At 68.4% G+C, this 55037-nt stretch carries 60 protein-coding genes (1 of these 60 running past the window's edge); 38 read left to right on the top strand and 22 right to left on the bottom strand.

The window, feature by feature from the left end; genetic code table 11:
• From FFS23_RS03130 to FFS23_RS03105, 6 genes are all read left to right on the top strand, one after another.
• A protein-coding gene (locus FFS23_RS03130; protein WP_038666821.1) for a NifU family protein crosses the window boundary here: on the top strand, window positions 1–202 show its 3' portion. It extends 371 nt beyond the left edge of the window; 202 of the gene's 573 nt are visible here — the last part of the coding sequence; the start codon falls outside the window, past its left edge; its stop codon occupies window positions 200–202.
• Window positions 202–795: a malonic semialdehyde reductase gene (locus FFS23_RS03125; protein WP_137897414.1), complete on the top strand. Its 594-nt coding sequence runs from the start codon at window positions 202–204 to the stop codon at window positions 793–795. The genes FFS23_RS03130 and FFS23_RS03125 overlap by 1 nt, the downstream gene beginning before the upstream one ends.
• A gap of 261 nt (window positions 796–1056) precedes the next feature.
• Entirely contained in the window at window positions 1057–1698 is a 642-nt protein-coding gene (gene tsaB / locus FFS23_RS03120) for a tRNA (adenosine(37)-N6)-threonylcarbamoyltransferase complex dimerization subunit type 1 TsaB (protein ID WP_137897413.1), read from the top strand.
• Complete coding sequence (locus FFS23_RS03115) at window positions 1698–2165, top strand: GNAT family N-acetyltransferase (RefSeq protein ID WP_038661507.1); 468 nt, start codon at window positions 1698–1700, stop codon at window positions 2163–2165. The genes tsaB and FFS23_RS03115 overlap by 1 nt, the downstream gene beginning before the upstream one ends.
• A gap of 63 nt (window positions 2166–2228) precedes the next feature.
• Window positions 2229–2651, top strand: coding sequence for a Fur family transcriptional regulator (locus FFS23_RS03110; RefSeq protein WP_038661510.1), 423 nt, complete (start codon window positions 2229–2231; stop codon window positions 2649–2651).
• A gap of 301 nt (window positions 2652–2952) precedes the next feature.
• Window positions 2953–3699, top strand: coding sequence for a lysophospholipid acyltransferase family protein (locus tag FFS23_RS03105; protein ID WP_249340494.1), 747 nt, complete (start codon window positions 2953–2955; stop codon window positions 3697–3699).
• Between the two features lie 13 nt (window positions 3700–3712).
• On the opposite strand, the gene FFS23_RS03100 is transcribed toward FFS23_RS03105, so the two are convergent.
• A complete protein-coding gene (locus FFS23_RS03100) occupies window positions 3713–4513 on the bottom strand; it encodes a MipA/OmpV family protein (RefSeq protein WP_052075567.1) in 801 nt (266 codons plus the stop codon).
• Window positions 4514–4683: 170 nt separating this feature from the next.
• Here FFS23_RS03100 and FFS23_RS03095 point away from each other — a divergent pair, with 170 nt between their 5' ends.
• The 10 genes from FFS23_RS03095 to FFS23_RS03050 all read left to right on the top strand — a co-directional run bounded on the left by FFS23_RS03095 (window position 4684) and on the right by FFS23_RS03050 (window position 14303).
• A complete protein-coding gene (locus FFS23_RS03095; RefSeq protein WP_137897412.1) occupies window positions 4684–5241 on the top strand; it encodes a DUF4142 domain-containing protein in 558 nt (185 codons plus the stop codon).
• Window positions 5242–5443: 202 nt separating this feature from the next.
• Entirely contained in the window at window positions 5444–6784 is a 1341-nt protein-coding gene (miaB, locus tag FFS23_RS03090) for a tRNA (N6-isopentenyl adenosine(37)-C2)-methylthiotransferase MiaB (protein WP_137897411.1), read from the top strand.
• A gap of 244 nt (window positions 6785–7028) precedes the next feature.
• Window positions 7029–8027, top strand: a complete 999-nt coding sequence (locus tag FFS23_RS03085; RefSeq protein ID WP_038661516.1) for a PhoH family protein — start codon at window positions 7029–7031, stop codon at window positions 8025–8027.
• A gap of 46 nt (window positions 8028–8073) precedes the next feature.
• Window positions 8074–8328 (top strand): transcription factor, encoded by a 255-nt coding sequence (locus FFS23_RS03080; RefSeq protein ID WP_137897410.1) that lies wholly within the window; start codon window positions 8074–8076, stop codon window positions 8326–8328.
• Complete coding sequence (locus FFS23_RS03075) at window positions 8324–8557, top strand: type II toxin-antitoxin system VapC family toxin (RefSeq protein ID WP_349303945.1); 234 nt, start codon at window positions 8324–8326, stop codon at window positions 8555–8557. The genes FFS23_RS03080 and FFS23_RS03075 overlap by 5 nt, the downstream gene beginning before the upstream one ends.
• Complete coding sequence (ybeY, locus tag FFS23_RS03070; RefSeq protein ID WP_137897409.1) at window positions 8554–9066, top strand: rRNA maturation RNase YbeY; 513 nt, start codon at window positions 8554–8556, stop codon at window positions 9064–9066. Before FFS23_RS03075 ends, ybeY begins: the two co-directional genes overlap by 4 nt.
• A 10-nt stretch (window positions 9067–9076) precedes the next feature.
• Window positions 9077–9985 carry a hemolysin family protein gene (locus tag FFS23_RS03065; RefSeq protein WP_038661524.1) on the top strand — a complete coding sequence of 303 codons (909 nt, stop codon included), beginning with the start codon at window positions 9077–9079 and terminating at the stop codon, window positions 9983–9985.
• A gap of 63 nt (window positions 9986–10048) precedes the next feature.
• The gene (locus tag FFS23_RS03060) at window positions 10049–10480 is read left to right on the top strand and encodes a hypothetical protein (RefSeq protein WP_137897408.1); all 432 of its coding nucleotides are present in this window, start codon (window positions 10049–10051) and stop codon (window positions 10478–10480) included.
• Between the two features lie 91 nt (window positions 10481–10571).
• Window positions 10572–12791, top strand: a complete 2220-nt coding sequence (gene katG, locus FFS23_RS03055) for a catalase/peroxidase HPI (protein WP_137897407.1) — start codon at window positions 10572–10574, stop codon at window positions 12789–12791.
• Between the two features lie 183 nt (window positions 12792–12974).
• Window positions 12975–14303 carry a PQQ-dependent sugar dehydrogenase gene (locus FFS23_RS03050; protein WP_137897406.1) on the top strand — a complete coding sequence of 443 codons (1329 nt, stop codon included), beginning with the start codon at window positions 12975–12977 and terminating at the stop codon, window positions 14301–14303.
• Between the two features lie 260 nt (window positions 14304–14563).
• Here FFS23_RS03050 and FFS23_RS03045 read toward each other — a convergent pair whose 3' ends face one another.
• Entirely contained in the window at window positions 14564–14782 is a 219-nt protein-coding gene (locus FFS23_RS03045) for a hypothetical protein (protein WP_038661534.1), read from the bottom strand.
• Between the two features lie 297 nt (window positions 14783–15079).
• On the opposite strand from FFS23_RS03045, the gene FFS23_RS03040 reads away from it, so the two are divergent.
• The gene (locus tag FFS23_RS03040; protein ID WP_037534615.1) at window positions 15080–15295 is read left to right on the top strand and encodes a cold-shock protein; all 216 of its coding nucleotides are present in this window, start codon (window positions 15080–15082) and stop codon (window positions 15293–15295) included.
• Between the two features lie 115 nt (window positions 15296–15410).
• Here FFS23_RS03040 and FFS23_RS03035 read toward each other — a convergent pair whose 3' ends face one another.
• The 4 genes from FFS23_RS03035 to pncB form a co-directional block, all read right to left on the bottom strand.
• A complete protein-coding gene (locus FFS23_RS03035; protein ID WP_137897405.1) occupies window positions 15411–16520 on the bottom strand; it encodes a CDP-glycerol glycerophosphotransferase family protein in 1110 nt (369 codons plus the stop codon).
• Window positions 16517–17227, bottom strand: a complete 711-nt coding sequence (locus FFS23_RS03030) for a phosphocholine cytidylyltransferase family protein (protein ID WP_137897404.1) — start codon at window positions 17225–17227, stop codon at window positions 16517–16519. The genes FFS23_RS03035 and FFS23_RS03030 overlap by 4 nt, the downstream gene beginning before the upstream one ends.
• Window positions 17228–17264: 37 nt before the next feature.
• Window positions 17265–18161, bottom strand: coding sequence for a 2-hydroxyacid dehydrogenase (locus FFS23_RS03025; protein ID WP_137897403.1), 897 nt, complete (start codon window positions 18159–18161; stop codon window positions 17265–17267).
• A gap of 177 nt (window positions 18162–18338) precedes the next feature.
• Window positions 18339–19643, bottom strand: coding sequence for a nicotinate phosphoribosyltransferase (gene pncB, locus FFS23_RS03020; RefSeq protein ID WP_137897402.1), 1305 nt, complete (start codon window positions 19641–19643; stop codon window positions 18339–18341).
• Window positions 19644–19735: 92 nt separating this feature from the next.
• On the opposite strand from pncB, the gene FFS23_RS03015 reads away from it, so the two are divergent.
• Entirely contained in the window at window positions 19736–20443 is a 708-nt protein-coding gene (locus tag FFS23_RS03015; protein ID WP_038661547.1) for a FadR/GntR family transcriptional regulator, read from the top strand.
• A 527-nt stretch (window positions 20444–20970) separates the two neighbouring features.
• Here the strand turns inward: FFS23_RS03015 and FFS23_RS03010 are convergent.
• Window positions 20971–22752: an IlvD/Edd family dehydratase gene (locus tag FFS23_RS03010; RefSeq protein ID WP_137897401.1), complete on the bottom strand. Its 1782-nt coding sequence runs from the start codon at window positions 22750–22752 to the stop codon at window positions 20971–20973.
• 1 nt (window position 22753) lies between these two features.
• Entirely contained in the window at window positions 22754–23845 is a 1092-nt protein-coding gene (locus FFS23_RS03005) for an aldose epimerase family protein (RefSeq protein ID WP_249340505.1), read from the bottom strand.
• A gap of 158 nt (window positions 23846–24003) precedes the next feature.
• On the opposite strand from FFS23_RS03005, the gene FFS23_RS03000 reads away from it, so the two are divergent.
• The 5 genes from FFS23_RS03000 to FFS23_RS02980 all read left to right on the top strand — a co-directional run bounded on the left by FFS23_RS03000 (window position 24004) and on the right by FFS23_RS02980 (window position 28944).
• Entirely contained in the window at window positions 24004–25314 is a 1311-nt protein-coding gene (locus FFS23_RS03000; RefSeq protein ID WP_038661556.1) for a sugar MFS transporter, read from the top strand.
• Between the two features lie 13 nt (window positions 25315–25327).
• Complete coding sequence (locus tag FFS23_RS02995; RefSeq protein ID WP_137897400.1) at window positions 25328–26227, top strand: 2-dehydro-3-deoxygalactonokinase; 900 nt, start codon at window positions 25328–25330, stop codon at window positions 26225–26227.
• Window positions 26228–26381: 154 nt separating this feature from the next.
• Window positions 26382–27020: a 2-dehydro-3-deoxy-6-phosphogalactonate aldolase gene (locus tag FFS23_RS02990; protein WP_137897399.1), complete on the top strand. Its 639-nt coding sequence runs from the start codon at window positions 26382–26384 to the stop codon at window positions 27018–27020.
• Window positions 27017–28006, top strand: coding sequence for an AraD1 family protein (gene araD1, locus FFS23_RS02985; protein ID WP_137897398.1), 990 nt, complete (start codon window positions 27017–27019; stop codon window positions 28004–28006). The genes FFS23_RS02990 and araD1 overlap by 4 nt, the downstream gene beginning before the upstream one ends.
• Window positions 28003–28944, top strand: coding sequence for a Gfo/Idh/MocA family protein (locus FFS23_RS02980; RefSeq protein WP_137897397.1), 942 nt, complete (start codon window positions 28003–28005; stop codon window positions 28942–28944). Before araD1 ends, FFS23_RS02980 begins: the two co-directional genes overlap by 4 nt.
• A 569-nt stretch (window positions 28945–29513) precedes the next feature.
• On the opposite strand, the gene FFS23_RS02975 is transcribed toward FFS23_RS02980, so the two are convergent.
• The 3 genes from FFS23_RS02975 to FFS23_RS02965 are packed head-to-tail and all read right to left on the bottom strand — an operon-like array spanning window position 29514 to window position 32460.
• Window positions 29514–30755, bottom strand: coding sequence for an adenosylmethionine--8-amino-7-oxononanoate transaminase (locus FFS23_RS02975; RefSeq protein ID WP_137897396.1), 1242 nt, complete (start codon window positions 30753–30755; stop codon window positions 29514–29516).
• A complete protein-coding gene (gene bioD, locus FFS23_RS02970; protein ID WP_137897395.1) occupies window positions 30752–31369 on the bottom strand; it encodes a dethiobiotin synthase in 618 nt (205 codons plus the stop codon). The genes FFS23_RS02975 and bioD overlap by 4 nt, the downstream gene beginning before the upstream one ends.
• A complete protein-coding gene (locus tag FFS23_RS02965; protein WP_137897394.1) occupies window positions 31366–32460 on the bottom strand; it encodes an 8-amino-7-oxononanoate synthase in 1095 nt (364 codons plus the stop codon). Before FFS23_RS02965 ends, bioD begins: the two co-directional genes overlap by 4 nt.
• Before the next feature lie 111 nt (window positions 32461–32571).
• Here FFS23_RS02965 and FFS23_RS02960 point away from each other — a divergent pair, with 111 nt between their 5' ends.
• Window positions 32572–33459 carry an SGNH/GDSL hydrolase family protein gene (locus FFS23_RS02960; protein ID WP_249340493.1) on the top strand — a complete coding sequence of 296 codons (888 nt, stop codon included), beginning with the start codon at window positions 32572–32574 and terminating at the stop codon, window positions 33457–33459.
• Window positions 33460–33538: 79 nt separating this feature from the next.
• Here FFS23_RS02960 and FFS23_RS02955 read toward each other — a convergent pair whose 3' ends face one another.
• A complete protein-coding gene (locus tag FFS23_RS02955; RefSeq protein ID WP_171009334.1) occupies window positions 33539–34510 on the bottom strand; it encodes a lactonase family protein in 972 nt (323 codons plus the stop codon).
• Between the two features lie 91 nt (window positions 34511–34601).
• A complete protein-coding gene (gene dnaN, locus FFS23_RS02950; protein ID WP_137897391.1) occupies window positions 34602–35717 on the bottom strand; it encodes a DNA polymerase III subunit beta in 1116 nt (371 codons plus the stop codon).
• Window positions 35718–35897: 180 nt separating this feature from the next.
• On the opposite strand from dnaN, the gene FFS23_RS02945 reads away from it, so the two are divergent.
• The 4 genes from FFS23_RS02945 to FFS23_RS02930 all read left to right on the top strand — a co-directional run bounded on the left by FFS23_RS02945 (window position 35898) and on the right by FFS23_RS02930 (window position 39025).
• Window positions 35898–36539, top strand: coding sequence for a histidine phosphatase family protein (locus tag FFS23_RS02945; RefSeq protein ID WP_137897390.1), 642 nt, complete (start codon window positions 35898–35900; stop codon window positions 36537–36539).
• Window positions 36536–37003 (top strand): hypothetical protein, encoded by a 468-nt coding sequence (locus FFS23_RS02940; RefSeq protein WP_137897389.1) that lies wholly within the window; start codon window positions 36536–36538, stop codon window positions 37001–37003. Before FFS23_RS02945 ends, FFS23_RS02940 begins: the two co-directional genes overlap by 4 nt.
• 86 nt (window positions 37004–37089) lie before the next feature.
• A complete protein-coding gene (rlmN, locus tag FFS23_RS02935) occupies window positions 37090–38274 on the top strand; it encodes a dual-specificity RNA methyltransferase RlmN (RefSeq protein WP_483852552.1) in 1185 nt (394 codons plus the stop codon).
• The gene (locus FFS23_RS02930) at window positions 38267–39025 is read left to right on the top strand and encodes a sulfite exporter TauE/SafE family protein (RefSeq protein ID WP_283214436.1); all 759 of its coding nucleotides are present in this window, start codon (window positions 38267–38269) and stop codon (window positions 39023–39025) included. The genes rlmN and FFS23_RS02930 overlap by 8 nt, the downstream gene beginning before the upstream one ends.
• Before the next feature lie 9 nt (window positions 39026–39034).
• Here the strand turns inward: FFS23_RS02930 and FFS23_RS02925 are convergent, their stop codons facing one another.
• The gene (locus FFS23_RS02925; RefSeq protein ID WP_137897388.1) at window positions 39035–39652 is read right to left on the bottom strand and encodes a flavin reductase family protein; all 618 of its coding nucleotides are present in this window, start codon (window positions 39650–39652) and stop codon (window positions 39035–39037) included.
• A 26-nt stretch (window positions 39653–39678) separates the two neighbouring features.
• Here FFS23_RS02925 and FFS23_RS02920 point away from each other — a divergent pair, with 26 nt between their 5' ends.
• Genes FFS23_RS02920 through FFS23_RS02910 form a run of 3 tightly spaced genes read left to right on the top strand, consistent with a single transcriptional unit; the run spans window position 39679 to window position 42377 of the window.
• A complete protein-coding gene (locus FFS23_RS02920) occupies window positions 39679–40386 on the top strand; it encodes a cytochrome b/b6 domain-containing protein (protein ID WP_137897387.1) in 708 nt (235 codons plus the stop codon).
• The gene (locus tag FFS23_RS02915; protein WP_137897386.1) at window positions 40383–41129 is read left to right on the top strand and encodes a molybdopterin-dependent oxidoreductase; all 747 of its coding nucleotides are present in this window, start codon (window positions 40383–40385) and stop codon (window positions 41127–41129) included. The genes FFS23_RS02920 and FFS23_RS02915 overlap by 4 nt, the downstream gene beginning before the upstream one ends.
• A gap of 18 nt (window positions 41130–41147) precedes the next feature.
• Window positions 41148–42377: an SAM-dependent methyltransferase gene (locus FFS23_RS02910; protein ID WP_137897385.1), complete on the top strand. Its 1230-nt coding sequence runs from the start codon at window positions 41148–41150 to the stop codon at window positions 42375–42377.
• 129 nt (window positions 42378–42506) lie between these two features.
• Here FFS23_RS02910 and FFS23_RS02905 read toward each other — a convergent pair whose 3' ends face one another.
• Window positions 42507–42905, bottom strand: coding sequence for an EF-hand domain-containing protein (locus FFS23_RS02905; RefSeq protein ID WP_137897384.1), 399 nt, complete (start codon window positions 42903–42905; stop codon window positions 42507–42509).
• 132 nt (window positions 42906–43037) lie between these two features.
• Between FFS23_RS02905 and FFS23_RS02900 the strand changes: the two genes are divergently transcribed.
• Window positions 43038–44255 carry an argininosuccinate synthase gene (locus tag FFS23_RS02900; protein WP_137897383.1) on the top strand — a complete coding sequence of 406 codons (1218 nt, stop codon included), beginning with the start codon at window positions 43038–43040 and terminating at the stop codon, window positions 44253–44255.
• A gap of 249 nt (window positions 44256–44504) precedes the next feature.
• Window positions 44505–46124, top strand: a complete 1620-nt coding sequence (locus tag FFS23_RS02895) for a hypothetical protein (RefSeq protein WP_249340492.1) — start codon at window positions 44505–44507, stop codon at window positions 46122–46124.
• On the opposite strand, the gene FFS23_RS02890 is transcribed toward FFS23_RS02895, so the two are convergent.
• The 4 genes from FFS23_RS02890 to FFS23_RS02875 form a co-directional block, all read right to left on the bottom strand.
• A complete protein-coding gene (locus FFS23_RS02890; protein WP_137897382.1) occupies window positions 46105–47241 on the bottom strand; it encodes a GNAT family N-acetyltransferase in 1137 nt (378 codons plus the stop codon). The two genes, FFS23_RS02895 and FFS23_RS02890, sit on opposite strands and share 20 nt — an antisense overlap.
• Before the next feature lie 89 nt (window positions 47242–47330).
• On the bottom strand, window positions 47331–47795 hold the full coding sequence (locus tag FFS23_RS02885) for a RidA family protein (RefSeq protein ID WP_137897381.1): 465 nt from the start codon (window positions 47793–47795) through the stop codon (window positions 47331–47333).
• A 121-nt stretch (window positions 47796–47916) separates the two neighbouring features.
• The gene (locus FFS23_RS02880) at window positions 47917–48537 is read right to left on the bottom strand and encodes an HAD family hydrolase (protein WP_137897380.1); all 621 of its coding nucleotides are present in this window, start codon (window positions 48535–48537) and stop codon (window positions 47917–47919) included.
• Window positions 48534–48809, bottom strand: a complete 276-nt coding sequence (locus tag FFS23_RS02875; protein ID WP_137897379.1) for a DUF3572 domain-containing protein — start codon at window positions 48807–48809, stop codon at window positions 48534–48536. Before FFS23_RS02875 ends, FFS23_RS02880 begins: the two co-directional genes overlap by 4 nt.
• Window positions 48810–48846: 37 nt before the next feature.
• On the opposite strand from FFS23_RS02875, the gene FFS23_RS02870 reads away from it, so the two are divergent.
• The gene (locus FFS23_RS02870; protein WP_137897378.1) at window positions 48847–49209 is read left to right on the top strand and encodes a response regulator; all 363 of its coding nucleotides are present in this window, start codon (window positions 48847–48849) and stop codon (window positions 49207–49209) included.
• Window positions 49210–49619: 410 nt separating this feature from the next.
• Here FFS23_RS02870 and rpmG read toward each other — a convergent pair whose 3' ends face one another.
• Window positions 49620–49787, bottom strand: a complete 168-nt coding sequence (rpmG, locus tag FFS23_RS02865; protein ID WP_017977469.1) for a 50S ribosomal protein L33 — start codon at window positions 49785–49787, stop codon at window positions 49620–49622.
• A gap of 174 nt (window positions 49788–49961) precedes the next feature.
• On the opposite strand from rpmG, the gene FFS23_RS02860 reads away from it, so the two are divergent.
• From FFS23_RS02860 to FFS23_RS02845, 4 genes are all read left to right on the top strand, one after another.
• Window positions 49962–50300 carry a hypothetical protein gene (locus FFS23_RS02860; RefSeq protein WP_245640883.1) on the top strand — a complete coding sequence of 113 codons (339 nt, stop codon included), beginning with the start codon at window positions 49962–49964 and terminating at the stop codon, window positions 50298–50300.
• Between the two features lie 4 nt (window positions 50301–50304).
• A complete protein-coding gene (locus FFS23_RS02855) occupies window positions 50305–50871 on the top strand; it encodes a TMEM165/GDT1 family protein (RefSeq protein ID WP_137897377.1) in 567 nt (188 codons plus the stop codon).
• A gap of 97 nt (window positions 50872–50968) precedes the next feature.
• A complete protein-coding gene (locus tag FFS23_RS02850; protein WP_038661620.1) occupies window positions 50969–51460 on the top strand; it encodes a Dps family protein in 492 nt (163 codons plus the stop codon).
• A gap of 218 nt (window positions 51461–51678) precedes the next feature.
• Window positions 51679–53253, top strand: coding sequence for a cisplatin damage response ATP-dependent DNA ligase (locus FFS23_RS02845; protein ID WP_137897376.1), 1575 nt, complete (start codon window positions 51679–51681; stop codon window positions 53251–53253).
• Window positions 53254–53277: 24 nt separating this feature from the next.
• Here the strand turns inward: FFS23_RS02845 and FFS23_RS02840 are convergent, their stop codons facing one another.
• Window positions 53278–54129, bottom strand: a complete 852-nt coding sequence (locus FFS23_RS02840) for a glutaminyl-peptide cyclotransferase (RefSeq protein WP_137897375.1) — start codon at window positions 54127–54129, stop codon at window positions 53278–53280.
• Between the two features lie 327 nt (window positions 54130–54456).
• Window positions 54457–55037: cold-shock protein (locus FFS23_RS20570; protein WP_137897374.1), on the bottom strand; the 581-nt coding region annotated here is incomplete at its 5' end.

The following is a 55037-nucleotide window of genomic DNA, read 5'->3' as shown; positions in this document are numbered from 1 at the left end:
GCTGATCGACACGCGCGTCCGCCCCGCGGTGGCCAACGACGGCGGCGACATCGTCTATCGCGGCTTCGATAAGGGCAAGGTCTTCCTCCGCATGCAGGGCGCCTGCGCCGGCTGCCCCTCGTCCAGCGCGACGCTGAAGAGCGGCATCGAGCAGCTCCTCAAATATTACGTCCCCGAAGTCACCGAGGTGAGAGCCGTCTGATGTCCGACCCCCTGTCCGATACCGCGCTCGACCGCATCTTCCGCACCGCGCGTAGCTACAACGGTTATACCGACCGACCGGTGACCGAGGATCAGCTCCATGCGATCTGGGAGCTGATGAAATGGGGCCCGACCAGCGCCAACCAATTGCCCGCGCGACTGGTCTGGTGCGTCAGCGACGAGGCCAAGGCGAAGCTCGCCGCCTGCGCGTCGGACACCAATCAGGCGAAGATCCTGAAAGCCCCGGTCAGCGTCGTCATCGCGATGGACGTCGAGTTCCACGAACACCTGCCCGAGCTGTTCCCCCACGTCGACGCCAAGGCGTGGTTCGACGGCAATACCGAGCTGCGCACCGCCTCGGCGGTCCGCAACTCGACGTTGCAGGGGGCCTATTTCATCATCGCCGCACGCGCGCTCGGACTGGATACCGGGCCGATGTCGGGCTTCGACCAGGGCGCGGTCGACAAGGCGTTCTTCGGCGACCGACCGGGGGTGCGGACCAACTTCATCTCCACGCTCGGCTATGGCGATCCGGCGAGCGTGCACGACCGCCTGCCCCGGCCGGGCTTCGAACGGTTCAACACGATCGCGTGAACCTAAGTCCTCCCCCGCCAGGGAGTGCCGGGTTGGATTGCCCCCGGCAATCCAAGCCCATGCCGGGGGCATGGGCGACCCGGCACTGTGGCAGGCCGAAGGCCTGACGGAGGGGGAGGATACGGCTACCCAAGCCGTATGCGGCGACGCCCCCTCCACCACCGGCTGCGCCGGCGGTCCCCCTCCCCGCTTCGCGATGGAGGAATTGCGCTGAAACTCACGCTTGTCCCCCGCGCTCGCGTGTCGCAAAGCAGTCCAAACATGACCGACGCCCCTTCCCGCATCCTCGTCATCGACACCGCCACCGCCGCCTGTTCGGTCGCGCTGATCGAGGACGGCCGTGTCATCGCCGCGCAGCATCGCGAGGTCGGCCGCGGCCATGCCGAGCAGTTGCTGCCGATGATCGCCGACCTGCCCGACGGTGGCCGCGCCGCGCACATCCTCGTCGACGTCGGCCCGGGCAGCTTCACCGGCCTGCGCGTCGGCATCGCCGCCGCCCGCGGGCTCGCGCTCGGCTGGGACGCGAGCGTCGCCGGCTATTCGAGCCTGTCGCTGATCGCCGCCGCCGACTTCGCCGCCGGCCGCACCGGCAGCATCGCGGTGATGCTGGAGGGCGGCCATGGCGAGGTGTTCGTCCAGTCGTTCGCCGCCGGCCCCGCGCCGCTCGACGACCTCGCCTCGCTCAAGCCCGACGCGGCGATCGCCGCGCTCGGCGATCGTTATCCCGTCGGCAACGGCGTGCGCTGGCTGCAGCAGGTCGCGCCGGAGCTCGCCGGCCGGCCCGCGCTGCCCGACGCGTCCGATGCGCTGCTGCTGCCGCAGGCGCTCGCGACGCTGCCGCCGCGCCCGGTCTACGGCCGGGCCCCCGACGCCAAATTGCCGGGCGGAAAGGTGCCCGCGTGATGGCGACGCGTCAGGTGATGCTGCGTACCGGCGACGCCCGCGACGTCGCCACGGTCGATGCGCTGATGGCCGCCGCGTTCGAGCCGCGGTTCGGCGAGGCGTGGACGCGCAACCAGTGTCTCGGCGTGCTGGCGATGCCCGGCGTCCGCCTGACGCTCGCTTATGTCGACGAAGCCCCCGCCGGTTTCGCGATGGTGCGCAGCGTCGCCGACGAAGCCGAGCTGCTGTTGCTCGCGGTCGATCCCGTCTGGCGCCGTCGCGGCATCGCCCGTGCGCTGCTCCGCGGCGTCATCGCCGAGGCGCAGGCGACCGGCATCGCCGACCTGCATCTTGAGGTGCGCGAAGGCAATGACGCCGTCCGCCTCTATACCGAACAGGGGTTCGCCAAGGTCGGCGAGCGGCGCAATTACTATCGCGGCAAGACCGGCCAGGCGTTCGACGCGCACACCTATCGCCGCGCGATCTGACCATCTGCTTTTTGCGAGTCGGTTTCGCTTTTCGCAACAAGCCACCTGCACTACATAGGGGACATGCCCCGCAAGATCGATCTCGAAGCCCTTTGCAACCAGAAGGGCCTGCGTATCACCGAACAGCGCCGCGTCATCGCGCGCGTCCTGTCCGAAGCCGAAGACCATCCCGACGTGGAGAAGGTCTATGAACGTGCCTCGGCGATCGATCCGGGGATTTCGATCGCCACCGTCTACCGCACGGTGCGGCTGTTCGAGGAGGCGGGTATCCTCGACCGTCACGATTTCGGCGACGGTCGCGCCCGCTACGAGCCCTCGCCCGAGGCGCATCACGATCATCTGATCGACGTCGAGACCGGCAAGGTCATCGAGTTCGTCGATCCCGAGCTGGAACAGCTCCAGAAGGCGATCGCCGAGAAGCTCGGCTTCCGCCTCGTCGACCACCGCATGGAATTGTACGGCGTCAGCCTCGACCGCAAGGCGTGAGCGCGGCCGCCGTCTCGTGACCGATGGGACGGCCGCCGATGTATTCCACACCAGACACATCTGGCGGCGGGTATAAATTTGGTCGATCGTTCCAAAAGGTCCGTCACCCCGGATGCGTTCGAGCCCTGCCAGAAAGTCCGCATCACCCGCGAATCAGCACAGTGCTCCTGCGAAAGCAGGAGCCCAGGGCCAAGCAGAACAATGCCTTATGGTGTTCGGGACTCCTGGACTCCTGCTTTCGCAGGAGCACTTGGGCGGCTGCCGCAAAGATCTCGAACAAATCCGGGGTGATGAAGTGGTTGTGATACCGCCCCCCCTCCTTGTCGCGATGATCGCCAACCTGCGCCTCGCCGGCCGCCTGCTCGCGCTCGTCATCGCCCTCCTCGGCGGCCTCGCGCTGCACGGCGCCTGGCGGGCGGTCCGCCGGCCTTCGCCCTGGCCGCGGCGGTTCCTCGGGCTGGTCGCGCGGATCGTCGGCGCGCAAGTGCGCGTCGTCGGCACGCCGCTCGCCCGCGATGTCGTGTTCCTCAGCAACCATCTCAGCTGGATCGATATCCTCGCGATCGCCGGCGCCACCGGCAGCGCCTTCGTCGCCAAGGGCGAATTGCGCGGCGTGCCGCTGGTCGGCTGGCTGTGCACGCTCAACCGCACCCTCTTCGTCAGCCGCGACGACCGGTTACAGGTGGCCGAGCAGATCGCGCAGCTCCGCACCGCCATCGGCGCCGGCGGGCCGGTGACCGTCTTTCCCGAAGGCACCACAGGGGACGGCGTCACCCTGCTGCCGTTCAAGGCGGCGCTGCTCGCCGCGCTCGACCCGCCGCCGCCGGGCGTCCGCGTCCAGCCGATCCGGGTCGATTACGGCACGGCGACGCCCGAACTCGCCTGGGTCGGCGACGAGCCCGGCGGGGCGCATGCGCTGCGGGTGCTGCGGCGACGGGGACGCTTTCCGGTGACGCTCCACCTGCTCGCGCCGTTCGATCCCGCCGCGGCGGGCAGTCGCAAGGCGATCGCCACGCAGGCACGGGCGGCGATCGAAAACGCCGCCTGAACCCGCCGCTGCATCAATGCACGCCGGCGCCGAACGTATAGCTCAGCGCCAGCCCGACCGAGGGCTGGCTGCGCGAGCCAAAGGCGCGCACCACCGGTGACCGGCCGGGATCGCCGACCAGCCGGTCGTATTTGGCATAGCCGGACACGCCCCAATGCGGGGTCAGCTGCCGCAAGGCGCCCACCGTCGCCCCGACCGCCTGCAAACCGCCGTCCGCCTTGAACGCCGGCAGCCCGGCGAAGGCCGCATCCGCGGCGGCGACGCCGAAATAGGCGCGATTGTAGCGCGCGCCCGCCAGCGTGACCCGCGGTCCGATCGAAAACAGCCACCGGTCGGCATCGCGTGCGATATAATCCGCGCCGACCACGCCGATCAGCCCCTTGTGACCGCCCAGCCCCTGCCGCGCCTCGACGCGGAGCCGCAGCGCGTCGCTCAGGGCATATTGGACGAAGCCGCCGAGCTCGACGGTGGCGCCGACGCTCGGCAGCCGTCCACCGACATCGCGGGCGCGCCGGCGACCCTCGAAGCCGATCACCGGCCCGAACTGGAACCGGTCGTCGCGCAATATCGGAAAGCCCGCGCTTTCATCCGGCGCTTCGAAGGCGAAAGGCGTATCGCCACGCGTCCGCGACACGTCGACGAACGGCCGCAGCGCAAACGAATCGGCCCCCGGATAACGCGGCACGAGCTGCGGCCCCAGCCCGATCCGCGTGCGCCGTGGCGCGTCGACCTCCGCCTCCTGCGCGAAGGCGGGCGTGGCGCCGCAGCCGGTGGCGAGCAGCAGGGCGATAGCGGAGCGCGTCATGATCGTCATGACCCGACCGTACAGCGTTTATTCGCAATGGCGAAGCGGGTGGCATCCCTGATGCGCCGCAACATTTCGACCTGCCCGGATCGGCTCCGCCATAGATTTCGCCAAGTCTAGGCCAAGAAGGAACAGCTTCCACCGGCAGTCGTTGGACAGCTCGATCCCAGGAGATAGACATGCGCAAGATATTGATTTGTATCAGCACGATTGCCCTCGCCGCGACATCTGCCGGCGCGCTGGCACAGGACGTCGGCATGATGACTCCGACCCAGGTCGGTGCGACGCCGCTCGCCGGCACGCCGGCTCAGAATTACGTGACCTGGGCGGCGGACGGCGACATGTACGAGATCCAGTCGAGCAAACTCGCGCTCACCAAGGCGAAAAGCCAGGCGACCAAGGACTTCGCGCGCGAGATGATCGCCGACCATATGCAGACCACCAAATCGCTGATGGCGGCGCTCCCCAAGACCGAGCCCAAGGTCGCGAAGCCCGGCAAGGCGCTGTCCGAACCCAATGCGGCGAAGATCGCGGCGCTCAAGTCGGCACCCGCCGACGGCTTCGACGCCCTTTACATGCAGCAGCAGGCCGACGCGCATAAGACCGCCTGGGCACTCCACAAGGGCTATGCCACCGATGGCCAGGACCCGGCGCTCCGCCAGGTCGCGACCAGCGCGGTGCCGATCATCGAGAAGCACCTCGCCCACGCCCAGGGCGGCGTCGCCCGCACGATGTAATCCAATTCCTCCCCCGCCAGGGGGAGGTGGCAGCGCAAAGCGCTGACGGAGGGGGCGGAAGGGGTGGAGCTTGTTGATTGAGCTGCCACCCCATCCTCCCCCTTCGCCATTCGGCTGATGCCGAACGGTCCCACTCGCCCTGCCGGAGGAGGAACAGGTTACCCGCTGGCGACCACCCCCCACATCCTGTATGCGCGCCGGCATGACTCCCGCGGACAAACCCCAGACCCCGCCCAAGACCTTCCACGTCAAGTCGTTCGGCTGCCAGATGAACGTCTACGACGGCGAGCGCATGGCCGAACTGATGGCGGCCGACGGGATGACCGCGACCGACGATCCCGATCGTGCCGATCTCGTCGTGCTCAACACCTGCCACATCCGCGACCGCGCGACCGAGAAGGTCTATTCGGACATCGGCCGGCTGCGCAAGAACGCCCGGCTCAACGAGCGCACCGCCCCGATGATCGCGGTCGCCGGCTGCGTCGCGCAGGCCGAGGGCGACGAGATCGTCCGCCGCGCCAAGGTCGACGTCGTCGTCGGCCCGCAGGCCTATCACAATCTTCCCGCGCTGGTGGCGAGCGCCGCCGCCGGTACGCCCAGCCTCGACACCGACATGCCGCTGCTGTCGAAGTTCGGCGCGCTGCCTGCGCGCCGCCGCGTCGGCCCCTCCGCCTTCCTCACCGTGCAGGAAGGATGCGACAAATTCTGCACCTATTGCGTCGTACCCTATACGCGCGGCGCCGAGGTCAGCCGCCCGTTCGCGGCGATCGTCGACGAGGCGAAGGCGCTGGTCGACGCCGGCGCACGCGAGATCACGTTGCTCGGCCAGAACGTCAACGCCTGGGACGATGACGGCCGCGGACTGCACGATCTTATCCGCGTGCTCGATCGTATCCCCGGCCTCGCCCGCATCCGCTATACGACCAGCCACCCCAACGACATGCGGCAGGGGCTGATCGACGCGCACGGCGACGTCGAGAGCCTGATGCCCTTCCTCCATCTGCCGGTGCAGGCGGGCAGCGACCGCGTGCTCAAGGCGATGAACCGCAACCACGACACCGCTTCCTATCTGCGCCTGCTCGATCGGGTGCGCGTGGTCCGGCCCGATATCGCGCTGTCGGGCGATTTCATCGTCGGCTTCCCCGGCGAAACCGAAGCGGAGTTCGCCGAGACGCTGCGGCTGGTCGACGCGGTCGGCTATGCGCAGGCCTATTCCTTCAAATACAGCCCGCGGCCCGGCACGCCCGCCGCCGACATGGCCGGCGCGATCCCCGAGGTGATGATGGACGAGCGGCTGCAACGATTGCAGGCGGCGCTCGGCCGCGACCAGCAGGCGTTCAACCAGGCGAGCGTCGGCCGCAGCTGCGACGTGCTGATCGAACGCCGCGGCAAATTGCCCGGCCAGATGCTCGGCAAGTCGCCATGGCTGCAATCGGTCCATCTGATGACCGACGCGGCGATCGGTGACATGGTCTCGGTCGACCTGCTCTCCGCCGGCCCGGTATCGCTGGCGGGTGCCGAACGGGTGCGCGTAGCGGCCTGATTTGCGCGCAGAGGCGCAAAGACACGAAGGTGTTGCGCGTGGCGCAAAGCATCTCGATCCCAATGGCTAGAATGCAAGCCGCTGACGCGGCATCTTCGCGCGACATCTCCGCGTCTCCGCTTCTCCGCGCGAACCACCCTTCTTCGCGCCTTCGCGCCTTCGCGTGAAATCGACCTTTCCCGCTTCCCTTTCGCCCGCCCGCATCCCACATTCCTTTCATGCCATCACGGCATGAAAGGACCGCATGAGTCGCAAGCCCGTCCCCGCCCGCTCCGGTGAACGCAGCCGGGCTGAGGTGTTGTTCGACAAGCCGCAATTGCTCGCCACGCTCTTCGGGCAATATGACCAGAATCTCGTCGCGCTCGAAAACCGGCTCGGCGTCTATATCACCGCCCGCGGTAATCGCGTCGGGCTGGAGGGCAGCGCCGAGCATGTCGCGCTCGCCCGCGACGTGCTCCAGGACCTGTATCACCGCCTGCAACGCGGCGAGGAGATCGACACCGGCCTCGTCGACGCCTCGATCGCGATGGCGTCGGAGCCCACGCTCGACGGCATCGTCAGCACCGAACGCGGCGCCATCCCCTCGGTGATGATCCGCACCCGCAAGAAGACGATCGTGCCGCGCACCCCGGCACAGGCGCATTACATGCGCGAACTGTCGACCAACGACATGATCTTCGCGCTCGGGCCGGCAGGCACCGGCAAGACCTATATCGCGGTCGCGCAGGCGGTGTCGCAACTCATCACCGGCAGCGTCCAGCGCCTCATCCTGTCGCGCCCCGCGGTCGAGGCGGGCGAGAAGCTCGGCTTCCTCCCCGGCGACATGAAGGAGAAGGTCGATCCCTATCTGCGCCCGCTCTACGACGCGCTGCACGACTGCCTGCCCGCCGAGCAGGTCGAGCGCCGCATCGCGAGCGGCGAGATCGAGATCGCCCCGATCGCCTTCATGCGCGGCCGCACGCTGGCGGACGCCTTCGTCATCCTCGACGAGGCGCAGAACACCACGCCGGCGCAGATGAAGATGTTCCTCACCCGCTTCGGCCAGAACAGCCGGATGGTGATCTGCGGCGACCCCAACCAGACCGATCTGCCCGGCGGCGTCGGTTCGTCGGGGCTGGCGGATGCGACGATGCGGCTCGAAGGCGTCGAGGGCATTTCGATGACCCGCTTCACCGCCGCCGACGTCGTCCGCCATCCGATCGTGGGGCGGATCGTCGAGGCCTATGAGGGGCCGGGCGCTTGAACGGAATGTATATCTCTGTGGCTTTGTGAGGATATCAGGAGCACTTATGGCGTCCCTCTATCCCGAGAAGAGCGATATGGCCGATCCGGTTTGCGAAGTCGGTGCCTTGCTGGGCATTAGCGAGACGGCGGCAATCGACGATGCCCGGCTGCACCCAGAGCAGGAACTGGAGCGAACCAAGGTGGTGAGCCTTCGTGAGCGTATGGAGGCGTGGCGGCAGGCTCACCCCTTGGGCGAGCCCACCGGCCAGGTCGCCGACAAGGCGTTCTACGATTCGCTGAACGACGAGGAAGACGATTGACCATCTTCGTCGGTGCATCAGCGATGCTCGGCAGAGCGCCGCTATGCATCTCGTATCGATCGGCGCCGCGGAGGCGATGATCGCGACCGCAGCCTATGATCGCTACGGCAAGGGCCGCCACCCCGCCCGGCTCAACATGGGCGATTGCTTCGCTTATGCCTGCGCCAAGACGCACGATGCCCGCCTGCTCTACAAGGGCGACGATTTCTCAAAGACGGACCTTGCATGATCCAGATCGAACTCGCCCGCGAAGAGCCTTGGCCCGCCGACACCGACTGGGACGCGCTCGCCGCGCGCGCCACCCGTGCCGCGATCGGGCTCACGCCTTATGGCGAATTGCTGACGACCGCCGCGACGGTCGAGATCAGCGTCCGCCTCACCGGCGACGAGGAGGTGCGCACGCTCAACGCGCAATATCGCCAGAAGGACAGGCCGACCAACGTCCTCTCTTTCCCGATGGTCCAGCCCGACCTGATCGACACGGTCAGCCAGAACAGCGACGACGGCGAGCTGCTGCTCGGCGACATCGTCATGGCGCATGGCGTCTGCGCCGCGGAGGCGCACGAGAAGGGCGTCAGCGTCGCCGAACATGCCACGCACCTGCTGGTGCACGGCACGCTGCATCTGCTAGGCTATGACCATATGGGGGACGAGGAAGCCGAAGCGATGGAGGATATCGAGCGTCAGGCGCTCGCCACGCTCGGCATTTCGGACCCTTATCTAGTGCGAGAGGACTGATACGGCCGCCATGGCAGACGACCGAAGTAGCGCCGGCAACGGCGACCCCAGCGAATCGAACATCTGGCGCGGGCTGAAGACGTTGATCTTCGGCGGGGCGCATGAAGAATCCCTCCGCGAACAGCTCGAGGAGGCGATCGACCGGCACGAGGACGATCCCGCGCCCGACGCCAAGGGCGACCTGACCCCGCTCGAGCGGCAGATGGTGCGCAACCTGCTCCACTTCGGCGAGCGCGACGCCGGCGACGTCGGCGTGCCGCGCGCCGATATCGTCGCGGTCGAGGAAGGCACAACCTTCGCGCATCTCGTCCAGATCTTCGCCGAGGCGGGCCACAGCCGCCTGCCCGTCTATCGCGGCGAGCTCGATACGATCATCGGCATGGTCCATATCAAGGACGTGTTCGCGATCCTCGCCACCGGCGCCGAGCATCCCGCCGACATCTCCGGCCTGATCCGCGAGCCGCTCTACGTGCCGATGTCGCGCGGCGCGCTCGACCTGCTCGCCGACATGCGCGCGAGCCACGTCCATCTCGCGGTGGTGCTCGACGAATATTCGGGGACCGAGGGGCTGGTCACGATCGAGGACCTGATCGAGGAGATCGTCGGCGAGATCGAGGACGAGCATGACGAGGCGCCCGAGGCGCTGCTCGTGCCGATCGACGGCGGCGCCTGGGATGCCGATGCGCGCGCCGAGCTGGAAGACGCCGCGACGCTGATCGACCCGCGTCTGGGCGAGACCGATCACGACGTCGACACCTTGGGCGGGCTCGCCGCAGTGCTGGCGGGGCATGTGCCGACCGTCGGCGAATGCGTCGATCACCCCAGCGGCTGGAAGCTCGAGGTGCTCGATTCGGACGAGCGACGCATTCACCGCCTGCGGCTGCACCCGCCGGTGACGCGCGAGATCGAGGAGGACTGAGCGCACTCAGCCTCCGTTCAGCCGCGATGGCGATGATCGCAGGCGAACGGATAGGAGGTGTGCATGCAGCCCTTGTCGAACGGCCCGCGGACGATCCGCCCCGCCCTCCTGTGTCTCGCCGCGGTCCTTCCCACGCCGGCGCTGGCACAGGCGTGGACGACGATCCGCGCGACCCCGCCCGCCCCGGCCGCCTATCAGGTCGCCAAGAACCAGGACGACATCCGCGCCGGGCGCAGGTCCGGACAGCTCTCCAGAGCCGACGCCCGCGACCTTCGCCGCGAAAACGCCCGCGTGGCGATCTCGCGGCCGCCTATGCCAGAAACGGCACGACCGACTCCGAAGCCGCCTTCGTTCAGGCCGCCGCCGAAGCCACCCACAGCCGCATCGTCGCGAAACGCACGCAAGGCGCGAAGTGAGGCGACACTTTCCGCCGCGATGCGACCGATACTGATCGCCTCTTTCGATCACCGCCTTCGCGAATTCGCGTTTTCCTGATCTGTCCCGCTCCGGTAGCATTTGCACCATACCGGCGCGGCACGGGAATGTGCGCGTCACGCCAGACAGGCCCGATCGAGGAGAGACGAACATGGACGCCATCACCGAAGGCAGCCCGATCAACGACCCCAGGAAACAGGCCGCCGCCAAGCGCCGCCTGCTGGGTCGCACCGCCAAGGATTGGTGGCCCGAGTCGCTGTCGATCGACATCCTTCACCAGAAGGGCGTCAGCGGCAATCCGATGGGCGACGACTTCGACTATCGGTCGGAATTCCTCAGCCTCGACTATGACCAGCTCAAGGCCGACCTGACCGCGCTGATGACCGACAGCCAGCCGTGGTGGCCGGCCGATTACGGTCATTACGGCCCGTTCTTCATTCGCATGGCATGGCATAGCGCCGGCACCTATCGCACCGGCGACGGCCGCGGCGGCTCGTCCGCTGGGCAGCAGCGGTTCGCGCCGCTCAACTCGTGGCCGGACAACGGCAATCTCGACAAGGCGCGTCGCCTGCTGTGGCCGATCAAGCAGAAATACGGCCGCCAGCTGAGCTGGGCGGACCTGTTCATCCTCGCGGGCAACGTCGCGATCGAATCGATGGGTGGCCCGACCTTCGGCTTTTCCGGCGGCCGCGAGGACGTGTTCGAGCCCGAGAAGGACGTCTATTGGGGCACCGAGGAGGAATGGCTCGGCCAGACCCGCATCGACGAGGAAGCCGGCCTCGCGCTCGAAAGCCCGCTCGCCGCGATCCAGCACGGCCTCATCTACGTGAACCCCGAAGGCCCGGGCGGCTGCCCGCATCCGCAGGGTTCGGCGCGCGACATGAAGGAGACCTTCGCGCGCATGGGAATGAACGACGAGGAAACCGTCGCGCTGACCGCCGGCGGCCATACCTTCGGCAAGGCGCATGGCGCCGGCGACGCCAAGCTGGTCGGTGTCGAGCCCGAGGGCGCGGATATCGCCTCGCAGGGCCTCGGCTGGACCTCGACGCACGAGAGCGGCATGGGCGACCATACCATCACCTCGGGCATCGAGGGTGCGTGGACGCCGACGCCGACGACGTGGGACATGAGCTATTTCGATATGCTCTTCGACCACGAATATGAGCTGGTGAAGAGTCCGGCGGGCGCGCATCAGTGGCAGCCGGTCGGCAATCCCGACGAGACGCTCGCCCCGGCGGCGCATACCGCTGGCAAGCGCGTGCCGACGATGATGACCACCGCCGACATGGCGCTCAAGGTCGACCCGGCGTACAATGCGATCTGCCAGAAGTTCCGCGCCGACCCGGCCTATTTCGCCGACGCCTGGGCGCGGGCGTGGTACAAGCTGACGCATCGCGACATGGGGCCGAAGATCCGCCTGATCGGCCCGGAAGTGCCGCAGGAAGAGCTGATCTGGCAGGACCCGATCCCGCTCGCCGACTATCCGCAGATCGACGACGGTGACGTCGCCGCGCTGAAGAATGCGATTGCGGACTCCGGCCTGTCGATCGAGGAACTGGTCACCACCGCCTGGGCCTCGGCCTCGACGTGGCGCGGCTCGGATCATCGCGGCGGTGCCAACGGTGCGCGCATCCGCCTTGCCCCGCAGAAGGACTGGGAGGTCAACCAGCCCGAGCAGCTCGCCCGGGTCCTGTCGGTCTATGAGGGGATCAAGGCGGACTTCGACGGCAAGGGCGCGAAGAAGGTGTCGCTTGCCGACCTGATCGTGCTCGGCGGCTCGGTCGGGATCGAGACGGCGGCCAAGGCGGCCGGCCATACGATCGCGGTGCCCTTCACCCCCGGTCGCACCGACGCGTCCGCCGAGCGGACCGATGCCGAGGGCTTCGACGTGCTCGAACCGCGCGCCGACGGCTTCCGCAACTATCTGCAGGTCAAGTTCAACGTTCCGACCGAGGAGCTGATGGTAGACCGGGCGCAGTTGCTCGGTCTGTCGGCGCCGGAGATGACGGTGCTGGTCGGCGGCCTGCGCGTGCTGGGCGCCAACCACGCCAAGGCGAAGCAGCATGGCGTGTTCACCGACCGGCCGGGGCAGCTGACCAACGACTTCTTCGTCAATCTGCTCGACATGGGCACGGCGTGGAAGCAGATCAGCGACGAAAGCGACGAGGAATTCCTCGGCACCGACCGGGCGACGCACGAGCAGAAGTGGACCGCGTCGCGCACCGATCTGGTGTTCGGCTCCAACTCGCAGCTGCGCGCGCTCGCCGAAGTCTATGCCGCGTCGGATGCGCAGGCGATGTTCGTCAAGCACTTCGTCCAGGCCTGGACCAAGGTGATGAACGCCGACCGCTACGACCTGCTGCCGGGCTGATCCGGACGTGCTCCCGCGCAAGCGGGAGCACGTCGGGCATTCTCATGAGGTTCTGAACCGCTCCCAAGTTACCCGTCACCCCGGACTGGTTCCGGGGTGACGAGATATGTCGGGACAGTGCGCGTTTCGGAACCCCGCACCTTTCCCCTTCCGCGCGCGCGGCTGCCCCCCTATCGTGGCGTCATGCTGAAGCACGTCCTGCGCGTCGCCGCGCTCCTTGTCGTGATCGCCATCGCGGTGGTCGTCTATCTTGCCTGGCCCGATACCGCGCAGGTGCCGTTCGACCGCGTTACCGGCAAACGGCCGCAGATCGTCGCGCCGCGCGAACAGACGCTGCCCACCGTCAAGGTCGCCGATGTCGTCGGCTGGCAGGGCAGCGAGACCCCCACCCCCGCCGCCGGTCTGACCGTCAAGGCGTTCGCGAAGAACCTCGATCATCCGCGCTGGCTGTATCGCCTGCCCAACGGTGACGTCCTCGTCGCCGAGACGAACAGTCCGCCGCGCAAGGGCGGGGGCATTCAGGGCTGGGTCATGGGCCTGCTGCTCGGCAAGGCGGGCGCCGGCGTCCCCTCGGCCAACCGCATCACCCTGTTGCGCGACGCGGACGGCGATGGCGTCGCCGAACAGCGCCACGTCTTCATGACCGGGCTCAATTCGCCGACCGGCATGGCGCTGCTTGGCGGCCAGCTCTACGTCGCCAACACCGATTCGGTGGTGCGCGTCCCCTATACCGAAGGCGCGACGCAGATCGCCGCCAAACCGGAACTAGTGGTCAAGCTCAACGGCGGCGGCAACCATTGGGCGCGCACGCTGGTCGCCGCGCCCGACGGCCGCACGTTGTTCGTCGGCGTCGGTTCGTCGTCGAACATCGCCGAGAACGGGCTCGACGCGGAGAAATATCGCGCCAACATCCTCGAAGTCTATCCCGAGCAGAAGACCTTCCGCGTCTATGCCTCGGGCCTGCGCAATCCGCAGGGCATGGCGATCAGCCCGTTCAACAAGCAGCTCTGGACGGTGGTCAACGAGCGCGACATGCTCGGCTCCGATCTCGCGCCCGATTATCTGACGCAGGTCGAGCTCGGCGACCAGTTCGGCTGGCCGTGGTTCTATTGGGGCGGCTATCCCGATACGCGCGTCGAGCCGGCGCGCCCCGATCTGCAGCAATATTCCAAGCGTCCCGATTATGCGCTCGGGCCGCACGTCGCCGCGCTGGGCCTGACCTTCGCCGGCGACGTCAAGCTCGGCGACCGCTTCGCGCAGGGCGCGTTCATCGGCGAACATGGCTCGTGGAACCGCAAGCCGGTATCGGGCTACAAGGTCGTGTTCGTGCCGTTCGCGACACGCGGCTTCCCCGCGGACGGGGCCAAACCGATCGACGTGCTGAGCGGCTTCCTCAATGCCGACGGCAAGGCCCGCGGCCGCCCCGTCGGCGTGATCGGCGACCGCACCGGCGCGCTGCTGGTCGCGGACGACGTCGGCAATACGATCTGGCGGGTGGCCGGGGGAAAGTAAGCGGCACGCGCGGGTCGTCATCGCGGCGTCGTCGGCAAGGGACGGCGACTGGGAGACCTCGCCACCGGATGACGAGACCTCTGCGACAGCCACCCAGTGCTCCTGCGAAAGCAGGAGCCCAGGAGTCCCGAACGCCATAAGACGTCGTCTTGCTTGGCTCTGGGCTCCTGCTTCCGCAGGAGCACTGCGCTGACGGACCGGGTCGCGGACCTTCGCCGAGCGCTCGCTGATCGGGGCGGCCGATGCCGCCCCTCGCGATCCTATGCCGTGCGCAGGCGCAGCGGCGTGCGCTCCACCGTGCCGGACAGCACCTTGCGCCCGAACACGCGGTTCATCGTCGCGGCGCCATCGGCGTTGGTCAGCACGACGCGCGTCCCGCCCGAGGCGAGCGTCTCGATCGCGCTGATCGTTACCTTGTGCTTGCGGCACAGGGCCTCGACATCGGGCTTGGCGGCGTTGACGTTGATGGCACGCGACATGCGGATCTCCCATAGGCAGCGGGAGCGCATATCATCTCTCAGTCGGGCCATGCGCAGGGTGGGGCAACCCGATGGTCTCTAAATGGACCTTGCTGCGCTGCGGCGCAAGCCTTCGTACGTCACCCGCGCGCCGCCCCTTGCCGAATGACGTCGGATGCCCCATATAGCCGATGCTAGAGTCGCACATCGACGGTCTACGGCGTGCTTTGCGGCTCCCTCTTCCTTCCTTCCCTGCTTCGTACGCGATTTGGCGCGTCGGTAATCGTACCGTCGTGCCGCAAGAAGAAAGGATCTGCCATGAGCAGCATCACCGGCACCGTAAAGTTCTTCAACGCCGACAAGGGCTATGGCTTCGTCGCACCCGATACGGGCGGCGCGGATGCGTTCGTCCACATTACGGCGGTGGAGCGCGCCGGCATGGCGACGCTGAACCAGAACCAGCGCATCAGCTACGACCTGGAGCAGGACCGTCGGGGCAAGACCTCGGCCGTCAACCTTCAGCCGGTCGACTGATCGGTTTCGGACGGGGCGGGTCACACCGCCCTGCCCGGCCTGAACGCAAGAGCCCGCGGGAAACCGCGGGCTTTTTTGTGTCCGCACCGCAAGGCGGCCGTTCGTGTCGTCGCGATTACCCCCGCAACACCGCCAGCACCGCCTCCGCCGCCCGCGCAGGCGCAACCCCAGTCACATCCCCCAGCGACTCCGCCGCGAACCGGCGCTGCGCCTCGACGTACCGCGGATGCTCCGCCACCGCCCGGTCCAGCGCCGGCATCAGCGCGTCGGGGTCGGTCACCACCTCCCCCGCTCGCCACATGTCGTAGCTCGCATCGCCTGCCCAATCGACGCGGCGCGGATCGAGGAACACGCACGGCCGCGGCCGCATCAGGAATTCGACCACCTGGCTCGAGGTGTCGCCCAGATACAGGTCCGCCGCCGCGGTATAGCTGCCGTCGACCATCGCGAAGCTGTCGAGATCGACATGCACGTCCCCCCGCCCCGCCAGCGATCCGGCGAAGGCGCGCACCTCCGGTGCCTTCTCGACCAGCCGCTGGTGCGGCGCGAAGATCAGATTGTAGCGCCCCGACGCCACGATCCGCGCCACCGCCGCCGCGCCCCAGTCCCACCACGACGAGCGATGTCGCTGCCAGTGCGGCGCGTACATCAGCACCGGCCGCGCCTCCGCGAAACGCAGATCGGCGCGGCTGCGCTGCCGGAACCCCGCCTTGATATAGCCCGTCACCGCGACCGCAGCGGGATCGACCCCGTGCGCCGCCAGCGCCGCTCGTTCGCGGTCCGCGGCGACGATGGTCAGCGACGCCGCCTTCCGGCGCCGGTCGTCGCGGTTCATCATCGATCCCGCGCCGTGGAGGATGTTCACGTACCGGCTGCGCGTCGGCAGCAGCGCCGGAATCCACAGGCTGGTCTGTTCCGCCGACACCACCACGCGGGTCCGCCACAGCAACGGTGCGAGCCGCGCGAGCAGCGGCAGCTTGGCGGGCAGCGGCGGATTGCGCCCCGCCTCCCAGACGCCGAGATCGCGCCAGCCCGGCGCGCGGCGGATGCGCACCCCCGGCCGCGCCCCCAGCCAGCCGGCGACCAATGCCTCGTGCATCGACGTCGCCACCCACACGTCGACGCGCAGGTCGGGCGCGCGCTCGACGAGCGCCTCCAGCACCGGATAGAGATGCGGGATCAGCAACGTCTCGCCGAGGAACAGGAAGGCGACGTCGGTCCTCACCTTTGCTGGCCGGTCCAGGCGGCGATATCTTCGGGCTGGTCGATCTCCTGCCACGCGCCCTCGCCCGCGACGATCGCGCGCACCGGCGCATAGGTCGCCAGCTCGGCGATCACCGCATGATGGAAGGCGTGGAGCCCTTCAGGCCGCGCGATCACCCGCTCCAGCGCCTGCGCATAGGCGTCGCCGCCCTGCGACACGATCACGCCGAGCGAGCGATGCGTCGCGACGTCGAGCGGCAGATCCTTGGCGACCGCGCAGACCTGCCGGTTGGCGACGGTGACGAGCATGTCGTCGGTCACCGCCGCGCGCAGCGGCTCGACCAGCAGGCCGACGCCGTCGCCCGGCGCCTCGACCGCGGCGGCGATCAGGTCGGCCGCGAACACCGTGTCGCCGTTCATCAGCACGAATGGATCGCCGAGCAGGTCGCGCGCCATCCAGACGCTGCCGATGCTGCTCGCCACCGACCAGAAGGGATTGAACAGCAGCCGCACCGGCAGCGGCGGCGCCGCGCGGCTCAGATGCGCGCCGATCTGGCGATAGCGATAGCCACCGACGATCACCGCCCGCGCGACGCCCGCCGCGTGCAGCGCCTCCAATTGATGGTCGAGGATGCTGCGCCCGCCGACCTCGACGAGGCATTTGGGGATTTCGCGCGTCAGCGGCAGCAACCGCGAGCCGATGCCCGCGCTGAGGATCACAGCTTGCATCGGCGAGCCTGTAGCGCGACCGGCAAGCCACGCCAAATCAGCGCACCAGCCCGGGCGGCTCCCGACCGGCGAAATGCGCGTCGAGATTGGCGACGACCATCGCCGCCATCGCCGCGCGCGCCTCGTGCGTCGCCGATCCCTGATGCGGCGACAGCACGACGGTATCGCGGTGCAGCGCCGCCGGCACCGCGGGTTCGTCGGCGAACACGTCGAGCCCCGCGCCGGCGATCCCGCCCGCGTCGAGCGCCGCGATCAACGCCGCCTGATCGACCAGCGAGCCCCGCGCGACATTCACCAATACGCCCTGCGGCCCGAGCGCCGCCAGCACGCCCGCATCGACCGCGCCATCGGTCTCCGCCCCCGCCGCGGCGGCGAGGAACAGCACGTCGCTCTCCGCCGCCAGCGCGCGCAGATCGGGTACGAACCGCCACGGCACGTCCTTGTCGCTGCGCGCGGAATAGAGCAGCTCGGCTGCGAACGGCGCTGCCCGCGTCGCGATCGCCCGCCCGATCGCGCCGAGCCCGAACACGCCGATCCGCCGCCCCGACGCGCGCCGTGCCAGCGGCACGTCCCAGCCGCCGCCCCGCATCGCGCGATCTTTGACCGCGATCCGCCGCTCGACCGCGAGCCACAGCCCGATCGCGAGATCGGCGACGTCTTCGGTCAGCGTGCCGGCGGTGATCGCGAGCGTGATACCGCGCGCCGCGAGCGCCGCCTTGTCGATCCCGTCATGCCCGACGCCATGCACCGCGACGAACTCGAGCTTGGGGAGCTGCGCCAGCACGCCCGCGTCGAGCCGCATCGCCCCACCCCCGACCAATCCGCGGATACGATCGAGCGGCGCCGCGTCGAGCCCGACATGGACGGTGTAATGCTCCGCCAGCGAGGGGGTCAGTGTGTCGGGCAGCGGCGAAAGCGCGAGGATGTCGATCATGAAAGGCTCAACGATCAAGCCCGGCAAGTGACGCACGCGGCCATCCCTACAATCATTGTTATCCCCGCGCAGGCGGGGATCCATACGCGCAGGTGTTGCGCTTCCATCGCTGAGGTCCGCGGGTATGGATCCCCGCCTGCGCGGGGATGACGTCGAAAGCAGAAGAGCCAGCCCCCCTCACACGCTGACCACGCTCTCCTGCCGCCCGTCCGTCCCGAAGATCCGCAGATAGCGCGCGATCTCCGCGGGCTCGCCGGTCGCCTTGGCGGGATTGTCCGACAGCTTCACCGCCGGCCGGCCGTTCGCCCGCGTCACCTTGGCGACCAGCGAGATCGGCTCCAGCCCCGCCGCGCCATCGGGGTCGCAGCCGCGGAAATCGTTGGTCAGGTTCGTCCCCCAGCCGAAGCTCATCCGCACCCGGCCATGGAAATGCCGGTAGACGCGCTCGATCGAATCGACGTCCATCCCGTCGGAGAAGATCAGCAATTTCTCGCGCGGGTTCTGGCCATGCGCCTGCCACCAGGCGATGATCTGCTCGCCCGCCTCGACCGGCGGCGCGCTGTCCGGACGGAAGCCGGTCCAGCCCGCCACCCAGTCGGGCGCGTCGCGCAGGAACGCCGCCGTCCCGAACGCATCGGGCAGCACGACGCGCAGGTTGCCGTCGTAATGCGCCTGCCATTCCTCCAGCACGCGATAGGGCGCGCGCGCCACCCCGGCATCGTCTCTGGCGAGCGCGGCGAGCACCATCGGCAGCTCGTGCGCATTGGTGCCGATCGCCTCCAGATCGTTGTCCATCGCCAGCAGCACGTTGGACGAACCGATGAAGCGGCTGCCCAGCCCCTCCTTGAGCGCCTCGACGCACCAGCGCTGCCACAGGAAGCCGTGCCGCCGCCGCGTCCCGAAATCGGAGATCACCAGATCGGGCAGCGCGCGCAGCCGCTCCACCTTGTCCCACAATTTCGCCTTGGCGCGCGCATAGAGCACGTCGAGCGCGAACCGCCCCTTGTCGCGCAGCGCCGCCCGCGCGCGCAGCTCGTTGACGATCGCGAGCGCCGGAATCTCCCACATCGTCGTATGCGTCCACGGCCCGTCGAAGGTCAGCTCGAACTGCCCGTCGACACGGTGCAGCTCGTAGGGCGGCAGCTGGAATTCGCTCAGCCACTGGATGAAGTCCGGCGCGAACATCCGCTGCTTGCCGTAGAAGCTGTTGCCCGCCAGCCAGATCAGCTCCTTCTTGGCGAAGCGCACGCTGCGCGCATGATCGAGCTGCGCGCGCAATTCGCCCTCGTCGATCACGTCGGCGAGTCGCACCGTCGTGGTGCGGTTGATCAGCCGGAAGGTGGCGTCGACGTCGCCGTGCAGGTGACGGATCATCTGCAGCATCAGCAATTTGTAGAAATCGGTATCGAGCAGGCTGCGGACGATCGGGTCGAGCCGCCAATTGTGATCCCAGGTGCGCGTCGCGATGTCGGTAACGGCCATGGCCGCCCCGCTAGCCCGGATGCCGCGACGCGCCAAGGCTTCCCAACGGCAGGCACCCCGCCTAGGTTTGTCTGACAACAAGGGGAGAGTGGATGGCCAAGGGTGAACGGCGCGAGCCCGCGCATACGGTGATCGCGCGCGATCTCGGCATCGCCATCGTCACCGGCCAGCACCCGCCCGGCAGCGTCATCCCCGGCGAGATCGACATCGCCGGCCAGCGCGGCGTCTCGCGCAGCGTCGTGCGCGAATCGCTGCGCATGCTCTCGGCCAAGGGGCTGGTCGAGAGCCGGCCGAAATCGGGCACGCGGGTGCGCGAGCGCGCCTTGTGGAACCTGCTCGACCCCGACGTGCTCGCCTGGATGTTCGAGGGCGAGCCGCCCGCCACCTTCGTGCGCAGCCTGTTCCAGCTGCGCATGATCGTCGAGCCCGCCGCCGCCGAGATGGCGGCGACCTTCCGCACCGCCGACCAGCTCGCCCGCATGGACGCGGCGCTGACCCGGATGGCGACGCACGGCCTCGACACGCCCGAGGGTCAGGCCGCCGACCAGACCTTCCACAATGCGATCCTTGAGGCGACCGAGAACGAATTGCTCGTCAGCCTGTCGGGCAGCATCGGCTCGGCGGTGCGCTGGACGACGATCTTCAAGTTCCGCGACCGCCGCCGCCCGCGCGATTCGATGCCGCAACACCGCCGCCTGTTCGACGCGATCGCCGCCCGCGACCCCGCCGCGGCGCGCGACGCGACGATCGTCCTGCTGCAACAAGCGCATGAGGACACGGAACGGCTGCTGCGGGCGTGAGGGCGTGAGGGCGCCACAAAAGCCACGCCCAACCCTTTTCGTCATCTAGGCGCAGGCCGGGACCCCTGGACACGATGAACCAGCGGCAGCGCGCCGCCACCAACCAAGCCGCACCCATGGGTCCCGGCGTCCGCCGGGATGACGAGGGGGGTAGCGGGACGACTTACAAACCCCGTCATCCCCGCGCAGGCGGGGATCCAGACGCGCGGACCCCGGTGACGAGAACCGCCACGTCAGCGTCTATGGATCCCCGCCTCCGCGGGGATGACGAATGAGGCTTTGGGAATGGCGTAGAAAGGCATTGGCGAAAACCACCCCGAATTCGTCATCCCGGCGAACGCCGGGACCCATGGACACGATGAACGAGCGGCAGCCCACCACCATCAACCAAGCCCCGTCCATAGGTCCCGGCTTCCGCCGGGATGACGAGGGGGTAGCGAGCCGACTGATAAACCCCGTCATCCCGCGCAAGCCGGGATGACGAGGGGGGGCGGCGGCGCGGCATCGACCACCCGCCCCCACCCGCATCAATGGTTGTCGCGCGGCAGTCCCATCGTCTGCGCGATCCGCTGGTACTTTTCGGCGCCCTCCAGGATCGCACCGGTGTTCATCTGGCCGACGACCGCGCGCTGGATCTCCTGCCACGGCGTCTGCGACGCCGGATAGGCATAGCCGCCCGCCGCCTCGAGCGCGGCACGGCGCTCCATCAGCTCGGCGTCGGAGATCAGCACGTTCGCCGTCCCGGTGTTGAGGTCGACGCGCACCCGGTCGCCAGTCTTGAGCAGCGCGAGGCCACCCATCGCCGCCGCCTCGGGCGAGGCGTTGAGGATCGACGGCGAACCGCTCGTCCCCGACTGGCGGCCGTCGCCGATGCACGGCAGCGCATGCACGCCCTCGGTGATGAGATACGCCGGCGGCCGCATGTTGACGACCTCCGCCGCGCCCGGATAGCCGATCGGCCCCGCGCCGCGCATGAACAGCAACGTCTCGGGCGTGATCCCGGTCGCCGGATCGTCGATCCGGTGATGATAATCCTCCGGCCCGTCGAACACGACCGCCGGCCCCTCGAACGCGTTGAGATCGCCGGGGTTGGACAGATAGCGGTCGCGGAACTCGGGCGAGATCACGCTGGTCTTCATCACCGCCGCGTCGAACAGATTGCCCGACAGCACGATGAAGCCCGCATCCTCGACCAACGGCTGGTCGAACGGCCGGATCACCTTCTCGTCCTCGATTTCGACGCCGCGGCAATTCTCGCCCATCGTCTTGCCGTTGACGGTCAGCGCACCCTCGTGGATCAGCCCCTGTTCGATGAGCTGGTTGACCACCGCGGGGACGCCGCCGGCGCGATAATAATCCTCGCCGAGATATTCACCCGCCGGCTGCAGATTGACCAGCAGCGGCACCTTGTGCCCCTCGGTCTCCCAATCCTTGATCGGCAGGTCGACGCCGATATGGCGCGCGATCGCGGCGAGATGGATAGGCGCGTTGGTCGAGCCGCCGATCGCCGAATTGACGCGGATCGCATTGTGGAACGCGTCCTTGGTCAGCACGTCGGAGGGCTTGAGATCCTCATGCACCATCTCGACGATGCGCTTGCCGGTGAGGTACGACACCTCCTGCCGGTCGCGATACGGCGCGGGGATCGCCGCCGAACCGGGCAGCGACATGCCGAGCGCCTCGGCGAGGCTGTTCATCGTCGTCGCGGTGCCCATCGTGTTGCAATAGCCGGTCGACGGCGCCGACGAGGCGACGAGGCGGATGAATTCGGCATCGTCGATCTCGCCCGCGGCGAGCAACTGGCGCGCCTTCCACACGATCGTGCCCGATCCGGTGCGCTCGCCCTTGTGCCAGCCGTTGAGCATCGGCCCGACCGACAGCGCGATCGCCGGGATGTTGACCGTCGCCGCCGCCATCAGGCAGGCCGGCGTCGTCTTGTCGCAGCCGATCGTCAGCACGACGCCGTCGAGCGGATAGCCGTACAAGGTCTCGACGAGGCCGAGATAGGCGAGGTTGCGGTCGAGCCCCGCGGTCGGCCGCTTGCCCGTTTCCTGGATCGGATGGACGGGGAATTCGAGGACGATGCCGCCCATCTCGCGCACGCCCTCGCGCACCCGCTCGGCGAGCACCAGATGGTGGCGGTTGCAGGGCGACAGGTCGCTGCCGGTCTGCGCGATGCCGATGATCGGCTTGCCCGATTGCAGTTCCTCGAGGCTTAGGCCGAAGTTGAGATAGCGCTCCAGATAGAGCGCGGTCATGTCGATATTCGCCGGATTGTTGAACCAGGCGCGGCTGCGCAATTGCGTCATCTTATTTGGCCACCGAGAGTTTGTAGATCATGACGTGACGATACGGCTTGCCGGGATCGACCCGGGCCGAGGCGAAATTAGGTTTGTTGGGCGCATCGGGAAACTTCTGCGGCTCCAGCGCGACGCCGTCGCCCATGCGATAGACGTGGCGGCTCTTGCCGATATAGCTGCCGTCGAGGAAATTGCCGGTATACATCTGCACCCCCGGTTCGGTGCTCGACACTTCGAGCACGCGCCCCGAGGCGGGGTCTTCCAGCCGCGCGGCAAGGCCCGGCGTCGCCGTCACGCCCTTGTCGAGCGCGAAATTGTGGTCGTAGCCGTGGCCCATGACGATCTGCGGATCGCGGCCGTCGCGTACGCCGTCGGCGAGGATGCGGCCGTTGCGGAAGTCGAACACCGTGCCCGCGACCGGGCGCAGCTCGCCGGTCGGTACCAGATTGGCGTCGACGGGGGTGATCGCCTTCGCCGGGATCGTCAGCTTGTGGCCGAGCGCGCCCATCGGCGATCCCTCGCCGGCGAGGTTGAAGATCGCGTGGTTGGTCATGTTGACCACCGTCGGCTTGTCGGTTTTCGCGCCGAAGGCGATCGTCAGCGCGCCGTCGTCGCTCAGCGTGTAGGTGATCGTCACGTCGAGCTTGCCGGGATAGCCCTGGTCGCCGTCGGGGCTGGTCAGCGCCATCGTCACCGAGCCGTCCTTGACCGCGACGATGCGCCACGGCTGCTTGTCGAAGCCGACCTTGCCGCCGTGCAGCGAATTGACCTTGTCGTTGAGCGGCAGCTGGTAGCTCTTGCCGTCCAGCGTGAACTTGCCGCCGCCGATGCGATTGGCGAAGCGGCCGACCGTCACGCCGAAATAATTGGGATGTTCGGCATAATCCTTGGCGTCATCATAGCCGAGCAGTACGTCGGCGACCTTGCCGTTGCGGTCCGGGCCGGAGAAGGCCTGCAACGTCGCGCCATAGGTCAGCACCCGCGCCGAGACGCCGTTCGCCGCCGACAGCGTCACCGCCTCCACCGCGGTGCCGTCGGCGAGCGTGCCGGCCGAGTCGCGTCGCGCGGTCGCAGCGTCCGCCTGCGCGGCGATCATCGCCATGAACCCGACGCCTGCGATGATGAGTGCCTTTCGAAGCTTCATTGCCCCCTCCTTGGATGCATCCCCGGCATTGACCCGGCGTGTCGGGGCTATATAGTCTGACAAATACCCGGCGCGCAAGGCAGCCGAGCAGCGCGACAGGCGGAGAGGACGAGATTATGGCAGGACCGATTGGGGTAACGACGAACGGCGCGGCACCCGCCGCTTCAGGCGGGGGCGGATCATACCGTAAGGCGTTGAGCCTGTTGGCGAGCCTCTTCTTCATGTGGGGCTTCATCACCGTCATCAACGGCGTGCTGCTGCCGCATCTGCGCTCGGTGTTCGAGCTGGATTACACGCAGACGACGCTGATCGAATCGGTCTGGTTCATCGCATACTTCTTCGCCTCGATTCCGTCGGCCAAGCTGATCGAACGGGTCGGCTATCAGCGCGCGATCGTCATCGGCCTGCTGATCATGGCCGCCGGCGCGCTCGGCATGACGCTCGCCGCCAGCCTGCCCTCTTATGGCGTGACGCTGGTCATGCTGTTCGTCATCGCCAGCGGCATCACGCTGCTGCAGGTCGCGGCGAATCCGTACGTCACCGTCATCGGGCCGCCCGAGACGGGCTCGTCGCGTCTCAATCTGGTACAGGCGTTCAATTCGCTCGGCACGACGCTCGCGCCGCTGTTCGCCGGCTATCTGATCCTCGGCCGCAGCCGCAGCGGCACCGCCGAGGCCGGCGCGACGATCAGCCAGGCGCAGCGTTATGCCGACGCCCAGTCGGTCATCCTGCCCTACGTCCTCGTCGCGATCGTGCTGGTCGTGCTCGCGGTGGTCATCGCCCGCTTCCCGCTGCCCGCACTGGGCGGCGCGACGCAGCGCGCCGCCAAGGCCGACCGCCACCAGCATTCGCTGTGGAAGCATCGCAACCTGGTGCTCGGCATCCCGACGATGATCGCCTATCTCCTCGCCGAGATCGGCGTCGCCAACCTGTTCGTCAATTTCGTCTCGCAGCCGCAGATCGCCGCGACGACGCACGAACAGGCGTCGCGCTATCTGTCGCTGCTGTGGGGCGGGATGATGGTCGGCCGCTTCGCCGGCAGCTTCATCATGCAGAAGATCGCGCCGGAACGCGTGCTCAGCGTCTTCGCCTTCGGCGCGCTGATCGTCGTCGCCATCGCGACCTTCACCACCGGGCCGGTGGCGATGTGGTCGCTGATCGCGGTCGGGCTGTTCCATTCGATCATGTTCCCGACGATCTTCACGCTGGCGATCCGCGGCCTCGGCCCGCTCACCGAGGAAGGCTCGGGGCTGATGATCATGGCGATCGCCGGCGGCGCGCTCGTCGTCGTGCAGGGCTGGCTCGCCGATCGCTACGGTCTGCAGAATTCGTTCTTCCTGACCATGGCGTGCGAGATCATCGTGCTCGCCTACGCCTTGTGGGGATCGAAGCCGACGGCCGACCTCGGCGACCAGACCGTAGCCTGAGGACGTCCCACCCGTGACCAGCGGAACACCGCCCCGCGACGGCGCGATCATCGCCGTCGACTGGGGGACGACCAACCGCCGCGCCTATCGGATCGCGGCGGACGGCAGCATCGGCGATCATCTGCGCGATGATCGCGGCGTGCTGGCGATGGCGGCGGCGGATTATCCGCCCGCGCTCGCCGCGCTGCGCGAGCGGCTCGGCGACCTGCCGGTGATCGCCGCGGGGATGATCGGCTCGACCCGCGGCTGGCACGAGGCGCCCTACGTCCCCGCCCCGGCCGATCTCCCTGCGCTCGCCGCCGCGGCGCTGCGCATCGAGGCGGCCGGGTTGACGATCGTCCCCGGCGTCTCTTTGCTCACCGACACCCGCGCCGACGTGATGCGCGGCGAGGAATTGCAGGTGCTCGGTGCGATCGCCGCCGGCCTCGCCCCCGCCGATGCCGTGTTCTGCCAGCCCGGCACGCACAACAAATGGATCGTCACCGAAGCCGCGCGGATCGTCGACGTCGCAACGGTGATGACCGGTGAGCTGTTCGCGCTGCTCAAGGGCCATGGCATTCTCGCCGGCATGCTCGACGGCGTCGTCGCCGACGGCCCCGCCTTCCGCGACGGCGTCGCGCGCGGCGCCGGCGCGTGCGACCTCGGCACCGCCTTGTTCGAGGTGCGCGCCAGCGTCCTGCTCGGCCGCCGCGCCGCCGACGAGGCCGCGGCCTATGCCAGCGGCGTGCTGATCGGGTCGGACGTCGGCGCGCGCGCGATCGACGGCCGCACCGTGCATCTGCTCGCCGAGGGCGCCCTCGCCGACCTCTACAAGGTCGCGATCGAGGCGCGCGGCGGCGTCACCGTCGCGGTCGACGCCACCGCCGCCTTCCTCGGCGGCGTCCACCACCTGCGCGGGTATCTCGGACTGTGACCGCGCCGTCGCAACATCCCCGTCACCCCGGCCTCGAGCCGGGGTCCCGCTTCTTCCACCGTGGCGCCGTGGCGGCACCCCGGCTCGAGGCCGGGGTGACGAATCATGGCGAACGTCGTCCGCCTCTCCCCCGCCCTCTTCCGGAGCAACCCAGATGACCGATCCCGCCACCCGGTTCGCCGAGGCCTTCGCCGCCTGCCCGCTCGTCGCGATCCTGCGCGGCCTCACTCCCGCCGAGGCCGAGGGGGTCGGCGACGCCTTGGTCGACGCCGGCTTCACCCTGCTCGAAGTGCCGCTCAACTCGCCCGATCCGCTGACCAGCATCGCCGCCATGGCCAAGCGCTATGCCGGCCGCGCGATGGTCGGCGCCGGCACCGTCCTCACCCCCGAAGCGGTGGCGCAGGTTGCCGACGCGGGTGGCGAACTCATCATCTCGCCCAATACCAACACCGACGTCATCCGCGCCTCGGTCGCGCGCAGCCTCGTCTCGCTGCCCGGCTATTACAGCCCGAGCGAGGGCTTCGCCGCGCTCGCCGCCGGCGCCCACGCGCTCAAACTCTTCCCCGCCGACGGCGCCAGCCCCGCCTTCCTCAAGGCGCAGCGCGCCGTGCTGCCCAAGGACCTCAAGGTGCTGGCCGTCGGCGGCATCTCGCCCGACAATATGGCGCAATGGCGCGCCGCCGGCGCCGACGGTTTCGGCCTCGGCTCCAACCTCTATCGCGCCGGTAAGTCCGTCGCCGACGTCGCGCGCGATGCCGCGGCGTTCGTCACCGCCGCCAAGGATCTCGCATGACCGCCTCCCGCCTTCTCCAGCAACGCCTGCACGACGGCACGCGCCGCGTCCTGCTCGCCGAGGATACCGCCACCGTCCTCGCCGGCGTCACCACCACGCGCGAGCTCGCGACGCAGGCGATCGCCGAGCGCGTGTCGCTGCTCGACGCCGCCCGCGCCCGCCGCACCGACGAGACGGTCGACCTCGCCGAGGCGCTCGCCGCCGGCACGCTGCTGCCGGCGATCGACCATCCCGATACGGCGCGGCTGATGCTCGCCGGCACCGGCCTCACCCATCTCGGCTCGGCCGCGGGTCGCGACGCGATGCACAAGGCCGCCGCCGCCGGCACGCAGACCGATTCGATGCGCTTGTTCCTCGAAGGCATGGAGGGCGGCCGCCCCACCCCCGGCCAAATCGGCGCGCAGCCCGAATGGTTCTACAAGGGCGACGGCCAGTCGCTCGTCGCCCCCGGCGCGCCGCTCGTATCCCCGTCGTTCGCGCAGGACGGCGGCGAGGAACCCGAACTCGCCGGCATCTATCTGATCGGCGACGACGGCACGCCGTTTCGCCTCGGCATCGCGCTCGCCAACGAGTTCAGCGACCACGTCACCGAGCGCCACAATTACCTGTGGCTGGCGCATTCCAAGCTGCGGCAGGCATCGCTCGGCGCCGAGCTGCTGCTCGGCGAACCGCCCGCCGACATCCAGGGCACCAGCCGCATCGAGCGCGACGGCGCGACCTTGTGGGAAAAGCCGTTCCTCACCGGCGAGGCGAACATGTCGCACACGCTCGCCAATCTCGAACACCATCACTTCAAATATGCCTCGTTCCGCCGCCCCGGCGACATCCACGTCCATTTCTTCGGCACCGCGACGCTGTCGTGCGCCGACGGCGTGCAGACGCAGGCCGGCGACGTCTTCTCGATCCAGGCGGCGCCGTTCACGCTGCCGCTCCGCAACCCCCTCGCGCTCGCCGAGGCGGCGCCCGTTCAGGTGACCGCGCTGTGAGCCAGAAGATCCGTCTCGCGCTCGTCGGCATGGGCAAGATCGCCCACGATCAGCACGTCCCGGCGATCGCCGGTAATGCCGACATCACCCTCGCCGCCACCGTCAGCCGCCACGGCGAAGGCATCGCCGACGTGCCGCATTTCAAGGACATCGACGAACTGATCGCCAGCGGCCTCGCGATCGACGCGGTGGCGCTGTGCACCCCGCCGCAGGTCCGCCGCGCCATCGCCGCGCGGGCGATCGCGCAGGGCTGGCACGTCTTCCTCGAAAAGCCGCCCGGCGCCACGCTCGCCGAGGTCGCGCAGCTCCGCGCCGCCGCCGATGCGGCGGGGATCAGCCTCTTCGCGAGCTGGCATTCGCGCTACGCTCCCGGCGTCGAACCGGCGCGCGCCTTCCTCGCCGATGCCACGATCACCAAGGTGACGGTGACGTGGCGCGAGGACATCCGCGTCTGGCATCCGGGGCAGGCGTGGATTCTCGAAGCGGGCGGTTTCGGCGTGTTCGATCCCGGCATCAACGCACTGTCGATCGTCACCCGCATCCTGCCGCGGCCGTTCTTCATCGAGGAGGCCGAGCTCGACTTCCCGGCGAATTGCGACGCGCCGATCGCCGCGCGCATCCGCTTCTCGGACGACGCCGGCCTGCCGATCGACGCCGATTTCGACTTCCGCCAGGAAGGCCCGCAGAGCTGGGACATCGCGGTCGAGACCGACCGCGGCACACTGACGCTGCACGACGGCGGCGCCCGCCTCATCCTGCCCGACGGCAGCGAGGCCGAGCACAAGGCGGCGCTGCACGGCGAATATGCCGGCCTCTACGAACGCTTCGCCGAGATCGTGCGCGCCGGGCAGAGCGACGTCGACATCGCCCCCCTCCGCCACGTCGCCGACGCCTTCCTCCGCGGCCGCCGGCTCACCGTCGACGCCTTCGTGGAATAGGCCCGCGAAGAAGGGTTGTTCGCGCAGAGACGCAGAGAAGAAAGACCGGGCCGCGTCAGCGGCCTCTTCTCCCCTCCATCATTGGCGCAGAGGGCGATCAGCGCCGGGAGTAACACCTCCGCGCCTCCGCGCCTCTGCGCGAACAACCCTTCTTCCTTCTCCTCGCGCCTTCGCGTCTTCGCGTGAAAAAAGTCGCCCCCGGGTTCGCCGACCGAAGCCATCGACCGATAACTACCCGGCATCGCAAAAGAAGAGTCTCACGCGAAGTCGCGAAGACGCGAAGACAAGAAGGGTTCACGCGGAGGCGCGGAGGCGCACCGCCCGCCCCCACCCGTTCGTGCTGAGCCTGTCGAAGCACGGTGAGACTCAGGCCCTTCGACAAGCTCAGAGCAAACGGGAGCGTATGAACACACCCAATTGTGCCGGCGCCCCCGATCCTGTCCTACACAAAACCGATCTGCTATCAGACAAACACCGAACACCGCTCTTTCTCATCGATGCAAAAAACGGAAACGATCAGGAGGGGATCGTTTCCATTAAGGTGTCCATCTTGTCCACGTTGCCGCATTTCAGCCGCAATTGGCGGCCGCCTCTCCGATCGCCGCATAGACCGCACCGAGATCGGCATCGTCGATACAATAAGGCGGCATCACATAGACCGTATTTCCCAACGGCCGCAGCAACAGGTCGCGCTCGCGGAAGAACGCCAACAACCGCGGCCCCAGCGCCGAAAGATAATCCGCGCCGTCCACACCCAGATCGACCGCCGCGATCGTCCCCAACGCGCGGGGATTGCGCACCCCGCGCAACGCGGCCAGCCGCGCCGCCTGCCGCGCCGCCAGATCGGTGACCCGTTCCAGCACCGGCTCGTCTTCCCAGATCGCGATATTCGCCGCCGCCGCCGCGCAGGCGATCGGATTGGCGGTGTAGCTGGACGAGTGGAAGAACATCCGCGCGCGATCGTCGCTGTAATGCGCCTGATAGATCGGCTCGGTCGCCATCGTCACCGCCAGCGGCACCGCCCCGCCGGTCAACCCCTTGGACAGACACAGGATATCCGGCACGATATCGGCCTGCTCGCACGCCAGCAACGTCCCCGTCCGCCCCCAGCCGGTCATCACCTCGTCGGCGATGAACAGCACGCCATAACGCGCGCAGATCGCCCGCATCTCGGCAAGCACCCGTGCCGGATAGGTCAGCATCCCCCCCGCCCCGACGATCAGCGGCTCGACGATCAACGCCGCCGGCGCGTCGCGGCACGCCGCCTCCAGTGCATCGAGCGTCGCCTGCTCCGCCCCCGCCGCGGGAAAGGGGATCGTCGCGACATCGAACAGCAGCGGCGCATAGGCCCGATTGAACGCCCCCCGCGCCCCCACCGACATCGTCCCGATGGTGTCGCCGTGATAGCCGTGTTCGAGCACGAGGATGCGATGCCGCGGTTCGCCGCGGTCGAGCCAGTATCCCAGCGCCATCTTCAGCGCGACCTCGACCGCGGTCGATCCCGAATCGGAGAAGAACACCCGCGTCAGCGCCGCCGGCATCAGCCGCAGCAGCCCCGCCGCCACCGCCTCGGCCGGCTCGTGGCTCCAGCCGGCGAAGATAATCTGGTCGAGCCGCTCCGCCTGCGCCGCGATCGCCGCCATGATCCGCGGACTGCGATGGCCGTGCGTCGTTACCCACCAGCTCGAAATCGCATCGACGATCCGCCGCCCGTCCCTGGTGAACAGCGCCGCGCCCTCGCTGCGCACGACGGTGGGGATCGGCTCGCCGAGACCATGCTGGGTGAAGGGATGCCAGATCGGCGAACTCATGCGAAATCCTCCGTCCTGAACCCCGCCGCGAACGCCTGCGCCAGCGTGCCCGCATCGAGCGGCGCGATCCGCCCCAGCCGCCCGAGCCGCTTCACGCCGCCGATCCGCGCGATCGTCGCCTCGCTGTCCTCGACCGGTTCGCCGACGAAGGCGACGCCGAGGATCGGCACGCCGCGCCGGCGCAACGCCTCGATGCTCAGCAGGCTATGGTTGATCGTCCCCAGCGCCGTCCGCGCCACCAGCACCACCGGTGCTCCCCAGCGCGCGAACATATCGGCATAGAGCAGATCGTCGGCCAGCGGCACCAGCACGCCGCCCGCGCCCTCGACCACCAGCGGCCCGTCGACCACCGGCAGCGCCAGCCGCGCGGGATCGATCGTCACCCCGTCGATCGCCGCCGCCCGATGCGGCGAACAGGGCGTCGCCAGCCGATAGGCCTCGGGCAGCACCTTCGCGACGCCGAGCCGCCGCACCGTATCGCCGTCGCCGCCCTCGTCGAGTCCCGCCTGCACCGGCTTCCAATAGGTCGCGCCCAGCGCCGCCGCGAGGCCCGCGGCGAACACCGTCTTGCCGATCTCGGTATCGGTCCCCGTCACCACCATCGTCCGCGTCATCGCAGCACCTCCCCCAGTCCGGCGATCGCCGCCGCGTCGACGTTGAGCGTGATCGACACGCGCAGCCGCGCCGTCCCCGCCGGCACCGTCGGCGGCCGGATCGCCCGCACGTCGTATCCCGCCGCCCGGCATTGTTCGGCGAGCGCCACCGCCGCCCCGTCCGTGCCGACGATCACCGGCACGATCTGCGATCCCGTCGCCCGCCCCAGTGCCGCCTCCGCCGCCGCGACCAGCGCCCACAATCGCGCCTGCCGCTCCGGCTCGTCGGCGAGGATGCGCAGCGCCTCGCGCACCGCCACCGCCATCAGCGGCGACGGCGCGGTCGAAAAGATGAACCCGCGCGCGCGGTTGACCAGCATGTCGCGCAGCACTTGCGGCACGCACAGCAGACCGCCCTCCGCCCCCAGCGCCTTGCCGCAGGTATGCAAGGTGACGACGTTCGGCCGGTCGTGAAGCTGCGCCGCGAGGCCCCTTCCGCCCTCGCCGAACACGCCGGTCGCATGCGCCTCGTCGATCAGCAGCATCGCCTCGTGCCGCTCGGCCAGCGCGACCAGCTCGGCGAGCGGCGCCCGGTCGCCGTCCATGCCGTAGAGGCTCTCCACCGCGATCCACGGCGTCCCCGTGCCGCCGCCGGCGCGCCAGTCGCGGATCGCGTCCGCGAACGCCGCCACGTCGTTATGCGCCGCCGCCACCCGCGGCGCCCGCCCCAGCCGCATCCCGTCGTGCGCGCTCGCATGGATCAGCGCATCGTACACGACCAGATCGCCCGGCTGCGGCAGCGTCGCGAACGCCGCGACATTGGCGGCATAGCCGTTGGCGAAGAACAGCGCCGCCTCGCTGCCGAAATGCGCCGCCGCCTCCGCCTCCAGCGCCTCATGCTCGGGATCGTTGCCGCGCAGCAGCCGCGATCCCCCCGATCCGATGCCGACCCCGCGGTCGAGCGCCGCCGCCACCGCGCCGCGCAGCCGCGCCGACGCGCCGAGGCCGAGGTAATCGTTCGAGGTGAAATCGGCACCGCTGCGGGGCACCAGCCGTCTCAGCCGGTCCGCGCCCGCCAGCCGGGCAAGATCGTCGCGATAGAATTGCAGCATCGCCGCCTCTTAGCGAAACCGCCGGCGCATGCCATCATCCAGCGCTGGCCATCCCCCCGCCGCATCCGATACGGCGGCACGACCGATGCGCGACGACGGAAGGACCATATGATGTCGAGGCGACTCCTTGCCGCCCTCCTGCTGCTGGCGCTGCCGACCGCCGCCGCCGCCGCCGCGCAGCGCGGGCCGACGCCGGTCGTCCTGCCGCGCACCATCCTGTTCATCGGCAACAGTTTCACCCAGGGCGCGCATTCGGCGGTACGCAACTGGCACGCCGGCACCGTCACCGACCTGACCGGCGCGGGCTATGGCGGCGTCCCGGCATTATTCAAGGAATTCACCGAGGAAGCCGGGCTGCGCTACGCCGTCAGCCTCGAAACGCAGGGCGGCCAGAGCCTCGCCTTCCACTACGACCAGCGCCGCCATCTGTTCGACCGCGCCTGGGACGTCGTCGTCCTCCAGGAATTCAGCACGCTTGATCGCGACCGCCCCGGCGACCCGACCCGCTATATCCGCAGCGTCGGCCAGTTGGCGGCGCTGTTCCGCGCGCGCAATCCGGCGGTCCGCATCGACCTGATGGCCACGTGGAGCCGTGCCGACCAGACCTATCTGCCGAACGGCCGCTGGTATGGCCGCGGCATCGCCGCGATGGCCGACGACCTGCGCCTCGCCGCCGAGCGCGCGCGCCGCGCACATCCGGCGATCACCGGCGTCATCCCGGTCGGCCAGGCATGGACGCGCGCCTTCGCCGCGGGCGTCGCCGATCCCAATCCGTATGACGGCACCACCTACGGCCAGGCCAATTTCTGGTCCTACGACCAATATCACGCCAGCATCGCCGGCTATTATCTGGAGGCCCTGATGGTGTTCGGCCGCATCACCGGCGTCGATCCGCGCACCCTCGGCCGCAACGAGCACGCTGCGGACGAACTTGGCCTGTCCCCGGACCTCGCCGCCTCGCTGCAACTCGTCGCCCGCGAGCAATTGGCCGCGGGCTGATCCTCCCACCCACGCACGCGCCCGTTCGCACCGAGCTTGTCGAAGTGCCTTGAGACTCAGGGGATAGATCTCGCCCGCCCTACCAGGCGGCGAAGCGCGCCCTCGGCACCGCCGGCCCGATCCGCGGCGGCCCCAGCCGGCCGTCCCGACCGAGCGGCAGCACCGCCATCGCCGGGCTGCGCTCGTTGGCGACGAGCATCTCGCCCGCCTCCGGCCGCAACAGGAAGAAGCGCGGCCAGTCGCCACCGCACGGCGCCTGCTCGATCAACCGCGGCCGCAGCGGATCGTCGAGCGCGAACACCGCGATCGTATTCGGCCCGCGATTGGAGGCATAGAGCCGCCGCCCCTGCGGATCGACCGCGATATGGCCGACATAGCCCTTGCTCCCCACCGGCAGCGTCGGCTGCACGTCGAGCGCGGTCAGCATGCCGTCCGCCTCGATCCGCAGCGTCGTCAGCGTGCTGACCAGTTCGCTGACGACATACGCCAGACCCTTGGTCGGATGCCAGGCGAGATGCCGCGGCCCCGATCCCGCCGGCGCCTGCCACGCGATCCGGGTCTCGACCGGCCGCCCCTGCTCGATCCGGTGCGCGACCACCGCATCGGCGCCGAGATCGACCACGTAGAGCCAGCGCCCGTCCGCACCGAATCCCACCCAATGCGGATGCGGCCCCGCCTGGCGCGACGCGTCCGGTCCGGAACCGCGATGGCGAATCAGGGTCGGCGCGCTCGGCACACCGTCGCGCAGGCGATGGAGCGACACCGTCCCGCCGCTGTAATCGGCCACCGCCGCCACCGATCGATCGGGTGCGATCGCCAGATGCACCGGTTCGCCGCCGCCTGTCGCCGCCTCGCCGCGCGGACGCCAGCCACGATCGAAGCCGATCAGCCGTCCGCCGCCCTTGCGCGTGAAGACGGCCAGTCGACCGCCGGCACCAGCGGGCACGACCCATTCGAGACCGTCGCCGATTGCCAGCGGCCGTGCGCCGCCGCCCGCGGTAAGCGCGAACGCCCCGCCGTCGGAGGACGCCGCCACACCCTCGGCCGCCACGCGGGTCGCTGCGGCGGGTACGGCGATGCTGACGCCGATCCCGGCGATCAGCGAGCGCCGGTCGAGCGCGAACCCGTCATCGGCCAGTGGATCAGACCCGCATCGGCATCAGCACGTAGAGCGCCGGTGCCTTGTCGTTCTCGCGGATCAGCGTCGGCGCGGCGGCATCGTTGAGATGCACCTCGACGACGTCGCCGTCGATCTGGCCGAGGATGTCGAGCAGATATCGGCTGTTGAAGCCGATCTCGAACGGCAGCGAGACATATTCGCCCGGCACCTCTTCCGCCGCGGTACCGTTCTCGGGGCTGGTCACCGACAGCGTGATCTTGTCGCGATCGAGCGCCATCTTTACCGCGCGCGTCTTTTCGGTGGCGATCGTCGAGACGCGGTCGACGCCCTCCTCGAAGCTGCGCGGATCGAGCTTAAGGATCTTGTCGTTCGCGGTCGGGATGACACGCGAATAATCGGGGAAGGTGCCGTCGATCAGCTTCGATGTGAGCACCGCCTGCCCCAGGTCGAAGCGGATCTTGGTCCCGGACAGCGACACGCCGACCGAACCGTCGACCTCGTCGAGCAATTTGCGCAGTTCGGCGACGCATTTGCGCGGCACGATCACGTCGGGCATCCCCGCTGCGCCCTCGGGCCGCGGCAGCGTCACGCGCGCCAGCCGGTGACCGTCGGTCGCTGCCGCCTTCAGCGTCGGTTCGGCCGCATCGTCCTGAACGTGCAGGAAGATGCCGTTGAGATAATAGCGCGTCTCCTCGGTCGAGATGGCGAAGCGCGTCTTGTCGATGATCTGCTTCAGCGTCTCCGCCGGAATCTCGAACTGCGTCGGCAGCTCGCCCTCGGCGATCACCGGAAAGTCGTCGCGCGGCAGCGTGCCGAGGCTGAAGCGCGCGCGACCCGCGACGATCGACATCCGCCCTTCCGACGCGGCGAGCTGGACCTGGCTGCCGTCGGGCAGCTTGCGCGCGATGTCGAACAAGGTGTGCGCCGACACCGTCGTCGATCCCGGCTGATCGACCGCCGCCGCCACCGATTCGTTGATCTGCAGATCGAGGTCGGTCGCCATCAGCCGCAACTGCCCCTCGGCGGTGGCTTCGAGCAGCACGTTCGACAGGATGGGGATGGTGTTGCGCCGCTCCACCACGGACTGGACATGGCTCAGCCCCTTGAGGAGCGTTGCGCGTTCGATGGTCGCCTTCATGTTCTTAATCCCCGTCCCCCGAGTCCGGGGCAAGTTTCCCCCTGTCCTACCCACGAAAAAGGGGTTGGAGCAAGCGCGCCGACCCCTCGGGCGATTCCAGTTAACGCTCGGTTAGCGCGCGGCACGCCGACGGTCGTGAAAGCCGTTGCTTTTGCCCGGCGGCGATCCGACACGGACGGCATGACGCTCCCCGCCCCCGCCCGCCAGGGCCGCGACTTCATCGGCCGGCATGGCGAAACCGTGTTCAACGCCGCGCGGCGCCTGCAGGGCGACCATCCGCACACGCCGCTGACCCGTGCCGGCTTCGCGCAGGCCGAGGAAATGGGGCGGGCGTTGCGCGCGACGCTCGGCGCAAAGCCGGCGCTGACGCTGTGGGCGTCGCCGACCGGCCGCGCGTTGCAGACGCTGAGCGTCATCGCCGAACATCTCGAACTCGACTGGCACGCGGCGCATACCGATGCGCGGCTGGTCGAGATCGGCATGGGCGCCTGGGGTGGCCGCTATTATGCCGAGGTGATCGACGCGGTCGGCGCGGTGGTGACCCCCGACGGCCTGCTCCGCCCTGCGCCGGATGGCGAGGATTACCGTCAGATCGCCACGCGCGTCTCGGGCTGGCTGGCGGACACCGACGCGCCCGGCGACCGGCTGGTCATCATGCACGGCATCTCCAGCCGGGTGCTGCGCGGCGTGATGACCGGCGCGCCGCCGCATGCCGAATGGGGCGCACCGATCGCTGCCGGCCTGCCGCAGGGGTCGTTGGTGTGTATCGAGGAAGGCAGCGAATCGATCGCACACCTCGGCAGCGGGCATGCGCCGGCGTGAAGGCGCTGCTCCTCGCGCTGCTGATCGCCGCGCCGGCGGGGGCGCGCGACACGATCGGCGTCTATCGAAGCTGGGGAGCGTTCCGCGATACGGTCCCGGCACGCTGCTATGCGATCGCGCGGCCGGTCACCGCCGGCGGCCGCAGCACGGGCTGGGCGAGCGTCGCGACCTGGCCGGGGCGCGGTTTGCGGGCCTCGCTCCACGTCCGCCTGTCGCGCCCGCGCGACCGTTCGGCACCGGTGACGCTGACCGTCGGCGAGCGCCGCTTCGACCTCGCCGCCAACGGCCTCGACGCCTGGGCGACCGACGGCCCGAGCGATCATGCGATCGTCACCGCGATCCGCTCCGGCCGCAGCATGAGCGTCGAGGCGGTCGCCACCGGCGGGAGACCGTTCGCCGACGTCTACCTGCTCGCCGGTGCCGCCACCGCGATCGACGCGGCCGCCTTGGGGTGCGTCCGCTAGCCGCCACGCCGCGCGTTCCCGAAGGCATGGCAAATCACGCCGTTTTCGCCTATATGCCGGCGATGCTCGACAGCGTTGCTCCCCCCATGCCCATTCCGGGCCATATCGATCCCGTGCCCGTGCCGCGCGCCAAGACCTTTCGCGAGGACGGGCGGATCGACCTGATCGGCCTCGGCAAGGACGAGTTGCGCCAGACGCTGCTCGACGCCGGCATGGAGCTGCGGCAGGCGAAGCTGCGCGCCAAGCAGATCTGGCATTGGCTCTACAATCGCGGCGCCACCGAATTCTCGGCGATGACCGACATCTCCAAGACGATGCATCCGTGGCTCGAACAGCGCTTCGTCATCGGCCGGCCGGAGGTGGTCGAGGCGCAGGTGTCGACCGACGGCACGCGCAAATGGCTGCTGCGCTCGCCCGACGGGCAGGATTACGAGGCGGTGTTCATCCCCGACGCCGATCGCGGGACGCTCTGCGTGTCGAGCCAGGTCGGTTGCACGCTCAACTGCCGCTTCTGCCACACTGGCACGATGCGCCTCGTCCGCAACCTCACCGCGGGCGAGATCGTCGGTCAGGTGATGCTCGCACGCGACGCGCTCGGCGAATGGCCGAGCCAGCCGGAAGGCCGCATGCTTACCAACATCGTGATGATGGGAATGGGCGAGCCGCTCTACAATTTCGACGCGGTGCGCGATGCGCTTAAGCTGGTGATGGACGGCGACGGCCTCGCGCTGTCGAAGCGCCGCATCACGCTCAGCACCAGCGGCGTCGTGCCGATGATGGCGCGCGCCGGCGAGGAGATCGGCGTCAATCTCGCGGTCTCGCTGCATGCGGTGACCAAGGAGGTGCGCGACGAACTCGTGCCGCTCAACAAGAAATACGGCATCGAGGAGCTGTTGCAGGCCTGCGCCGACTATCCCGGCGCCAACAATGCGCGCCGCATCACGTTCGAATATGTGATGCTCAAGGACAAGAACGATTCGGATGCCGAGGCGCACGAACTCGTCCGCCTGCTGCGCAAATACGACCTGCCCGCCAAGGTCAATCTGATCCCGTTCAACCCGTGGCCGGGCGCCGCCTATGACACGTCGACGCCCGAACGCGTCCGGCGGTTCAGCGACATCATCTTCGAGGGCGGCATTTCGGCGCCGGTGCGCACCCCGCGCGGCCGCGACATCGACGCCGCCTGCGGCCAGCTCAAGACCGCCGCCGAGAAGAAGAGCCGCGCGCAGATGGATCGCGAGGCCGACGAAAAGATGGCCGCGCTTGGCTGATCCGGTCACGCTCGCCCTTGCGGCGGGCGCGGGTCTGCTCGGCGGGGCGATGAACGCGCTCGCCGGCGGCGGCTCGTTCGCGACGATGCCGACGCTGATCGCGCTCGGCCTGCCCTCCACCGTCGCCAACGCGACCAGCAACGTCGCGGTCCAGCCCGGCGCGGTCGCGAGCGCCTGGGCCTATCGGGGCGGGCTGGCGCCGCTGGGCGGCGTCGGGGTGCGGACGCTTGCCGGCATCACCTTCATGGGTGGACTCGCTGGCAGCCTGCTGCTCGCCTGGACGCCGGCGCGCGCGTTCGACGTCATCGTGCCGTGGCTGCTGCTCGCCGCGACGATCGCGATCGCGCTCGGCCGCCACGCTTCCGACTGGCTGAGCGCGCGCTTCTCGGCAGGACCGCGCAGCCTCGTTGCGGGACAGGCGCTGCTCGGCATCTACGGCGGCTATTTCGGTGGCGGCGTCGGCATGATGCTGACCGCGATGTGGGGGCTGCTGACCGGCGCGAGCCCCGCCGAACTCGCCGCGCCGCGCACGCTGATGCTCGCGGTCGCCAATAGCGCGGCGACGATCGTCTTCGTCGCCAGCGGCATGGTGGCATGGGCCTTGTGCCTGCCGATGATGATCGGCTCGATCGCCGGCGGCTATCTTGGTGCGCTGGTCGGGCGCAGCCTGCCGCCCGGCGTGATCCGGGGCTGGACGTTGCTGGTCACCACCGTGACCACCGCGGTGTTCTTCTGGCGCGCCTACGGCTGAGACGACCGCTTATCCCGGCCGGCGCATCTCGAACCGTGTTTCGGGCGTGACCTCGAAATAATCCGCCGGCCCGCCCCCGCGCAGGATCGGGCGGGCGCGAGCGGTCTGGTAGACGCCGTCCTCCAGCATCGCGGTGTCGATATGGATGCCCACCGCCTCGCCGATCACCAAATACTGATCGAGCTCCGTGCCATGGCGGTCGGTGAGGCGCAGGATCTGCGTCAGCTTGCATTCGAACGCCACCGGACTCGCCGCCACCCGCGGCGGCGCGACCAGCCGCGACGGCAGCGTGTCGAGCGCGGCGAGATCGAACTCGTCGACCTCGGGCGGGACGATCGCCGCAGTCGCGTTCATCGCCTCGGCGAGATCGCGCGTCGCGAGGTTCCAGACGAACTCGCCGGTCGCGTCGATATTGGCGACGCTGTCCTTCCAGCCCATCGAGGAAAAGGCGATCAGCGGCGGCGTATAATTGATCACGTTGAAGAAGCTGTAGGGCGCGATGTTGCGCACGCCCTCGGCGGAGACGCTGCTGATCCAGCCGATCAGTCGCGGCGCGACCATCGCGTTGAGCGGGTCGTGCGGCAACCGGTGGCCGTCGCGCGGTTCGTAGAAATGCCATTCGATCATGGGCGCTTAACTGCTATGCATGCGATATGGACCCAATCGCCCCCGGTACATCCATCCTGCGCCATGCGTTGGCGACGCGCGTCTGGCATTGGATCAACGCCGTCGCGGTCATCATCCTGCTCGGCAGCGGGCTCGGCATCTCCAATGCGCATCCGCGGCTCTATTGGGGACGATACGGCGCCAATTTCGATCACGCTTGGGCGCAATTGCCGCGCTTCCCGGCGTGGATCACGATCCCCGCCAATTACAATCTCGCTATCTCGCGTCGCTGGCATCTGCTGTTCGCGCTCGTCTTCGCCTTCGGCCTGCTCGGCTATATGATCGTCAGCCTGGTCAACCGCCATTTCGCACGCAAGCTCGCGCTGCGCCGCGCCGACGTCAACCTTGCCCATCTTGCCGAAGACGTCCGCGATCACCTTAACCTGCGCTTCCACGACGCCGACGATCCCGGCGCGTACAACAGTCTCCAGAAATGGAGCTATATCCTCGTCCTCTTCCTCGCGCTGCCGCTGATGATCTTCACCGGGCTGGCGCTGTCGCCGGGGATGGATGCCGCCTGGCCGTGGCTGCTCGACCTGTTCGGCGGCCGCCAGTCGGCGCGCTCGCTGCATCTCGTCGCCGCGACGCTGATCGGCGGCTTCATCGTCGTCCATGTCGCGCTCGTCATCCTCGCCGGCGCGGGCAACGAACTGCGCGCGATGGTCACCGGCAAGTGGAAGGTCCCCGAGGCATGATCCTCCCCCGCCGCTCGCTCCTGACGGCAGGCGCCGGGCTGCTGCTCGCCGGCTGCGACAAGGTCGCCGCGATCCCACAGGCGCGCAAGATCCTGTTCGCCGGCGAGGACATGCACCGCGGCCTGCAACGCGCGCTATTGGACCGCGGTGCGCTCGCACCCGAATTCACCCGCGAGCAGATGTCGCCGATCTTCCGCGCCAACGGCACGCGCGATCCCGGCACACCCGATTACGCCGCGATGGTCGCCGACCAATTCGCCAGCTACCGCCTCAAGGTCGGCGGCCTCGTCGACCGGCCGCTGGCGCTGTCGCTCGACCAGCTCGCGTCGATGCCCTCCCGCAGCCAGATCACCCGCCACGATTGCGTCGAGGGCTGGAGCGCGATCGGCCAGTGGCAGGGGCCGATGCTCGGCACCGTGCTGAAGGCGGCGGGGATGCGCAACACCGCGCGCTACGTCGTCTTCACCTGCGCCGACCTCTACAACGGCCAGCCCTATTACGAATCGATCGACACGATCGACGCCTTCCATCCGCAGACGATCCTCGCGCTCAAGATGAACGGTGCGCGGCTGACCGTGCCGCACGGCGCGCCGGTGCGGCTGCGCGTCGAGCGCCAGCTCGGCTACAAGCACGCCAAATACGTCACCGGGATCGACGCGGTCGCCAGCCTCGCCACCATCGGCAAGGGCAAGGGCGGCTATTGGGAGGACAATGTCGATTACGATTGGTATGCGGGCATCTAGCGGATTAAGGCAGCGCGCATGGCGCTGATCGATATGTTCCTCAGCCGCGCCGTCAAGCGTGGCCAACTCACCCTCCACCGTCCCGGCAAACCGCCCGCCACCTTCGGCACCCCCGATCCCGAGCTCGGCCATATCCAGCTCCGGTTCCAGGACAATGGCGTCGCCGGACGGATCGTCCGCAACCCCGCGCTCGCCGCCGGCGAGATGTATATGGACGGCCGGATGACCGTCGACGGCGACGACATCATGGGCCTCGTCCAGCTGATGAAGCGCAACAGCGCGTGGGAAGCCGGCCAGAACGCGCTGCAACCCTCCGCCTTCGTCCGCGGCTTCGGCGCGGTGAAGCACCGGCTCGACCGGATCAACATGGAGCGCCGCTCCAAGAAGAACGTCGCGCATCACTACGACCTGTCGGCGCGGCTCTACGACCTCTTCCTCGACGCCGACAAACAGTACAGCTGCGCTTACTACACCGACCCGGACAACAGCCTCGAACAGGCGCAGAGCGACAAGCTCGCGCATATCGCCGCCAAGCTGGCGCTGCGGCCGGGCATGCGGGTGCTCGACATCGGCTGCGGCTGGGGCGGCATGGCGCTGTATCTCAACAAGCATTTCGGCGTCGAAGTGCTCGGCGTGACGCTGTCCGAGGAACAGCTCAAGATCGCGCGCGAACGTGCCGCGGCGGCGGGCGTCGCCGACCGGGTCAAGTTCGAGCTGATCGACTATCGCCGCGTCGAGGGCCAGTTCGACCGCATCGTCTCGGTCGGCATGTTCGAACATGTCGGGCCGCCGCAATATCGCGCCTATTTCCGCAAATGCCGCGACCTGCTGACGCCGAGCGGCGTCGCGCTGATCCACACGATCGGCCGGCTCGGGCCGCCCAGCGTTACCGACGACTGGACGACCAAATATATCTTCCCCGGCGGCTATAATCCGGCACTGTCGGAGACGATCGCGGCGTTCGAAGGGCTGAAGCTGTTCCTCACCGACGTCGAGGTCCTGCGCCTCCATTACGCCTATACGCTGTACGAATGGTATCGCCGGACGGTGGCCGCCCGCGACGCGATCATCGCCTTGTACGACGAACGCTTCTACCGGATGTGGACCTTCTACCTCGCCGGCGCGGCCAATGCGTTCGAGAATGGCGGGCTGGTCAATTTCCAGATCCAGTTCAGCCGCAGCCGCACCGAACTGCCGATCACCCGCGACTATATGTTCGAGGGCGAACGGAAGCTGCGGGGATACTGAGAACATCATTCTGTCATCCCCGCGCAGGCGGGGATCCATACGCGCGGACCACACGGCTAGAGGCGCAACGTCAGCGTCTATGGATCCCCGCCTCCGCGGGGATGACGGTAAGTGGGCGAATTGGAAGCCCTAGCGCGCCTTGGGCACCGGCGCCGGCGCGATGATCGCCGCACGCGCGGCGGTCCGTTCCTCGAGGCTCACCACGCCGTCGTGGTTGGTGTCGTATCGCGACGCCAGCGCGCGGAACAGGCCCTGCATCTCGGCGGGCGTCACCTTGCCGTCGTGATTGGCGTCGGCGGTGTTGAACCAGGCGGTGCTGATCGCCTTGGCCTTGCCTGGCGGCATCTTGTTCTTGCCGACGTCCATCCGTGCGACGCGCGCGTCGATCTCGGCGCGGGTCAGCACGCCGTCGTGATTGGCGTCGGAGCGGTCGAACTCGGCCTTCAGCTTGGGATCGATCGCCTGCGCCGCCACCATCGGCGTGGCGAGCATCAGGACGAGCAGAGCGGCGAGCAACGGACGAAACATGACGTCTCCGAAAAAAGGGATCGACCGCGATACTAGCGGCCGGCGATTAAACCCACCGTGAACGCAACCGTTGCGCAGGCGCGCGCAGGAGCCTAGGGGCGCGGCGACCCGACCATAGCCAAGGATGCTGCCGTGACCGATCAGATCAACCGTGTCGTTCTCGCCTATTCGGGTGGGCTGGATACGAGCGTGATCCTGAAGTGGCTGCAACAGACGTATAATTGCGAGGTGGTGACCTTCACCGCCGACCTCGGCCAGGGCGAGGAGCTGGAGCCCGCGCGGCAGAAGGCGCAGATGGCCGGCGTCAAGCCCGAGCATATCTTCATCGACGATCTGCGCGAGGAATTCGTACGCGATTACGTCTTCCCGATGATGCGCTCCAACGCCCTGTATGAAGGGCTGTATCTGCTCGGCACCTCGATCGCGCGGCCGCTGATCGCCAAGCGCCAGATCGAGATCGCCCGTCAGGTGAACGCCGATGCGGTCAGCCACGGCGCGACCGGCAAGGGCAACGACCAGGTCCGCTTCGAGCTCGGTTATTACGCCCTCGCGCCCGACATCAAGGTGATCGCGCCGTGGCGCGAATGGGACCTGACCAGCCGCACCCGGCTGATCGAATTCGCCGAACAGCATCAGATCCCGGTCGCCAAGGACAAGCGCGGCGAATCGCCCTTCTCCACCGACGCGAACCTCCTGCACACCTCGTCGGAGGGCAAGGTGCTTGAGGATCCGTGGCAGGAGGTGCCGGATTATGTCTATTCGCGTACCGTAAACCCCGAGGACGCGCCCGACGCCCCCGAATATATCACGATCGATTTCGAGCGCGGCGACGGCGTGGCGCTGAACGGCGAGGCGACCAGCCCGGCGACGCTGCTGACCAAGCTCAACGAACTCGGCCGCCGTCACGGCATCGGCCGCCTCGACCTCGTCGAGAACCGCTTCGTCGGCATGAAGAGCCGCGGCATGTACGAGACGCCGGGCGGCACCATCTATCACCTCGCCCATCGCGGCATCGAGCAGATCACGCTCGACCGCGGCGCCGCGCACCTCAAGGACGAACTCGCGCCGCGTTACGCCGAGCTGGTCTATAACGGCTTCTGGTTCAGCCCCGAGCGCGAGATGCTGCAGGCGGCGATCGACCACAGCCAGGCGAAGGTCAGCGGCACCGTCCGCCTCAAGCTCTACAAGGGCGGCGTCTATATCGTCGGCCGCAGGTCGCCCAATTCGCTCTATTCGGAAAAGGTCGTGACCTTCGAGGACGATCAGGGCGCCTACGACCAGCGCGACGCGGCAGGCTTCATCAAACTCAACGCGCTGCGCCTTCGCCTGCTAGGCCGCCGCGACGCCTGATTCGCGGAGCGGCATGGCGTGGTTACGACGCCTGCCCGCACCAAACCGTCACCCCGGACTCGTTCCGGGGTCCACCCATCCGCAAGGGCACGGCCGGAGGCTCCAGCCCCGCGCCTCGCCGCAGAGTGGACCCCGGAACGAGTCCGGGGTGACGGATGTGGGTGGTCCGGTCACGAGCCCCGCCGCCTCCATTCGGCGCACCCGGCACGACAATGCTTGTCGGACGCGGTTCCTACCCACTAAGGCAGGATGATGCAGGGGCATAAGCTGCACTGGTGGCAAACGCGGTGGTTCGTCGTGGCGATGGTGATCGCGGCGGTGATCCCGTTGTTGTGGCCCGACATCCCGCCGCTGGTCGATCTGCCCGGGCATATGGGGCGCTATCGCGTCCAGCTCGACGGCGCCGCCTATCCGTGGCTCGCCGAATGGTACGATTTCCGCTGGGCGTTGATCGGCAACCTCGGCGTCGACCTGCTTATCGAGCCGCTCGCGCCGATCTTCGGCCTCGAACTCGCCGTCAAGCTGATCATCATGGCGATCCCCGCACTCACCGTGTCGGGATTGCTGTGGATCGCGCGCGAGGTGCACGGCCGCATTCCCGCCACCGCGCTGTTCGCATTGCCGCTCGCCTACAGTTACCCCTTCCAGTTCGGCTTCGTGAATTTCGCGCTGTCGATGGCGCTGGCGCTCAACCTGTTCGCGCTGTGGCTGCGGATGGGCCGGCTCGGCAGCCTCAAGCTGCGCGCGATCCTGTTCGTGCCTTTGTCCTGCGCCTTGTGGGTCTGCCACACCTTCGGCTGGGGGGTGCTCGGCATCCTCGCCTTCTCCGCCGAGATGGTCCGCCAGCACGACCTGCGCAAGGACGGCCGCGGCGGCCATTGGCTGGAGAGCTGGACGCGTGCCGCCATCGGCTGCCTGCCGCTCGCTTTGCCGTTCGCGATGATGGTGCTGTGGCGTTCGGGCGATCACGTCACCGGCAAGACGATGGACTGGTTCAACTGGCGTGCCAAGGTCGGCTGGATCATCATGGTGTTGCGCGACCGCTGGATGGCCTTCGACCTCGCCTCCGCCACCGTGCTGTTCATCATCCTGCTCAAGGGCGTCCGCGACCATCGCGTCGAATATTCGCGCAACCTGCTGCTTTCGACGCTGTTCCTGACCGCGATCTTCGTGCTGCTGCCGCGGATCGTCTTCGGCTCGGCCTATGCCGACATGCGGCTCGCGCCGTTCGTGATCGCGATCGCGCTGATCGCGTTGCGTCCCCGCCACGGCCTGTCGTTCCGCGGCGCCTCGACATTGGCCGCGCTCGGCCTGCTCTTCTGCGGCGCGCGGCTGGTCGGCACGACGATCAGCTATCTGCAATTCGACCGCGAATACGACCGCACGCTCGCTGCGCTCGACCACGTCCCGCGGGGCGCGCGATTGCTGACCATGGTCGGTCGCACCTGCCGCGACGAATGGCTCTATTCGCGGCTCGAACATGCCGCCGGCATCGCGCTCGAACGGCGCATCGCCTACGCCAACGATCAATGGTCGATGGCTGGCGGGCAGTTGCTCACCGTCCGCTACACCCCCGCCGGCCGCTTCGCGCACGATCCGTCGCAGCTCGTCACCGACCGGCGCTGCCGCGGCGAATGGTGGCGGCCGTTGCGCGTCTCGCTTGCCTATCTGCCGCGCGATGCCTTCGACTATGTCTGGCTGATCAATCCGGCGCCGGTCGAACCCGCATTCCTGACCGGCCTGACGCCGATCTGGCGCAGCGGCCGCGACGTCCTCTATCGGATCGATGACCGCCGCCGCCCGGACGTGACGCTCGACCCCGATCTGCTGCCGCCACGGCGCCGGCCGGTCAGCCTTCTCCCTTCCTGAACGGCGCCAGCTCGGCGAGATAGCTCTGCTCGTCCGCCACCGCGGCGCGCTCGCGGACAAGGAAGTCGGCGATCGCGCGACGGAAGCCCGCATCGGGAATGTAATGCGCCGACCACGTCGGCACCGGCACATAGCCGCGCGCCAATTTGTGCTCGCCCTGCGCGCCCGCCTCGACCGTCTTGAGCCCGCGCGCGATCGCGGCGTCGATCGCCTGATAGTAACATAGCTCGAAATGGAGGAACGGCACCTCCTCGGTACAGCCCCAATAGCGACCGTAGAGCGTGTCCGCGCCGATCAGGTTGAGCGCCCCCGCGATCGGTGTGCCGTCCCGCTCGGCGAGGATCAACAGCACGTCGTCGCCCATCCGCTCGCCAAGCATCGGGAAAAAGCTGCGGTTCAGATACGGCCGCCCCCATTTGCGGCTGCCCGTATCCTGATAGAAGGTCCAGAACGCGTCCCAATGTTCCGCCTGGATCTCTGCACCGGAGAGATGACGGATCGTCAGCCCCTGTACCGCCGCCTCGCGCTCCTTGCGGATCGCCTTGCGCTTGCGGCTGGCGAGCGCGGCGAGGAAATCGTCGAAACTCTTATAGCCCTGATTGGCCCAGTGGAATTGCGTGCCCTCGCGGATCAGCCAGCCCGCCTGTTCGAACAACGGCACCTGCTCCGGGCTGACGAAGGTCGCATGCGCCGACGACAGGCCGTGCTGGTCGGTCACCGCTTCGAGCGCCGCGATCAGCGCCGGACCGGCGCTCTCCTCGCGCAGCAGCAGGCGCGGTCCCGGCACCGGACTGAACGGCGCGGCGATCTGGAGCTTGGGATAATAATGGCCCCCCGCCCGCTCCCACGCGTCCGCCCAGGCATGGTCGAAGACATATTCGCCCTGGCTGTGGCTCTTGGCATAGGCGGGAGCGATCGCGGCGGGCGCCCCGTCGGCACCGTCGACGACGATCGGGATCGGCTGCCACCCCGATCGCCCGCCGGTGCTGGCCGACTCTTCGAGCGCGGCGAGAAAGGCGTGGCGGACGAAGGGGTTGCCGGTACCGGCGCAGGCGTCCCATTGGTCGGCCGGGATCGCACGGACGCCATCGACGAGGCGGGCGGCGACCTGGGTCATGCGGCGAGGATCGTAAAGGTCATCGCGACGGATATAGGCGCTCGGCACCGACTTGCGGAGGGGGCGTCAACCACGCCCCCTCCCGGAAATCACACCAGTTCGACGATCGCATCCACCTCGACCGCCGCGCCGAGCGGCAGCACCGGCACGCCGACCGCGCTGCGCGCATGTTTGCCGGCGTCGCCGAACAGCGCGACCATCAGCTCCGACGCGCCATTGGCGACCTTCGGCTGGTCGGTAAAATCGGCCGCCGAATTGACGAACACGCCAAGCTTGACGATCCGCTTCACCCGCGACAGGTCGCCGCCGAGATATTTCTTCACCTGCGCGACGATCATCAGCCCGCAGAGTTTCGCGGCCTCCTGCCCGTCCTCCAGCGACACGCCGTCGCCGAGTCGGCCGGTGACGAGCTGCCCCGCCCTGAACGGCAGCTGCCCCGACAGATGGAGCAGACCGCCCGCCTCGACCACCGGCACGTAAGCGGCGACGGGCGCCGCGGCTTCGGGCAACGACAGGCCGAGTTCCTCGAGCTTGCGATCGACATGGGTGGTCATGGCTGGGTCCTTTCGGGGAAATGATCGGGGGCGCTTAGCCGATTCGGCGGGCGGGTGGAACGCCGTCGCCACCCCCCGCGTCAGCCCCGCTTAGGCGGGGATGACGAAGCGAAGGGGATAACTAGGCTGCCACCCCAGCGTCGAACCGCGCCGCGATCCAGTCCGCCGCCTCGCGCCAATCGTCGATCCGCGCGTGCGCGAAGGCGGCGGGTGGTACGTTGGGGGCCAGCGTCGGCTCCGACACCATGTGCAGCCGGTGCACCTCGGGCGCGTGGCGCGCGACCGATTCGTGGTGCACGGCGAGATCGTCGACGAACACCGTCACCGGGTCGCCATAGTCCGCGCGCAATCGCGCGACCGGCTCGCCCTTGCCGCCTTGATTGCATTCGACGCGATGCGCGATGCCGAATCGCGCCAATTGTTCGATCCGCGCCGGCTTGCACGCATCGGTGATGTTGGTGAGCACGACGATGTCCGCCTGCGCCGCCAGCCGCGCGAGGGCCTCGGCAGCATGCGGCACCAGCGTCTGGCGGTGCATCTCTGCCGGAAAGAAACCGCCGAGCATGTCCCACATCTCCTCGCGCGTCGGCGCGGGGCCGCCGTCCCGACGGCGCATACTGTTTGCGAAATCGGCACCGTCGGGCGTGAAGTCGATGTCGTGCGCCTCGCCGACCCAGGCGCCGAAATGCTTCACCATGTGCAGCAGCACCTCGTCGCAATCGGTAATCAACAACGGTTTCATCGCAGCTCCAAGGCCTGGCGGGCGCCGACCAGCGCCTCCGGGGGAACGCCGAGCGCGCGGGCGCAGGCGATCAGATCGGGTTCGTAGGATTCGAGATATTCGATCACCGCACCCAGCACCGCCGGCTCGCCGGCACGGGCGCGCAGATCGTCGGGGAACAGGCCGGTGACCGCGATCAGCCGGTCGGCGCGGTCGGGCTCGCCGATCGCCCACACCAGGGCCTGCAGGGCGAGCACCTCGGGATCGGGGATGTTTGTATCGCGCGCGCGCATTGCCTATCGTCCATTATCGGAAGGGTTGGTGACGCACGTGGCGAAACGGGTACTCGTTGTCGAGGACAACGAACTCAATCTGAAACTGTTCTGCGACCTGTTGCGCGCGCACGGCATGACCGCCGAGCCGGTGCGCGACGGGCGCGAGGCGGTGGCGCGCGCACGCGCCTTCGGTCCGGACCTGATCGTCATGGATATCCAGATGCCGCACGTCACCGGCTATGAGCTGATCCTCGAACTGATGGCCGACGAGCAATTGCGCGATATCCCGGTGATGGCGGTGACGGCCTATGCCGGCCGCGACGACGAGGAGCGCATCCGCGCCGCCGGCGCACGCTCCTACGTGTCGAAGCCGATCAGCCTCGCCCGTTTCATGGACGCGGTGAACGCGCTGCTTTGACGGAAAGACGCCCTGCCGAGCCGGCGAGGCTTCGACAGGGCGCCGCGCGCTTCCAGACCCCCGCCCCCCGAGAAGGGCCGGATGCTGCAAGCCTGAAGAAAACGTGACATTGCCGGTCCGGTTCCCGCCACCCAGCGCGGCGACCTTCGCCACCACACAAACCAAGGGCGGCATCCTCATGGAGAGAACACCGCCCTTGGCCCGTAGTGACGCGATACAGGGCAGCCGGAGGATCCAGCCGCCAGTGTTCGCTATGCCGAAAGAAGATGAACGCAATGTGTCCGAAGCGCGCCCGGATCAAGGCGTTAGTCGCAGGGCGACGGCGCATGCGAAAAGCCGCCGGCGCCCATGCACCGGCGGCTCTTGCGTATGTTGGCAAACGGCGGCGGCGCGCTGCGCCGCCCGGCCGCTTACTTGATCTTGGCTTCCTTGAACTCGACGTGCTTGCGCACGACGGGATCATACTTGCTGAAGCTCAGCTTCTCGGTCTTCGTCCGCGGGTTCTTCTTGGTGACGTAGAAGAAACCGGTGTCGGCGGTGCTGACGAGCTTGATCTTGACGGTAGTCGGCTTGGCCATGAGCCCTAATCCTGAAAACAAGGAGAGCGGCAGCACCAACGCAGCCGCTCGATCAGTCGCGGCGCATGGGCCAGCGGCGCGCGAAAGTCAACCATGGCCATGCCGCAGCAGTCGTCTTAACCACCCCATTACCTTTGGCGGCCCAGGATTGCGGCAGAAAACACGGGGGCGAGGATGATGGCGCGGCGAATCGAGCGGCAGGCGGACGAGCTGGATGCGGTGCGCGCCGATCTGTCGGCACGAATCGCCGCGATCGACGTCAAGGCGCCCTACAGCTGCGCCAGCGACCTCAAGCCCGACATCAACCAGATCCGCCTGATCGCCCACCGCAACGGACTCAATCCCGCGGTGACCGTCGCCCATTTCGTCGACTCGGCGCTGTCGCGTGGCGAACAGGGCGCGCTGCTCCATGGCTGGCTGCGGATGCTCGGCGATGCGATCGCCAGCGAGCGGCAGGACGTGCGCGCCTGCGACACCTTCGCTGCCGCCTGTTCGGTGCGGCTGGCGGGCTGACGCCATGGACGCGCTGATGGCGGCGCTGGTCGCGGCCGCTTTTGCGCAAGTCGGCGATCGGCCCGCATGGCTCGCGTCGATCCTCTCGGACCGGTATCGCGCGCCGGGGCTGGTGATCGCCGCGGCGGCGGTGGCGCTGCTCGGCGCCGGGCTGCTCGCCGCAGCCGCGGGTGCGTTGCTGGCACCTCGGCTGACACCGGAGGCCAGGCAGCTTTTCCTCGCGCTGGCGCTGCTGTTCCAGGGCGGTGGTGCGCTGTTCCCGGTCAAGCCACCCGACCGGCTCGCCGGCTGGCGCCTCGGCGCGGCGCTGACCAGCCTGATCGGCCTGTTCATCCTCGCCTTCGGCGACGGCGTACAATTCATCGTCCTCGCATTGGCCGCGCGGGCGCAATTGCCGTGGCTGGCCGCGATCGGGGCGATGCTCGGCTCGCTCGCGGTGATCGCCCCCGCCGCGATCCTGGGCGAGGCGGGCTGGACCGGCCTGCCGCTGGTCACGCTGCGCCGGATCATCGGCGTCCTGTTCGTGCTAGCTGCGATCGGACTGGGGCTTTCCGCGCTGCGCCTGATCTGATCCGTCGATCATCGACATGCGCAAAATGGCTGCTGCACCGGGAGCGTTTCGGCTATCGGATCGTTGCCGCAACGATTCCTTTCCCACGGAGATTTCCATGGCCGACATCAACCCGGCGCTGAACACGCCGACCGACCTCAGCAACACCCGCTCGGTGGCGGATGCGCTCAATTCGTCGCTCGCCGATTGCTATGCGCTGTATCTGAAGACCAAGAACTTCCACTGGCACGTCTCGGGACCGCATTTCCGCGACTATCACCTGCTGCTCGACGATCAGGCGGCGCAGATCCTTGGCGTCACCGATGCGATCGCCGAGCGCGTGCGCAAGACCGGCAACACGACGCTGCGCTCGATCGGCGACATCAGCCGCCGCCAGACGATCGCCGACAACGACCTCGACTTCGTCGATGCCGGCGCGATGCTGGCCGAACTGCGCGAGGACAATCTCAAGCTGGTCGAAAGCTTCCGCGTCGTGAAGGACGCCGCCGAAGAGGCGAAGGACAATGCCACCAGCGGCATCGTCGACGAATGGACCGACCAGGCCGAGGAACGCGCCTGGTTCCTGTTCGAGGCCAGCCGCAAGGGCTGAGCCGTTATCGCATCAGCTACCATCTTGACCCCACCGTCACCCCGGACTCGTTCCGGGGTCCACCGGACCGCCGGAGCAACAAGCCGCTCTTTGGCGGACCGGTGGATGGCGGAACCAATCCGGCATGACGGGTGGGCGTGTCGGACGTTTCCCGTACTGTCCATGACCGCATAAGCGACACCGACGGAGCGCTTCACCCGACCGCGCGTTCCCCCTTCATGCACGCCTTCGCCGCGCTCCTCGATTCGCTCATCTACACGCGTGGGCGGAACGCCAAGCTCAAGCTCATCGTCGATTATCTGCTCGCGACGCCCGATCCGGATCGCGGTTGGGCGATGGCGGCGCTGACCGGCGACCTCGATCTGCCCGGCGTCAAACCGGCGCAGATCCGCGCGTTGATCGAGGCGCGCGTCGATCCCGTGCTGTTCCGGATGAGCCGCGACTATGTCGGCGACACCGCCGAGACGGTCGCCTTGCTGTGGCCCGCGCCCGTCCCCGCCCCCGCGGGCGCGCCTTTGTCGATCAGCGCCGCGGTCGACGCGCTGCGCCACCTCTCGCGTTCCGACGCACCCGCGGTGCTCGCCGCGATGCTCGATCGGCTCGATTCGGAGGAGCGGTTCGCGCTCCTCAAGATGGCAACCGGGGCATTGCGCATCGGCGTCTCCGCGCGCCTCGCCAAGACCGCCTTGGCACAGGCGTTCGGGCTCGACGTCGATGCGGTCGAGGAGGTCTGGCACGGCCTCACCCCACCCTATGCCAGCCTGTTCGCCTGGGCCGATGGCACCGGCGAGCAACCCACCGCGGCCGATGTCCCCGTCTTCCGCCCGTTCATGCTCGCGCACGGGCTGGAGGACGCGCAGGTCGACCTCGCCGATTATGCCGCCGAGTGGAAATGGGACGGCATCCGCGTCCAGATCGTCCACGTCGCCGGCCAGACGCGGCTCTACAGCCGTACCGGCGACGACGTCACCGGCAGTTTCCCCGACGTCGCCGCGGCTTTCTCCACCCCCGGCACGATCGACGGCGAATTGCTGGTCAAGGGCGACGCGCAGGGCGGCGAGGCCGCCAGCTTCAACGCGCTGCAACAGCGGCTCGGCCGCAAGACCGTGTCGGCGAAGATGCTCGCCGACTATCCGGCCTTCGTCCGCGTCTACGACCTGTTGTTCGACGGCGGCGAGGATTTGCGTCCGCTGCCGTGGAGCGAACGACGGCAGCGACTCGAAGCCTTCGTCCCCCGCCTCGACCCCGACCGGTTCGACCTCAGCCAGGTGATCGACGCCGCTAGCTTCACCGAGCTGGAAGCGATCCGCGCCGGCGCGCGCGACGCGGCGATCGAAGGCGTGATGCTCAAGCGCCGCGATTCGCCCTATGTCGGCGGTCGTCGCGCCGGCCTTTGGTACAAATGGAAGCGCGACCCGCTCACCGCCGATTGCGTGATGATGTACGCACAGCGCGGCAGCGGCCGACGCTCGTCTTATTACAGCGATTACACCTTCGGCTGCTGGACCGAGGACGGCGAGTTGCTCCCCGTCGGCAAGGCCTATTCGGGGATCACCGACGAGGAATTGAAGATGCTCGACGGCTTCGTGCGCCGCCACACGCTCGCGCGTTTCGGCCCGGTGCGCGAGGTGGAGAAGACGATGGTGCTGGAGATCGCGTTCGACTCGATCCACGGTTCGACGCGCCACAAATCGGGTGTCGCGATGCGCTTCCCCCGAATCGCGCGGATCAGGACGGACAAGCCCGCCGCGGAAGCGGATCGCGTCGAGACGCTGCGCCGGCTGGTGACCTGACGCCCGACGTCGCGCGAGCGGGACCTATCCGGCTCGGCCGACCTCTTCGCCGATCCGGATTTCGAACAAGGTCGGCCAATATTTGCCCGTCACGAACAACCGGTCGTGCGCGGCATCATAGGCGATGCCATTGGTCACCGCGTCGGGATCGGGATTGTGGATTTCGGCGAGCAGCGGGCGCAGATCGATCAGGCCGTCGACCTTGCCCGTCGCGGGATCGATCCGCGCGATGAAACCGGTCATCCACACATTGGCGAGGATGCGGCCCTGGACGTATTCGAGCTCGTTGAGCTTGGCCAACGGCCGTCCGTTGAGCGTAACCGTGATCCGCCCCCGCTCCTCGAACGTCGCCGGGTCCATCCGCCGCAACGTCGGCGTGCCATCCGACAGGATCAGCGTGCGTCCGTCGCCGGTCAACGCCCAGCCTTCGCCGGCATAATGAAACGGCTGGCCGATCCGCTTGAGCGCGGGCAGCGACCAGCGGAAGCCGATGCCGGTCTTCCACGTCAGGCTGAGCAGGCTGTTCTTGACGCAACCGATACCCTCACCGAACAGCTCCGGGCTCAGCCGTGCGCGCGCCGCGACCTTGCCATCGGCGAGGCCAACGCGGCGGATGTCGGATGCGCCCTCCTTGCCGGTGCTTTCGTAGAGGTCGCCGCCGCAGAACAGCAGGCCCTCGGTGAAGGCGCCGGTATCGTGCGGCAGCCGCGCGACGACGGTGGCGGCGTAGACCGGGACGCCGGCTTCGGCCGGTGCCGCCGGCGTGGCGGGGACGGCCTGCGCCGCGGGCGGACTCGCCGGGGGGGGCGCCTGCCACGCCGACGCGGCGATCGCGCCGAGCAGCCCGAGCCCCAATGTCACCTTCACCACACGCATGTCCTCATCTCTCGGCCGACGCGGCGTCCCGCGGCATAGCCCGCACCGGCCCGGCCGTCATCCCCGCGTCGACGGCAGGGCAATTCGAGGCTTTTGCGAAAGTCCTCGTCACCGGAACAACCGGGCCGTGCTCCTGCGAAAGCAGGAGCCCAGAGCCAGGCAATACAACGTCTATGGTGTTCGGAATCCCTGAACGCCTGCTTGAACGCCCTTATGGCGAAGCCCCGCCCCACGACGGACGTCGTGGCGAATACCCGAACCCCAAAACGCAAAAAGCCCGGCACCGCAGGTCGCGGGGCCGGGCTTTTCGTTAAAGGGTCGGGACCGTTACGACGCGGCCGACAGGTTCACCGCGGCGTACTTGCCGCGACGATCGACTTCGAGCTCGAACTGCAGCTTGTCGCCCTCGTTGAGGGTCGACATGCCGGCACGCTCGACCGCCGAGATGTGCACGAACGCATCGGGCTGGCCGTCGTCGCGCTGAATGAAGCCGAAGCCCTTCATCGCGTTGAAGAACTTGACGGTACCCGTCGCCTTCTCACCGGTCAGCTGACGCTGCGGCGCGCCACCGGCACCACCCGGACGCGGACCACGATCGCCGAAGCCGCCTTCGCGCGGCTCGCGAGGAGCGCGCTCGGTCACGGCCATCGGCTCGCCGTCGATCTTCAGCTCGGTCGCCGAGATGCGGCCGCCACGATCGACCAGGGTGAAGCCGAGCGGCTGACCCTCGGCGAGTGCGCTCATGCCGGCCTGTTCGACGGCCGAGATGTGCACGAACACGTCCTCGCCGCCGTCATCACGGACGACGAAGCCGAAGCCCTTCTGCGCGTTGAAGAATTTGACTACGCCAGTGCCTTCGCCGACGACCTGGGGAGGCATGCCGCGACCACCGCCGCTGAACCCGCCGC

The sequence above is a fragment of the Sphingomonas sp. 2SG genome (assembly GCF_005503285.1).
Lineage (GTDB): Bacteria > Pseudomonadota > Alphaproteobacteria > Sphingomonadales > Sphingomonadaceae > Sphingomonas > Sphingomonas taxi.
The sequence above is the reverse complement of the archived record's forward strand: the minus strand, read 5'-3'. Positions and strand labels throughout refer to the sequence as shown.

Coding starts and splice junctions, on each gene's coding strand:
- FFS23_RS03125 (WP_137897414.1), top strand. CDS start 202: ATGTCCGACCCCCTGTCCGATACCGCGCTCGACCGCATCTTCCGCACC.
- tsaB (WP_137897413.1), top strand. CDS start 1,057: ATGACCGACGCCCCTTCCCGCATCCTCGTCATCGACACCGCCACCGCC.
- FFS23_RS03115 (WP_038661507.1), top strand. CDS start 1,698: ATGGCGACGCGTCAGGTGATGCTGCGTACCGGCGACGCCCGCGACGTC.
- FFS23_RS03110 (WP_038661510.1), top strand. CDS start 2,229: ATGCCCCGCAAGATCGATCTCGAAGCCCTTTGCAACCAGAAGGGCCTG.
- FFS23_RS03100 (WP_052075567.1), bottom strand. CDS start 4,513: ATGACGATCATGACGCGCTCCGCTATCGCCCTGCTGCTCGCCACCGGC.
- FFS23_RS03095 (WP_137897412.1), top strand. CDS start 4,684: ATGCGCAAGATATTGATTTGTATCAGCACGATTGCCCTCGCCGCGACA.
- miaB (WP_137897411.1), top strand. CDS start 5,444: ATGACTCCCGCGGACAAACCCCAGACCCCGCCCAAGACCTTCCACGTC.
- FFS23_RS03085 (WP_038661516.1), top strand. CDS start 7,029: ATGAGTCGCAAGCCCGTCCCCGCCCGCTCCGGTGAACGCAGCCGGGCT.
- FFS23_RS03080 (WP_137897410.1), top strand. CDS start 8,074: ATGGCGTCCCTCTATCCCGAGAAGAGCGATATGGCCGATCCGGTTTGC.
- ybeY (WP_137897409.1), top strand. CDS start 8,554: ATGATCCAGATCGAACTCGCCCGCGAAGAGCCTTGGCCCGCCGACACC.
- FFS23_RS03065 (WP_038661524.1), top strand. CDS start 9,077: ATGGCAGACGACCGAAGTAGCGCCGGCAACGGCGACCCCAGCGAATCG.
- FFS23_RS03060 (WP_137897408.1), top strand. CDS start 10,049: ATGCAGCCCTTGTCGAACGGCCCGCGGACGATCCGCCCCGCCCTCCTG.
- katG (WP_137897407.1), top strand. CDS start 10,572: ATGGACGCCATCACCGAAGGCAGCCCGATCAACGACCCCAGGAAACAG.
- FFS23_RS03050 (WP_137897406.1), top strand. CDS start 12,975: ATGCTGAAGCACGTCCTGCGCGTCGCCGCGCTCCTTGTCGTGATCGCC.
- FFS23_RS03045 (WP_038661534.1), bottom strand. CDS start 14,782: ATGTCGCGTGCCATCAACGTCAACGCCGCCAAGCCCGATGTCGAGGCC.
- FFS23_RS03040 (WP_037534615.1), top strand. CDS start 15,080: ATGAGCAGCATCACCGGCACCGTAAAGTTCTTCAACGCCGACAAGGGC.
- FFS23_RS03030 (WP_137897404.1), bottom strand. CDS start 17,227: ATGCAAGCTGTGATCCTCAGCGCGGGCATCGGCTCGCGGTTGCTGCCG.
- FFS23_RS03025 (WP_137897403.1), bottom strand. CDS start 18,161: ATGATCGACATCCTCGCGCTTTCGCCGCTGCCCGACACACTGACCCCC.
- pncB (WP_137897402.1), bottom strand. CDS start 19,643: ATGGCCGTTACCGACATCGCGACGCGCACCTGGGATCACAATTGGCGG.
- FFS23_RS03015 (WP_038661547.1), top strand. CDS start 19,736: ATGGCCAAGGGTGAACGGCGCGAGCCCGCGCATACGGTGATCGCGCGC.
- FFS23_RS03010 (WP_137897401.1), bottom strand. CDS start 22,752: ATGACGCAATTGCGCAGCCGCGCCTGGTTCAACAATCCGGCGAATATC.
- FFS23_RS03005 (WP_249340505.1), bottom strand. CDS start 23,845: ATGGCGATGATCGCCGCGCAGGCGGACGCTGCGACCGCGCGACGCGAC.
- FFS23_RS03000 (WP_038661556.1), top strand. CDS start 24,004: ATGGCAGGACCGATTGGGGTAACGACGAACGGCGCGGCACCCGCCGCT.
- FFS23_RS02990 (WP_137897399.1), top strand. CDS start 26,382: ATGACCGATCCCGCCACCCGGTTCGCCGAGGCCTTCGCCGCCTGCCCG.
- araD1 (WP_137897398.1), top strand. CDS start 27,017: ATGACCGCCTCCCGCCTTCTCCAGCAACGCCTGCACGACGGCACGCGC.
- FFS23_RS02975 (WP_137897396.1), bottom strand. CDS start 30,755: ATGAGTTCGCCGATCTGGCATCCCTTCACCCAGCATGGTCTCGGCGAG.
- bioD (WP_137897395.1), bottom strand. CDS start 31,369: ATGACGCGGACGATGGTGGTGACGGGGACCGATACCGAGATCGGCAAG.
- FFS23_RS02965 (WP_137897394.1), bottom strand. CDS start 32,460: ATGCTGCAATTCTATCGCGACGATCTTGCCCGGCTGGCGGGCGCGGAC.
- FFS23_RS02960 (WP_249340493.1), top strand. CDS start 32,572: ATGTCGAGGCGACTCCTTGCCGCCCTCCTGCTGCTGGCGCTGCCGACC.
- dnaN (WP_137897391.1), bottom strand. CDS start 35,717: ATGAAGGCGACCATCGAACGCGCAACGCTCCTCAAGGGGCTGAGCCAT.
- FFS23_RS02945 (WP_137897390.1), top strand. CDS start 35,898: ATGACGCTCCCCGCCCCCGCCCGCCAGGGCCGCGACTTCATCGGCCGG.
- rlmN (WP_483852552.1), top strand. CDS start 37,090: ATGCCCATTCCGGGCCATATCGATCCCGTGCCCGTGCCGCGCGCCAAG.
- FFS23_RS02925 (WP_137897388.1), bottom strand. CDS start 39,652: ATGATCGAATGGCATTTCTACGAACCGCGCGACGGCCACCGGTTGCCG.
- FFS23_RS02920 (WP_137897387.1), top strand. CDS start 39,679: ATGGACCCAATCGCCCCCGGTACATCCATCCTGCGCCATGCGTTGGCG.
- FFS23_RS02915 (WP_137897386.1), top strand. CDS start 40,383: ATGATCCTCCCCCGCCGCTCGCTCCTGACGGCAGGCGCCGGGCTGCTG.
- FFS23_RS02910 (WP_137897385.1), top strand. CDS start 41,148: ATGGCGCTGATCGATATGTTCCTCAGCCGCGCCGTCAAGCGTGGCCAA.
- FFS23_RS02905 (WP_137897384.1), bottom strand. CDS start 42,905: ATGTTTCGTCCGTTGCTCGCCGCTCTGCTCGTCCTGATGCTCGCCACG.
- FFS23_RS02895 (WP_249340492.1), top strand. CDS start 44,505: ATGATGCAGGGGCATAAGCTGCACTGGTGGCAAACGCGGTGGTTCGTC.
- FFS23_RS02890 (WP_137897382.1), bottom strand. CDS start 47,241: ATGACCCAGGTCGCCGCCCGCCTCGTCGATGGCGTCCGTGCGATCCCG.
- FFS23_RS02885 (WP_137897381.1), bottom strand. CDS start 47,795: ATGACCACCCATGTCGATCGCAAGCTCGAGGAACTCGGCCTGTCGTTG.
- FFS23_RS02880 (WP_137897380.1), bottom strand. CDS start 48,537: ATGAAACCGTTGTTGATTACCGATTGCGACGAGGTGCTGCTGCACATG.
- FFS23_RS02875 (WP_137897379.1), bottom strand. CDS start 48,809: ATGCGCGCGCGCGATACAAACATCCCCGATCCCGAGGTGCTCGCCCTG.
- rpmG (WP_017977469.1), bottom strand. CDS start 49,787: ATGGCCAAGCCGACTACCGTCAAGATCAAGCTCGTCAGCACCGCCGAC.
- FFS23_RS02860 (WP_245640883.1), top strand. CDS start 49,962: ATGATGGCGCGGCGAATCGAGCGGCAGGCGGACGAGCTGGATGCGGTG.
- FFS23_RS02855 (WP_137897377.1), top strand. CDS start 50,305: ATGGACGCGCTGATGGCGGCGCTGGTCGCGGCCGCTTTTGCGCAAGTC.
- FFS23_RS02850 (WP_038661620.1), top strand. CDS start 50,969: ATGGCCGACATCAACCCGGCGCTGAACACGCCGACCGACCTCAGCAAC.
- FFS23_RS02845 (WP_137897376.1), top strand. CDS start 51,679: ATGCACGCCTTCGCCGCGCTCCTCGATTCGCTCATCTACACGCGTGGG.
- FFS23_RS02840 (WP_137897375.1), bottom strand. CDS start 54,129: ATGCGTGTGGTGAAGGTGACATTGGGGCTCGGGCTGCTCGGCGCGATC.